Source organism: Cytobacillus praedii, assembly GCF_001439605.1.
GTDB classification, from domain to species: domain Bacteria; phylum Bacillota; class Bacilli; order Bacillales; family Cytobacillaceae; genus Cytobacillus; species Cytobacillus praedii.
In genome coordinates this window covers 1-57,671 of sequence record NZ_LMBX01000001.1, presented here as the reverse complement: position 1 = coordinate 57,671, position 57,671 = coordinate 1, and the positions used below count along the sequence as shown (strand labels likewise).

The 57,671-nt window shown below is 37.0% G+C and carries 51 protein-coding genes, 3 tRNA genes and 1 riboswitch (1 of these 55 running past the window's edge); of the genes, 17 read left to right on the top strand and 37 right to left on the bottom strand.

Features of this window, described 5'->3' with window-relative positions; translation table 11 throughout:
• The 3 genes from ASU02_RS00265 to ASU02_RS00255 all read right to left on the bottom strand — a co-directional run.
• Positions 1-161 carry the 5' portion of a carbohydrate ABC transporter permease gene (locus ASU02_RS00265; protein ID WP_057759697.1) on the bottom strand. It extends 682 nt beyond the left edge of the window, so the window shows 161 of its 843 coding nt (coding positions 1-161); the start codon lies at positions 159-161; its stop codon lies beyond the left edge, outside the window.
• Positions 158-1,111: a carbohydrate ABC transporter permease gene (locus ASU02_RS00260; RefSeq protein ID WP_057760424.1), complete on the bottom strand. Its 954-nt coding sequence runs from the start codon at positions 1,109-1,111 to the stop codon at positions 158-160. Before ASU02_RS00260 ends, ASU02_RS00265 begins: the two co-directional genes overlap by 4 nt.
• A gap of 121 nt (positions 1,112-1,232) precedes the next feature.
• Positions 1,233-2,531 carry an ABC transporter substrate-binding protein gene (locus ASU02_RS00255; RefSeq protein ID WP_057759694.1) on the bottom strand — a complete coding sequence of 433 codons (1,299 nt, stop codon included), beginning with the start codon at positions 2,529-2,531 and terminating at the stop codon, positions 1,233-1,235.
• A 385-nt stretch (positions 2,532-2,916) separates the two neighbouring features.
• On the opposite strand from ASU02_RS00255, the gene ASU02_RS00250 reads away from it, so the two are divergent.
• The 3 genes from ASU02_RS00250 (at position 2,917) to ASU02_RS00240 (ending at position 7,579) form a co-directional block, all read left to right on the top strand.
• Entirely contained in the window at positions 2,917-4,917 is a 2,001-nt protein-coding gene (locus ASU02_RS00250; protein WP_057759691.1) for a catalase, read from the top strand.
• Between the two features lie 80 nt (positions 4,918-4,997).
• Entirely contained in the window at positions 4,998-5,513 is a 516-nt protein-coding gene (locus ASU02_RS00245) for a type 1 glutamine amidotransferase domain-containing protein (protein ID WP_057760422.1), read from the top strand.
• 71 nt (positions 5,514-5,584) lie between these two features.
• A complete protein-coding gene (locus ASU02_RS00240; protein WP_057759687.1) occupies positions 5,585-7,579 on the top strand; it encodes an alkaline phosphatase family protein in 1,995 nt (664 codons plus the stop codon).
• Positions 7,580-7,771: 192 nt separating this feature from the next.
• Here the strand turns inward: ASU02_RS00240 and csaA are convergent, their stop codons facing one another.
• The 4 genes from csaA to yeiL all read right to left on the bottom strand — a co-directional run bounded on the left by csaA (position 7,772) and on the right by yeiL (position 10,692).
• Positions 7,772-8,104, bottom strand: coding sequence for a chaperone CsaA (gene csaA / locus ASU02_RS00235; protein ID WP_057759683.1), 333 nt, complete (start codon positions 8,102-8,104; stop codon positions 7,772-7,774).
• Between the two features lie 38 nt (positions 8,105-8,142).
• Positions 8,143-9,039 (bottom strand): EamA family transporter, encoded by an 897-nt coding sequence (locus ASU02_RS00230; protein ID WP_057759680.1) that lies wholly within the window; start codon positions 9,037-9,039, stop codon positions 8,143-8,145.
• A 90-nt stretch (positions 9,040-9,129) separates the two neighbouring features.
• Positions 9,130-9,831, bottom strand: coding sequence for an AraC family transcriptional regulator (locus ASU02_RS00225; protein WP_057759677.1), 702 nt, complete (start codon positions 9,829-9,831; stop codon positions 9,130-9,132).
• Positions 9,832-10,020: 189 nt separating this feature from the next.
• Positions 10,021-10,692, bottom strand: coding sequence for a transcriptional regulator YeiL (gene yeiL / locus ASU02_RS00220; RefSeq protein ID WP_057759674.1), 672 nt, complete (start codon positions 10,690-10,692; stop codon positions 10,021-10,023).
• Positions 10,693-10,772: 80 nt separating this feature from the next.
• Between yeiL and ASU02_RS00215 the strand changes: the two genes are divergently transcribed.
• Complete coding sequence (locus ASU02_RS00215; RefSeq protein WP_057759671.1) at positions 10,773-11,945, top strand: MFS transporter; 1,173 nt, start codon at positions 10,773-10,775, stop codon at positions 11,943-11,945.
• Between the two features lie 163 nt (positions 11,946-12,108).
• Here the strand turns inward: ASU02_RS00215 and ASU02_RS00210 are convergent, their stop codons facing one another.
• Positions 12,109-12,696 carry an NAD(P)H-dependent oxidoreductase gene (locus ASU02_RS00210; protein WP_057759668.1) on the bottom strand — a complete coding sequence of 196 codons (588 nt, stop codon included), beginning with the start codon at positions 12,694-12,696 and terminating at the stop codon, positions 12,109-12,111.
• A 118-nt stretch (positions 12,697-12,814) separates the two neighbouring features.
• On the opposite strand from ASU02_RS00210, the gene ASU02_RS00205 reads away from it, so the two are divergent.
• Both ASU02_RS00205 and ASU02_RS00200 read left to right on the top strand, forming a co-directional pair.
• Positions 12,815-13,246: a MarR family winged helix-turn-helix transcriptional regulator gene (locus tag ASU02_RS00205; protein WP_057759666.1), complete on the top strand. Its 432-nt coding sequence runs from the start codon at positions 12,815-12,817 to the stop codon at positions 13,244-13,246.
• A gap of 348 nt (positions 13,247-13,594) precedes the next feature.
• Entirely contained in the window at positions 13,595-14,299 is a 705-nt protein-coding gene (locus ASU02_RS00200) for a DUF421 domain-containing protein (RefSeq protein ID WP_057759665.1), read from the top strand.
• A gap of 291 nt (positions 14,300-14,590) precedes the next feature.
• Here ASU02_RS00200 and ASU02_RS00195 read toward each other — a convergent pair whose 3' ends face one another.
• The 4 genes from ASU02_RS00195 to ASU02_RS00180 all read right to left on the bottom strand — a co-directional run bounded on the left by ASU02_RS00195 (position 14,591) and on the right by ASU02_RS00180 (position 19,906).
• Complete coding sequence (locus ASU02_RS00195; protein ID WP_057759662.1) at positions 14,591-16,057, bottom strand: amino acid permease; 1,467 nt, start codon at positions 16,055-16,057, stop codon at positions 14,591-14,593.
• Positions 16,058-16,201: 144 nt separating this feature from the next.
• Positions 16,202-16,392: riboswitch (Lysine riboswitch) on the bottom strand.
• A gap of 206 nt (positions 16,393-16,598) precedes the next feature.
• Positions 16,599-17,825, bottom strand: a complete 1,227-nt coding sequence (locus ASU02_RS00190; protein ID WP_057759658.1) for an MFS transporter — start codon at positions 17,823-17,825, stop codon at positions 16,599-16,601.
• 265 nt (positions 17,826-18,090) lie between these two features.
• Positions 18,091-19,125, bottom strand: a complete 1,035-nt coding sequence (locus ASU02_RS00185) for a C45 family autoproteolytic acyltransferase/hydolase (RefSeq protein WP_057759656.1) — start codon at positions 19,123-19,125, stop codon at positions 18,091-18,093.
• A gap of 1 nt (position 19,126) precedes the next feature.
• Positions 19,127-19,906, bottom strand: coding sequence for a MerR family transcriptional regulator (locus ASU02_RS00180; protein WP_057759652.1), 780 nt, complete (start codon positions 19,904-19,906; stop codon positions 19,127-19,129).
• Positions 19,907-20,099: 193 nt separating this feature from the next.
• Between ASU02_RS00180 and ASU02_RS00175 the strand changes: the two genes are divergently transcribed.
• Entirely contained in the window at positions 20,100-20,744 is a 645-nt protein-coding gene (locus ASU02_RS00175; protein WP_057759649.1) for a lysoplasmalogenase, read from the top strand.
• 164 nt (positions 20,745-20,908) lie between these two features.
• Here the strand turns inward: ASU02_RS00175 and ASU02_RS00170 are convergent, their stop codons facing one another.
• From ASU02_RS00170 to ASU02_RS00155, 4 genes are all read right to left on the bottom strand, one after another.
• On the bottom strand, positions 20,909-22,990 hold the full coding sequence (locus tag ASU02_RS00170; RefSeq protein ID WP_057759645.1) for a HAMP domain-containing sensor histidine kinase: 2,082 nt from the start codon (positions 22,988-22,990) through the stop codon (positions 20,909-20,911).
• A complete protein-coding gene (locus ASU02_RS00165) occupies positions 22,965-23,660 on the bottom strand; it encodes a response regulator transcription factor (protein ID WP_456297727.1) in 696 nt (231 codons plus the stop codon). The genes ASU02_RS00170 and ASU02_RS00165 overlap by 26 nt, the downstream gene beginning before the upstream one ends.
• Positions 23,661-23,706: 46 nt before the next feature.
• Positions 23,707-24,285 (bottom strand): class I SAM-dependent methyltransferase, encoded by a 579-nt coding sequence (locus tag ASU02_RS00160; protein ID WP_057759640.1) that lies wholly within the window; start codon positions 24,283-24,285, stop codon positions 23,707-23,709.
• 311 nt (positions 24,286-24,596) lie between these two features.
• On the bottom strand, positions 24,597-26,045 hold the full coding sequence (locus ASU02_RS00155; protein ID WP_057759637.1) for a DEAD/DEAH box helicase: 1,449 nt from the start codon (positions 26,043-26,045) through the stop codon (positions 24,597-24,599).
• A gap of 418 nt (positions 26,046-26,463) precedes the next feature.
• Between ASU02_RS00155 and ASU02_RS00150 the strand changes: the two genes are divergently transcribed.
• Together ASU02_RS00150 and ASU02_RS00145 are read left to right on the top strand one after the other, a co-directional pair.
• A complete protein-coding gene (locus ASU02_RS00150) occupies positions 26,464-27,093 on the top strand; it encodes a hypothetical protein (protein WP_057759634.1) in 630 nt (209 codons plus the stop codon).
• 255 nt (positions 27,094-27,348) lie between these two features.
• Entirely contained in the window at positions 27,349-28,827 is a 1,479-nt protein-coding gene (locus tag ASU02_RS00145; RefSeq protein ID WP_057759631.1) for a hypothetical protein, read from the top strand.
• A 172-nt stretch (positions 28,828-28,999) separates the two neighbouring features.
• Here ASU02_RS00145 and pdxR read toward each other — a convergent pair whose 3' ends face one another.
• Positions 29,000-30,427 (bottom strand): MocR-like pyridoxine biosynthesis transcription factor PdxR, encoded by a 1,428-nt coding sequence (gene pdxR / locus ASU02_RS00140; protein WP_232426097.1) that lies wholly within the window; start codon positions 30,425-30,427, stop codon positions 29,000-29,002.
• Positions 30,428-30,536: 109 nt separating this feature from the next.
• Between pdxR and ASU02_RS00135 the strand changes: the two genes are divergently transcribed.
• Positions 30,537-31,082 carry a pyridoxamine 5'-phosphate oxidase family protein gene (locus ASU02_RS00135; protein ID WP_095396668.1) on the top strand — a complete coding sequence of 182 codons (546 nt, stop codon included), beginning with the start codon at positions 30,537-30,539 and terminating at the stop codon, positions 31,080-31,082.
• Between the two features lie 195 nt (positions 31,083-31,277).
• Here ASU02_RS00135 and ASU02_RS00130 read toward each other — a convergent pair whose 3' ends face one another.
• Positions 31,278-33,281 carry a YhgE/Pip family protein gene (locus ASU02_RS00130; protein ID WP_057759625.1) on the bottom strand — a complete coding sequence of 668 codons (2,004 nt, stop codon included), beginning with the start codon at positions 33,279-33,281 and terminating at the stop codon, positions 31,278-31,280.
• Between the two features lie 121 nt (positions 33,282-33,402).
• Here ASU02_RS00130 and ASU02_RS00125 point away from each other — a divergent pair, with 121 nt between their 5' ends.
• Complete coding sequence (locus ASU02_RS00125) at positions 33,403-34,314, top strand: LysR family transcriptional regulator (protein WP_057759622.1); 912 nt, start codon at positions 33,403-33,405, stop codon at positions 34,312-34,314.
• A gap of 139 nt (positions 34,315-34,453) precedes the next feature.
• Here the strand turns inward: ASU02_RS00125 and ASU02_RS00120 are convergent, their stop codons facing one another.
• The gene (locus ASU02_RS00120; RefSeq protein WP_232426096.1) at positions 34,454-35,245 is read right to left on the bottom strand and encodes a nitroreductase family protein; all 792 of its coding nucleotides are present in this window, start codon (positions 35,243-35,245) and stop codon (positions 34,454-34,456) included.
• Positions 35,246-35,486: 241 nt separating this feature from the next.
• Positions 35,487-36,449: a helix-turn-helix transcriptional regulator gene (locus tag ASU02_RS00115; RefSeq protein WP_057759614.1), complete on the bottom strand. Its 963-nt coding sequence runs from the start codon at positions 36,447-36,449 to the stop codon at positions 35,487-35,489.
• 109 nt (positions 36,450-36,558) lie between these two features.
• Here ASU02_RS00115 and ASU02_RS00110 point away from each other — a divergent pair, with 109 nt between their 5' ends.
• Both ASU02_RS00110 and ASU02_RS00105 read left to right on the top strand, forming a co-directional pair.
• Complete coding sequence (locus ASU02_RS00110; protein WP_057759610.1) at positions 36,559-37,038, top strand: GyrI-like domain-containing protein; 480 nt, start codon at positions 36,559-36,561, stop codon at positions 37,036-37,038.
• A 21-nt stretch (positions 37,039-37,059) separates the two neighbouring features.
• Complete coding sequence (locus ASU02_RS00105) at positions 37,060-37,524, top strand: hypothetical protein (RefSeq protein WP_057759607.1); 465 nt, start codon at positions 37,060-37,062, stop codon at positions 37,522-37,524.
• Positions 37,525-37,675: 151 nt separating this feature from the next.
• Here ASU02_RS00105 and ASU02_RS00100 read toward each other — a convergent pair whose 3' ends face one another.
• A complete protein-coding gene (locus ASU02_RS00100; protein ID WP_057759605.1) occupies positions 37,676-38,416 on the bottom strand; it encodes a YwqG family protein in 741 nt (246 codons plus the stop codon).
• A 206-nt stretch (positions 38,417-38,622) separates the two neighbouring features.
• Here ASU02_RS00100 and ASU02_RS00095 point away from each other — a divergent pair, with 206 nt between their 5' ends.
• Together ASU02_RS00095 and ASU02_RS00090 are read left to right on the top strand one after the other, a co-directional pair.
• On the top strand, positions 38,623-39,327 hold the full coding sequence (locus ASU02_RS00095) for an NAD(P)H-dependent oxidoreductase (RefSeq protein WP_057759602.1): 705 nt from the start codon (positions 38,623-38,625) through the stop codon (positions 39,325-39,327).
• Positions 39,328-39,398: 71 nt separating this feature from the next.
• Positions 39,399-39,722, top strand: a complete 324-nt coding sequence (locus ASU02_RS00090; RefSeq protein ID WP_057759599.1) for a winged helix-turn-helix transcriptional regulator — start codon at positions 39,399-39,401, stop codon at positions 39,720-39,722.
• Positions 39,723-39,918: 196 nt separating this feature from the next.
• Here ASU02_RS00090 and ASU02_RS00085 read toward each other — a convergent pair whose 3' ends face one another.
• A complete protein-coding gene (locus ASU02_RS00085) occupies positions 39,919-40,563 on the bottom strand; it encodes a VTT domain-containing protein (RefSeq protein ID WP_408607250.1) in 645 nt (214 codons plus the stop codon).
• Between the two features lie 395 nt (positions 40,564-40,958).
• Between ASU02_RS00085 and ASU02_RS00080 the strand changes: the two genes are divergently transcribed.
• Complete coding sequence (locus tag ASU02_RS00080) at positions 40,959-41,624, top strand: hypothetical protein (protein WP_157684468.1); 666 nt, start codon at positions 40,959-40,961, stop codon at positions 41,622-41,624.
• A 195-nt stretch (positions 41,625-41,819) separates the two neighbouring features.
• Here the strand turns inward: ASU02_RS00080 and ASU02_RS00075 are convergent, their stop codons facing one another.
• The 3 genes from ASU02_RS00075 to ASU02_RS00065 form a co-directional block, all read right to left on the bottom strand.
• Entirely contained in the window at positions 41,820-43,067 is a 1,248-nt protein-coding gene (locus tag ASU02_RS00075) for a TerD family protein (protein WP_057759591.1), read from the bottom strand.
• 569 nt (positions 43,068-43,636) lie between these two features.
• Positions 43,637-44,248, bottom strand: a complete 612-nt coding sequence (locus tag ASU02_RS00070) for a hypothetical protein (RefSeq protein WP_057759588.1) — start codon at positions 44,246-44,248, stop codon at positions 43,637-43,639.
• A gap of 12 nt (positions 44,249-44,260) precedes the next feature.
• Positions 44,261-45,430 (bottom strand): ParM/StbA family protein, encoded by a 1,170-nt coding sequence (locus ASU02_RS00065; protein WP_057759586.1) that lies wholly within the window; start codon positions 45,428-45,430, stop codon positions 44,261-44,263.
• A 690-nt stretch (positions 45,431-46,120) separates the two neighbouring features.
• Here ASU02_RS00065 and ASU02_RS00060 point away from each other — a divergent pair.
• Entirely contained in the window at positions 46,121-47,038 is a 918-nt protein-coding gene (locus tag ASU02_RS00060) for a VanZ family protein (RefSeq protein ID WP_057759584.1), read from the top strand.
• 131 nt (positions 47,039-47,169) lie between these two features.
• Here ASU02_RS00060 and rlmH read toward each other — a convergent pair whose 3' ends face one another.
• The 12 genes from rlmH to ASU02_RS00005 form a co-directional block, all read right to left on the bottom strand.
• Positions 47,170-47,649, bottom strand: a complete 480-nt coding sequence (rlmH, locus tag ASU02_RS00055) for a 23S rRNA (pseudouridine(1915)-N(3))-methyltransferase RlmH (protein WP_057759581.1) — start codon at positions 47,647-47,649, stop codon at positions 47,170-47,172.
• Positions 47,650-47,729: 80 nt separating this feature from the next.
• Positions 47,730-47,891 carry a CxxH/CxxC protein gene (locus ASU02_RS25590; protein WP_082631651.1) on the bottom strand — a complete coding sequence of 54 codons (162 nt, stop codon included), beginning with the start codon at positions 47,889-47,891 and terminating at the stop codon, positions 47,730-47,732.
• A gap of 158 nt (positions 47,892-48,049) precedes the next feature.
• A complete protein-coding gene (locus ASU02_RS00050; RefSeq protein ID WP_057759575.1) occupies positions 48,050-49,279 on the bottom strand; it encodes a S1C family serine protease in 1,230 nt (409 codons plus the stop codon).
• Positions 49,280-49,512: 233 nt separating this feature from the next.
• On the bottom strand, positions 49,513-50,307 hold the full coding sequence (locus ASU02_RS00045; protein ID WP_057759572.1) for an MBL fold metallo-hydrolase: 795 nt from the start codon (positions 50,305-50,307) through the stop codon (positions 49,513-49,515).
• Positions 50,308-50,313: 6 nt separating this feature from the next.
• Positions 50,314-51,117 carry a two-component system regulatory protein YycI gene (locus tag ASU02_RS00040; protein WP_057759569.1) on the bottom strand — a complete coding sequence of 268 codons (804 nt, stop codon included), beginning with the start codon at positions 51,115-51,117 and terminating at the stop codon, positions 50,314-50,316.
• The gene (locus tag ASU02_RS00035) at positions 51,104-52,441 is read right to left on the bottom strand and encodes a YycH family regulatory protein (protein ID WP_057759567.1); all 1,338 of its coding nucleotides are present in this window, start codon (positions 52,439-52,441) and stop codon (positions 51,104-51,106) included. The genes ASU02_RS00040 and ASU02_RS00035 overlap by 14 nt, the downstream gene beginning before the upstream one ends.
• Positions 52,438-54,264, bottom strand: coding sequence for a cell wall metabolism sensor histidine kinase WalK (walK, locus tag ASU02_RS00030; RefSeq protein ID WP_057759564.1), 1,827 nt, complete (start codon positions 54,262-54,264; stop codon positions 52,438-52,440). The genes ASU02_RS00035 and walK overlap by 4 nt, the downstream gene beginning before the upstream one ends.
• A gap of 9 nt (positions 54,265-54,273) precedes the next feature.
• Positions 54,274-54,984 carry a response regulator YycF gene (gene yycF / locus ASU02_RS00025; RefSeq protein WP_053478327.1) on the bottom strand — a complete coding sequence of 237 codons (711 nt, stop codon included), beginning with the start codon at positions 54,982-54,984 and terminating at the stop codon, positions 54,274-54,276.
• 208 nt (positions 54,985-55,192) lie between these two features.
• Positions 55,193-56,665, bottom strand: a complete 1,473-nt coding sequence (locus ASU02_RS00020) for a M23 family metallopeptidase (RefSeq protein WP_057759561.1) — start codon at positions 56,663-56,665, stop codon at positions 55,193-55,195.
• Between the two features lie 406 nt (positions 56,666-57,071).
• Positions 57,072-57,144, bottom strand: a tRNA-Phe gene (locus ASU02_RS00015).
• A 202-nt stretch (positions 57,145-57,346) separates the two neighbouring features.
• Positions 57,347-57,418, bottom strand: a tRNA-Glu gene (locus ASU02_RS00010).
• Between the two features lie 9 nt (positions 57,419-57,427).
• Positions 57,428-57,503: transfer RNA gene (locus tag ASU02_RS00005), tRNA-Lys, on the bottom strand.
• Positions 57,504-57,671 lie beyond the last annotated feature (168 nt).

Below are 57,671 nucleotides of genomic sequence, written 5' to 3'. Positions count from 1 at the left end.
GCAACCGTAGGCGGAATGGAGTTATAAGCAGAGCTAGGACTCGTTGCCATGACAAACATCCAATAAAACGGAAACAATGAAAATAATGATACGATGGACAAAAGAGCATAAATGAGGATTCTGCTAACGGGGGTGCTTCTTCTTTTTTCTAATTTACTCATGCGTTTTCACCCCGCTTTTTTCTTCCATTCCCCGCAATTAAAGATGTATTAATAACAGCAAATACGGTAATCAGCACTAAAAGAATAATGGCCGTTGCAGATGCTGTACCAAAGGATTGCAATTTAAAGGCATCCCGATACAAATACATAACGATAGTCATCGCTTCATCTCTCGTAAATGCACTATTTCCTAAAAAGACAGTAGGTTCGGAGAATAGCTGCAAAGCCCCAACAGTTGAGGTGAAAACAGTTAGAATAATAAATGGCTTCAGCATCGGCATCGTAATATTGATCAGCTGCTGAAATTTATTTGCTCCATCGATCGTCGCTGCTTCGTACAAGTCATTTGGAATGCTTTGAATCCCAGCAAGATAAATTATTGTGTTATAGCCCACCCATCTCCAGAATACCATGATTGAAATAGCAATTTTCGTCCCCCATTCAGAACTGCTCCAATTGACTGGATCAACACCTGCTAAACTTAACAAATAGTTGACTAAGGAAGACTCATGATCGCTAAACAGTACGCTGAAAATAAGGGCTACAGCCACCATTGACGTAATATACGGCATAAAAATCGTGACTCTGAAAAAGTTTCTAAATTTTAGAAAGGCCAGATTCAGCAAAAAGGCAAAAATGATTCCAAACACTAATTGCGGAGCGGTACCCATAATTCCCATAACAATTGTATTATAAACTGATTTCCAAAATAGAGGATCCATTAAGACAATTTTGAAATTTGATAATCCAACAAACTCCATCGGACTTAAGCCATTCCATTTTTGAAATCCTAAATAGATACTAAATAGTGCTGGATATAAACCAACAAGGGAAAAAATGATAAAGAAAGGTGCAATATATAAATAGCCCGAAATCATATCCTTTTTCTCCTCAGACCGATATCGCTTCTTTCTTACCTTTTTCTTCCTTGGCACTTGATAGACACTCATGTCTCCCTTCTTCCTCACCTTTTCTTTATTACTTTCAGCATGCATGTTCACACCTCTTTTCCGATCAACGGGCGGAAAGTGAAGCCCTTAAGCTCCACATCCGCCTCTATAGTCTATTAACCTATCTATTTAATAAATCCTTCGCACGCTTAATGGCTTCTGTCCATTCTTTTTCTGGATCTGCCCCTTTTGATTGAACGTTCTTTAATGCATTTAGCACTTCCTGGTAAACTGGAAAATATTTTTCCCCTTTATAGATAGCACCATTGATATCTTGGGCAGCTTTAGCAAAAACAGGTGCTGTTGCCTGCCCGCCAAAGAACTCATCTTCATTATTCTTGAATTCATCCATTTCATAAACAGACGGTGCAGATGGGAATAGCCCCTTTGCCTGGAATGATTTCAATTGATTATCAGGTGAAACTAACCATTCAACAAATTCATATGCTTCTTTCGCATTTTTTGTTTCCTTTGGAATGGCGATAAAAGATCCGCCCCAGTTTGCTGCAAATTCTGATGGCAGGGTAGCTACTCTCCATTTACCGATCGCTTCTGTTGCATTGCCTTCCATCCAGCCTTTTAGCCAGCCTGCACCTAACTCTGCCGCAAATTCTCCTTTATTAACTGCATTTGCCCATTCCGGCGACCACATTTCAAATTTCCCTACAATGCCTAACTCATTTAATTTAACTGCATAGTCATAGGCGTTTTTAACCGCATTGCCGTCCTCTTCCAGCAATAATTCTCCTTCAGGATTAAGGAAAGTTTCTTCTGCTGCATCTAAATAAGCTCTGAATGCCATTTCAATACTATCAATAAACGGTTTGCCCGTTTGTTCTTTTACTTTTAAACCCGCTTCTTCAAATGCCTTCGGTGAACTAATTAAATTCGCTACCTCATCTGGTTCAGCCGGCAGGCCTGCCTCTTCAAACACATCCATGCGGTAGTATAATGCTTTCGGCCCGATATCTGTCGGTAAACCAATTAAGAAATCTCCATTATTGTTTTCACCAGTACTCCATTTCCAATCCAAGTATTGATCTTTAATATCCTTTGCACCAAGGTCATATAAATTTTCAAAGCGATCTTGTGCTGCTTTAAAACGGTCTAACTGGTCAATTTCTAGCATTGAAATATCTGGAGCACCGCTTCCAGCCGATAATGCTGTGAATAATGCATCATGGTGCTCTGCCGTTTCAGCCGCTCGTACTTTTATTTTTACATTTGGATTTTCCTTTTCGTATTCTTTTGCTAAATCCTCATAGCCAGTTGCCCCGAACGTCCAAAAGTTTAAGGTAACTTGTTTATTTTCGTTTTCAACATCATCAGATGATGATTTTTCATTATTGTTACAAGCTGCTAATGTAAATGCCAGGGCTGTCGATAATCCTATAGCGAACAGTTTTTTTAAGCCTTTCACTTGTCATTCCCCCCACTTTTTTTAGCCACAAATTATTTACAAAATCGAAAACTCCACTAAAACAGCCAATTTCCTTTTTTTGGTTTACTCACCTTCTTTTTTAAAATTTGACCCAGAAAATGAAATTATTGCAAGATAACTTGGAAACCGATTTCTAAAAAACAGAAGAAATTTAGTGTTTTACATTATGGAAACCGCTTTCAATTCAGATTATAAATCTAATTTTCAGAAAAATCAACATCTTTATCGAAACCGGTTTCTATATTTTTAAATTTCTCTTACCATTCTTAATAGCCATCGATTATTGTTAATGAACAAGCTTTAAATGTTTTTTTTTCAATAAAAAGGGTATCCACCAAAGTAATAATAAAGGAGGAGGATTCTAGTGGAAAATAAAAAGACTAAACAATTAAATCAATACATCATCGATAACCAAGGAAAACATGCATTAACGACTAATCAGGGATTAAAAATGGCGGAGGATGAATTTTCTTTAAAGACTGGGTTAAGAGGCCCTACCCTCATGGAGGATTTTCACTTTCGTGAAAAGATGACCCATTTTGACCATGAACGAATTCCAGAACGAATTGTTCATGCACGCGGTGTTGGTGCACATGGCTCTTTCCAGCTTTATGAATCATTAGATGCATATACGAAAGCAGATTTTCTTACAGATCCCTCCAAAACAACTCCCGTATTTGTACGCTTTTCAACTGTGCAGGGTTCAAGAGGATCTAATGACACAGTAAGGGATGTACGCGGTTTTGCCACTAAATTTTATACAGATGAGGGCAATTATGATTTAGTCGGCAATAATATGCCTGTATTCTTTATTCAAGATGCAATTAAGTTCCCTGATTTTGTCCACGCGGTCAAACCAGAACCTCATAATGAGATTCCCCAAGGGGCCAGCGCTCATGATACCTTTTGGGACTTTATTGCACAGAATCCTGAATCGGCTCACATGGTTATGTGGCACATGAGTGATCGCGCTATTCCGCGCAGCTATCGAATGATGGAAGGCTTCGGCGTTCATACCTTTCGTCTCATTAATGAAGAGGGACAAGCCCATTTTGTGAAATTCCACTGGAAGCCCGCCTTAGGCGTTCACTCATTAGTCTGGGATGAGGCCCAAAGGATTGCTGGGAAAAATCCAGATTTCCATCGGCAGGATTTATACGAAGCGATTGAAAAGGGAGATTTTCCTGAATGGGAGCTTGGATTACAGTTAATTCCTGAAGAGAAGGAGCATGCATTTGATTTTGATATTTTAGATCCAACAAAATTATGGCCAGAAGAAGAAGTTCCCGTGAAAAGAGTCGGCAAAATGACATTGAACCGGAATGTCGATAACTTCTTTGCCGAAACAGAACAAGTAGCCTTTCACCCTGGTCATGTTGTACCTGGCATTGATTTTTCAAATGATCCTCTTTTGCAAGGCCGGCTATTCTCCTATACTGACACACAATTATCCAGATTGGGCGGGCCGAACTTCCACCAAATCCCAATCAATCAGCCTGTGTGTCCTTTTCATAATAATCAGCGTGAGGGCATGCACCAAATGGCAATCCATAAAGGCCAAACAAGCTATCACCGCAACGGTTTAAATGACAATCAGCCAGCTCCCGTTCCAGTTGAACAAGGAGGATACGAGCATTTTCAAGAAAAAATTGACGGACGTAAAATTAGAGGACGCAGTGAAAGCTTCCTAGACTTTTATTCCCAAGCAAGATTATTCTATAACAGCCTTGCTCCTTTCGAACGACAGCACGTAAAAGATGCATTTAGCTTCGAACTTGGAAAATGCAAATCAGATAGGGTGAAAGCTAATGCAGCAGCTCTTTTGAATCATATTGACCGTCAATTAGCACAAGAGGTGGCTGACAATATCGGGGTGCCTTTGCCTAAGGAAAATCTTGAAATAAAATCAGAAAAAATATCTCCTGCACTCAGCATGGCCAATACTATCTACAAACCCGATTCAAAAAGTGTCGCGATTGTATTGAACGGGAAGCCCAATCTGCCCCTTCTGTCAGAATGGGTTCAGACTCTAGCAAACCACCGTTTAAATTATAGCATCGTTGATAAAAAGGTTTCTCGTTTCGATGATTCCTTAAAAGTAACCGATACTTATGATACAACCGACCCCAGCCTTTTTGATGCTGTATTAGTCATTAGCAATGAATCTCTTATTCAGACACCGGTCCTGGAATTTATAGAAACAGCCTTTAAACATTACAAACCATTAGCCCTTGCCCTTCGTGATCCTCATGCATTAGATTCCAGCAGGATAAAAGTAGAGGGTGAAGGAGTTTTCAATTTATCAGACTCCACGATTGAATCATTTATTAAAGGCATTGCCCAAGGCCGATTCTGGAATCGATAAGACAAGATCAGGTTCAAAACTACTAAACTAGTTTCAAGCATGAAAAAAGGGGTAGATTACTAATGAAGGAGCTGATAGAAATGAGTAAAAAAATTGCTGTTTTAGTAACAGATCATTTTGAGGACTCAGAATACACAGAACCAGTAAAAGTGTTTAAGGAAAAAGGTTATGAGATAACAACCATTGAAATAGAAGAAGGAAAAAAAGTAAAGGGGAAACAAGGACATAGCGAAATCATCATTGATAAAAGTATTAGTGATGTTTCCCCAGAGGATTTTGATGCATTATTCATCCCAGGGGGTTTTTCTCCAGATATTCTTCGTGCCGATGAACGTTTTGTTCATTTTAGCAAAGCATTTATGGATGCGAAAAAACCAGTATTAGCCATCTGTCACGGTCCACAGCTGCTTATCACCGCGGAAACACTTGAGGGACGTGATGTGACCGGATATAAATCCATTCATGTTGATTTAAAAAATGCCGGCGGAAATGTCCATGACAAAGAAGTGGTCGTATGCCAAAATCAGCTAGTTACCAGCAGACAGCCGGATGACATACCAGCATTTGTTCAGGAATCGTTGCGAATATTAGGATAGCTAGCAGGCAGAAGGGCTTCCTTCTGCCTTTTACTTTTGAAAAGAAATAGCCTTCAGAAAGGATAAGTAAAATGAGAAAATCTTTATTTGCATTCGTAATCATTCTTAATTTATTTCTTTTCACCATAATTAATAGAGTTGAAGCGGCAGATAATCAGGAGACGAATAGAAAGGTCGTACTTATCTCTTTTGATGGAATGAAAAATGAATCCATTAAAAAATATATGAAAGAAAATAAATTGCCTCATATCAAAAAGCTTCAGGACAACGGCGTATCGGCAAAAAACCCTATTACCATTACTCCTTCTCTTACAGCACCTTCACACGCAGCAATTGCCACAGGTGCTACTCCTAAACAGACCGGAATTGTAAGTAATCATTGGCACGAACCAAATAAAGCTTTATACAATGATGAAAGCGGTTTCCAAGCGGAAAGCCAAGTTCCCCCATTGTGGGTTGAAGCTAGAAAACAAGGAAAGACGACCGCCACCATTGCTTTTCCCGGTGCTAATCCTAAAGAGGGAAAACAAGGAGATTATTCTATTTATTTCGGAAAAACCTGGTCACCCAGCAATTTAGAGTCTTTAACCTTTACGGAAGCTACTAAATGGGATCTCTCCCCTATAAGCTTCACTCCTATGAAGGAAGCAGAACTTTCCATCAAAATGGAAAATAACAAAAAGCAGCTCATTCATATTTTGGCGATTGACTCTACAAATGATCAGCAGCCCAACTATGACACCTTTGTATTATCTGAAGATAAAAAAGTAGATGAGGACGATTCAATTGTAAAGGGAAATCAATGGGGATCTCTCTCATTACAGGTAACCGATCAACAAACGGCCGGCTTTTGGTTCAAAATAAAAGCAGATAACCCAGATCTTACCCTTCCTATCTCGCTGTATCGAACAGAAGTCATTTCCAGCTTAATTAGTGGCCCCGAAGGATTTTCTGATGAAATAACAAAAGAATTTGGGTTCTACCCGGCACAGGATGATGATACAGCTCTTAAAAAAGGATGGATTACTAGAAAGGAATATCAGGAGATTAGTACACGGTTTGTCATGTGGGTCACAAATGTTTCTCTCTATATAAAACAAACATACAATCCTGATTTACTGATGCTCTATACCCCTCAAATTGATCATGAACAACATAAATATTTATTAATCGATCCCCGACAGCCAGGGTACTCTCCTGAAAGGTCAGAAAAATTTATGAGTTATATTGAATGGTCATACCGGTTAGCTGACAAGGTAGTCGGTGAAATAATGAATTCTTTAAATGAGGATGATTATTTGTTTGTAGTTTCTGATCATGGGATGGAGCCTGCCCATTCTACTCTCTCACCGAACAAAGTCCTAAAAGATGCTGGATTATTAACTGTAGATCAAAAGAACAAAATCAAGTATAAGGAATCAAAGGCATTTGCCATTCCAAGCGGGTCAGCAGCACACGTATACATTAACTTGCAGAACCGTGAAAAGGACGGAATTGTCCCTTTAGAGGAATATGAGAGTGTCCGACGACTGATTATTCAAGCGTTTGAAGAAGCAGAAGTCAATAATAAAAAAGGACCGGTCATTCAGTATAATATGAAGCAAATATTTACAGCCATTAAAACGGACACCTACTCGTTCAATAAGCTTCAGGAACAGGTCAAAGATATTTGGGGATACCTTTTCAAACAAAAAATTCACCCATATGAAAAGGTATTGAAACAGACAAATAAAAAAAATACACTTTTGGAACATCAAAATTCAGGAGATGTTGTGTTGATTGGAGCTCCTGGCTATGTGATGGGCAGCGGCATTGAAAAAAATGTATCCCCGCCAATTGAACTAGGAACCCATGGAGGAGATGCAGGCAGAAGTATGCTTAGACCTGTTTTTATGGCTATTGGGGCAGAACTTTACAAAGGAAAACAAATTAACTCCATGTCTAATTTAGATATTGCCCCTTCTATCTACAGTTTACTAGAGTTAGATATACCATCATTTGTAGAAGGCAATAAAATAGAAGAGATATTTAAAGAGACTGAGCCTAAGAAAGGAACACCTGATTAAAAAATTTTTAAAGTTAAGGCGATAAATTTTATCAAAAACATTTACTAACTTACTAACAGCTAAAGTTGTTAAAAAACTAAAGAGACCGTTTAATCAAGGCGGCCTCTTTAGTTGAAAACATTTTTTGAATATTGTTAGTCAGAGAAATTGCTTTTCTTTGATTTATTCACTGGGAGTTTTTCCTGATTAGATTTATGATATTCTTGTTCCATTCCTAATAAGTTCATCAGGCTTTAAAAGTACAACATCCCCCTCTTCTGGAACTCCGCCGATTACCAATACCTCGGATTTATACCCTGCAATACGCATTGGCGGAAAATTAACAACGCCTATCACTTGACGTCCACAAAGTTCCTCCGGTCTATATCTCCGTGTAATTTGAGCGGAAGAGTGTTTTATGCCGAGTTCTTCTCCAAAGTCAATTTCTAGTTTTATTGCAGGTCTTTTTGCTTCAGGAAAAGATGCTGCACGAATGACGGTGCCTACACGAATGTCTAATTTTAGAAAATCTTCTATTTTTGCCATACTTAACTTAACCACCTTTATACAATCTCTATCATCACTCATTTCTGAGCTATACTAAGTTCCTTTTCATTAGCAGGAGTTCTGAATGGCCATATTAATATTCCAATTCCAAGCAGTAAAAAAAGAATCCCTAGCCAAGAAATTATGTTTAAATACTCCCCTAATAAGAAAACACCTAATACCGCTGCAGTTAATGGTTCCGCTAATGTAAGTGTAACGGCAGTTGATGCAGAAACATGGATAAGACCTTTAGCAAAAAGGAAATAGGCAATCCCCGTCGTCATAATACCTAGCTGCAGACTTGCACCGATCCCTCGAAAACTCAATATCCAAGACATATCAAAAATAAATAAAAAAGGGGATAACCAGATCGCACTGAGAGTGAAAACGACTGCTACTACTGATAATGAGGAACGGCCTTCAACTAACGTACTACTGACAAGAGCATAAACAGCAAAAGATACGCCTGCTCCAAGAGCCATTGTTATTCCAACAGGATCTACATTTACTGATTCATTATTGCTAAAGAGCAGGAGACACCCTATTATTGATAAGAAAGTAGAACACCACCAAACCTTAGCTGGACGTTTTTTTAAATATAGCCATTCTATGAGACCTGATAAGATAGGGGCACTCCCAATGGCAACCACTGTCCCTATGGCCACTCCTGTAATCGATACTGCCGAGAAAAATAGCGGCTGATACAGCGCCATACTTAGCGAAGCCAGTATCGTTGTCTTAATTGGCAAATGTTTAAGATCTAATTTTCCTATTAGCAGAACCATTAATCCTAAAAATATTCCTCCTACTGCTAGGCGAGTGGCCCCAATTGCAATCGGGTGTGCTGTTTCTGGAGCAAATGCCTGAGTTGTTCCCGTGGTTCCCCAAAGCATTGCCGCAAGTAATATTAATAAAGGAGACAATTTCCCTTTCATTCTGCTCACCTCAATAAAAAAATAAAAAGGATAGTAAACTTATCATAGAAAATTTCTAGAAATTTTCCTTTACCAAGTTTAATATCCTTTTTATCCATTATTAAGAACTCTATATTTTTGCGGAGCTATTGCCTCACAACGAACAAACCATCTAGTAAACGATGAAGAATTCTCAAAACCTAACTCTTCACTAATCTTTGAGATGGACCACACTGTTGAATTTAATAGATGTTTCGCTTCTTTCAAACGAAGTTCAGCTATATAATCCTTCGGGCTTTTCCCTGTTCTCTTCTTAAACCATGCCGAATAATATACTGGGTGGTAGTGTTCAATTTCTGCTAAAGTTTCTAATTTAATGGATTCTTTAAAATGCTTATGAATATAGTCAATAGATGGTGTATGAGAAACATGAAGCTTATTGGCCACATATCTAGTCAAATCTACTAAGGAGGCTGTATTTTCCTGACTCCGCGCCTCCTCCAATAGCAAATAACGGATAGAAGCCCACTGTTTATCCAACTGCATATACATGCTTCTTGTATTCTCTGGCAGGTATTGTGATGGAATATCTAAAATTAAAAATTCATTCCTATCCATAGATCGGTAGTTATGAACCACTTGGGGAGGAAGATAGAAACAGGACTCTGAATTTAGCCTTATCTCTTGTCCTTTCGTTTGTATCTCTAAGGAGCCCTGTAATGGGAATAGAAATTGCCCAAACTCATGCTGGTGAGATTTAAACTCTCTGGAATAAGTTCTTTTCTCACAAATGACTTGATTGACTCTTTCCATTTTGCTCCTCCTTACTTTGTCTTTAAGATTTATTATAGTTCTAAACAAAGTTGTAATAAAGAAATAAAAAAAAGAAGGAACAGGAAATGGGACCATCAATCCATTGCCTCTCTTTATTTGTGGTATGAGCAAAGATGACTATTTTTATGTCCTATTTAGTTACTGAACGACCTCCTTTAATCTAAATAGTCATTTATTCTTCAGCACCCCGGCAAGTTCACATAGGGAATGGTATTGTTTAATCTGATAGTTCCGTCCGTCCTTTTGCAGATAATTTTTATCACAAAATTGTGTAAGTACATGCAGTAGGTGCCGATAGGATACACCTAAATAATCACAAACGGTTACATGTTTCTCCTTATAGATCCCTTCATCTGCCGTCTGCAAAATAAAATCCGCAAGCCGATTTTCGAGAGGGAAAGCGAGGCTTTGAGAATACTTCGCTGCCATAAGTGTAGCTTTTACACTTAAAAATTTAGTTAATTCTCGTAGAAACTTTGCATCATCCAGCAATTGTGGGCGATATCGATGAAACGGAATCGCAAAGCAAATGGTCTTTGTTGATGCTTGGATTCCCTTTGTATAATACACATCATTTAATAATTCCATTTCCCCGATGTAATCATTGGCATTGATAAAATTAATTAAGGATACTTTCCCATTTTGATGTGTTACATATATTTTGGCTTTCCCTTCCATTACATAAAATAAAAAGTCCGGTCTCATGCCTTCATTAATAATCCATTCATCCCGTTGATATTCGTGCACTTCCATAAACGCTTCTATCGGAAAAGAAAATAGATGTGCTATCGAGTGATTCTCCAAAAATGATCTTTTTTTCTCACCTTTGTAAACTTCCATATTCCACCTCAAAACATGAGATATCTCATATTATTCTTATTTCTTCCCATGATATCATGCAATCGATGAGGAGGATAATAATGAACACACAACGATGGATGGGAACACGTTTTTTTAGTTTTTTTATGACATGGGGTATTTTTCTGCCTTATTGGTCTGGGTGGATGATTTATACAAAAGGAATTACAGTCTCACAAGCTAGCTTGATCATGAGCTTAGGATTAATCGCAAGAGGCCTATCCACATTGTTTGCCTTTCCTTATTTATCAGGAAGATTTAGCAGTAAAACCCTTTTAAATGTGGCGGGGATCGGTACATTGATTTCTATTATTTGTTATATTCCTGCAAGCTCCTTTGCTAGTTTACTTATCGTAACAATCGTTTTCCACATTTTTTATCCAACACTTATGCCTGCTTTAGATAGTGCTGCCAGTGTCCTTGTACAAAGTAAACAATTAAAACACTACGGAAAAAGCCGTCAATGGGGATCTATCGGGTTTGTCTCTGTCGGTATAATTTTAACCATATTTACAGGTTTGTTTGGAGATGAAATGATTTTTTGGGCGCTATTGCTTGGAATAATTGGATTTGTTTGTCTTGGTTTCATGCGTGCACCTGATATTTTATCTAAAAAGCCGCAGGCAGATAAATTACAGAAAGCGGGCATGCTGCATTTATTCCGGATCAAACACTTTGGTTTGGTGCTCTTAATTGTCATTTTATTGCAAGCTGCACATGCTACCTATTACAACTATGGATATATATTCCTTCAGGATATCCATGCACCCATATACCTGATCGGTCTTATTATTAACATTGCCGTTATTGCAGAAATTGCCTTCTTCTCAATAGCAGATAAAAGCTTTAGCAAATTTTCAGTAGGCACTTTACTGACATTAGCAGCTATTGGTTCTACCGTTCGTTGGATACTAGTGTTCGCCTTTCCAAATGTAATTGTTTTCTGTGTCGCACAAACGCTGCACGCATTCTCGTTTGCTATGGGGCATTACGCCTTAATGAAATACTTAATCAGCAGCGTTCCGCATGCGCAGATACCGAAAGCACAAGGCATGTATTCAGCACTTGCTCTCAGCTGGAGCACAGCAGTGTTTACAATTTTCGGGGGCTATTTATACGAAATTGAGCCAAGATATGCCTTTATCGGAATGATTGTTTGTACCCTTCCAGCTATGCTGATATCGCTTGTATACCGAAAACTAGAACTTAGAAAGAAAGTGTTTAATTCGATTTAAATCACTAGTAAAATTCTAACAAAGCAATATTTTCTGTTGAATGACCTCAGCAAAAAAGATGAGATTTATCTGATATAGATAAGCCTCATCTTTTTTATAAGTATGTAAAATAAGAAAAACCTCATTTATTTATGGTACATCACTTCATAAAGAAGGCACACAACTAATGATCTAGTTTACTGAAATACTTGTGAATTTTTTCTAATTTCTTGATTTGGTTTCCCTTTGTGCTTTCCATATTCCCAAATTCAAAAAACTTCACTCTCTTAATTCCAACAAAATTAAATAAAGCTCTTTTCATTAATATTTTATGTGCATTATTCAACCAGAGAAATGGATAATGAGTTGGCCCTTTCATTGTGGACACACATACAACAGACTTTCCCTTCAAAAGGCCTTCCGGGAAAAGACCCTTCTTATCTTTATATGCAAAATTGGAGGCAAATAATTGATCTATATATCCTAAGAGCATCGCTGGAGGTCTTCCCCACCAAATAGGATAGATGAAAACAATCTTATCCGCCCATGTAATTTGCTGTCTATATTTTTCAATAGCGGGGTCAATATGCATGTCACGTCTTCGCTTTTGCTCATTAAACACTAGAAGTGGATTAAATTCCTCTTCATATAAATCCAAAACCTGTAACTCTTTAATATGGGGATTCTGTTTACTCCCTTTGATAATATGTCGTAAAAACGCATAATTTAAACTGTTGTGATGTGGATATGTATAAATGACTAACATCTTCATAACGCACCTCTTACTTATCATTTGATAAGTAAATCATAGCACCCTCTATATTTTGTTGTCAAATGATAATTGTATTATGATAACACTTTTGTTATCTTGTCTGTAAGAGGTGAACGTTATGGATAAAAGTGCTCTTTTCTATAAGCTTGTGTCATTTACAAACTCAGTTCATCAGGTGACACATGAATTAACACGAAATGCCAAGTCAGATTCCATCACTCAAGTTCAATACAAAATTCTAGAATATATTACGGTTAGTCAGCCTGTGACTACAAGCGAAATTAGCAGCTGTATGAATATGTCTTTGCCGAACACAAGCCGTGAGCTTAGAAAATTAAGTGAGAAAAGGTTAATTGACAAGATTGATGATACCGAAGATCGGCGAAAGCAATATATTCGTCTCTCAAATGATGGGGAAATAATGATGAACAAATCATTTGCATCGATTGAGACCCGTTTTCTTGAACGAGTACAAAATGCTTCGAATGATGATTTAGAGGATATCGAGAAAGCATTGGATATTCTTCAGAAGAAATTATTTTATCAATAATTATACTGAGCCGTCTCCCTCAATAGGGAACAGCTAATTTCTAACCAATTGCTTTTAAACAGGGGTGCATATTTAGAAAATCCCCCTTTTTATTCGTTCTTAATTGACCCATTTCACAAAACCAATAAAAGCAGGATTTTTTTCTCCCTTACTTAGCACACGTTTCACTAGAGGGATCCAAAATAAAAACTTTCCAGTCAATCATTTCTTATTTTTTGGCAGCTTCATCTGAAACCACTCAAAAAATTTCATATAGACCCTATTACATTAATTCGTTTCATTGCAGTTTATTAAAATAACACCAGTGTTAAACTATGTAATAGTATTTTTGTAAGGGATGTGTCTTATATGGATTTTTTCCAAAGCCAAGAAACACTTACCAGCTTTGAGTGGCTCCTTCGAGCTGTTGTTGCTTTTTTCTTTTTATTAGTTGTTACGAGAGTATTGGGTCAGCGTGCCATATCCCAATTAAGACCCCTTGATTTCGCAATTGCATTAGTCATTGGAAACATCATTGCCCATCCATTATCTGATGAAAAACTTGGACTTAAAGGATCGATGATTACAACCATCGTATTAGTGGTCTTGTATCTTGGCGGCATTTATACAATCCTAAAATGGCCATGGTTTAGAAGGCTGATTACACCTGCACCCATTACCATTGTCCAGAATGGAGAAATCATCTATAAAGGATTAAAAAAGGCAAGAATATCTATTGATGTATTATTAGAAGAATTACGGGAAGAAAAAATTGAAGATGTAAAAAAAGTAGCCTTAGCTATTTGGGAAGCAGATGGGAAGTTTTCTGTTTTTTTGGATCCAAAATATGAACCTTTAACCCCTTCAGCAATGCAGTTGGAAACACAACCATTCGATTTTCCAAAAACCATTATTAAAGAAGGGAAAATCAACTCCAAGGAGTTAAAACAAATGCAAAAGAATGAAGAATGGATTATTTCCAGTTTAAACAGTTTATATCAGACAGAAGTAAAAAATGTTCTGTTTGCCACTCTTGATAGCAAAGATAACCTTAAAGTTTTTTTATATAAATAATTCGAATAGAAGCTCACATGAGACTATTTATTTTTGATTTCCATTAATAAGCGAAAAACAAGGGAAAGCTATTTTGGAAGAAGCCATTGGTTCTATGTATTCGTGCATTGAACCGTTTAATCCTCATCGTGCTATATGATAGTAAAAAAGTATAAAAAGTGGGAACCGCTATTTATACTTTTTCTTATTTCTTATCTCGTTACTGCCTCTAATTAAAATCTTCCTACATGTATTGTGTTTAAGAAGTTGTCAATAAGCATAAAAAAAAGCACGCTGGCTGCGTGCAAAAAACTAATTTGATAAATCACAATCCTTTAACGGGATCAATTTTGTCTTTTTCGTAAATTTGTATCCAAGCCATAGAATTAAGAACAAAGGTAAACCTATATAAGAAACTAGTATACCGTTCCAATCAATATGATCCCCTAGAAAAGCCGAATAGTTTTGTCCTAATACGACAAAGCCACAAACCGCGAAGGCGAAAATCGGACCGAATGGAAATAATTTTGCTTTGTATGGCAAGAGGTTTAAGTCTTTTCCTTGAGCAACAAATGCCCGGCGGAATCGATAGTGGCAAATGGCAATACCAAGCCATGCGATAAACCCTGACATCCCTGATGCGTTTAGCAGCCATACATACACAGTACCATCACCAAATAATGATGCCAAGAAAGCAAGTGTACCGACTAATGATGTGATAATCAATGCATTTACTGGAACGCCTCTTCTATTTAGTTTCCCAAGAAACTTAGGTGCTTTCCCTTCCCGGGCTAAATTCCATAGCATACGTGTAGAAGCGTACATTCCTGAGTTGCCGGCAGACAGCACGGCTGTTAAGATCACTGCATTCATTACGGAAGCAGCAAAAGCTATTCCTGCCTTTTGGAAAACAATCGTGAATGGGCTAACGGTTACATCACTGCTTGCAAGGTTCTCATTTGTATAAGGGATTATTAAACCAATCACAAAAATTGCGAGTATATAGAATAAAAGGATGCGCCAAAACACTGATTTTACAGCTCTTGGGATTGCTTTGCCAGGATCATCGGTTTCACCAGCTGCCACACCAAGCAATTCTGTGCCTTGGAAGGAAAAACCCGCTGCCATAAAGATTCCAAGCATTGTCATAAAGCCGCCATGAAACGGTGCATCTCCTACTGTAAAATTCTTAAAACCAATTACCTCGCCACCTAAGATTCCAAAAATCATTAATATACCAATTATAATAAAGATAATCACTGTAACTACTTTAATTAAGGCGAACCAATACTCTGTTTCACCAAAGCCTTTTACTGATAGATAATTTAATAAAAACATGATTACTAAGAAAACGGCACTCCAAATAATAGAAGGAGTTTGAGGGAACCAAAACTTCATAATCATGGTAACTGCTGATAATTCTGCTGCAATAGTTATCGCCCAGTTATACCAATAGTTCCAGCCAAGGGCAAATCCAAGCGATGGGTCGACAAACTTGGCGGCATATGTGCTAAAGCTTCCTGCAACAGGCATATAGGCGCCCATTTCCGCAAGACCTGTCATTAAGAAATAGACCATAATTCCAATCACAAGATAGGATAGGATCGCTCCTCCGGGACCAGCGGAGTGGATTGCGCCGCCGCTAGCAAGAAAAAGGCCGGTTCCAATGGTTCCGCCTAGAGAAATCATTGTTAAATGACGTGACTTTAAACTGCGTTTTAAGCTGGTTGTATCAGTATCCGTACTAAATTTATCTTTTCTTTCTTCTGCTGTTCTCATCGATGTTACTCCTTATCTTCAATTTTTCTAGCACAAGGCCTTAACTGAAGACCCATTAGCTTGTCTAATCTGGAAGGAGCTTGGAATAAAAAATGCCACCGAAGCAGATTCAGGTGACATTAAAAATAGCCCGCATCATACCTTCCGAAAGATAGCCCAACACGAATGGCTGGTAGGACCAATCGTGACAGTTCTGTTCCTATTTGGAGACAGCCCCAGCATGCTTAGTCAGAGAAACAAGCACGCTTCGGCAGCTTTTCCTTTCAAACGGAGTCAAGTGATGTCTCTGCATCTCGTCCGCCTTACTGATAAAAACTGCGACCTCTACCTCATCGGTTGATGAGGATTTGTTATATGAAATTATTACGTTTCTAACTTTATAATACTATTTTAGAATAGTCAATATCTTGTTGTTTCTCCTATTCCAAAAAGCTGTATTATAGGTGATGGTTATTATTTACCAATTGAATTCAATGAAAATATTTCTAGTTACTCTTTGATCAAAGAAAAAGACTGGGTACCTAACATTCAGATCCTTCACCTATGTTAATTCAGTCTGCCGTGTTTCTTTTCCTAAAAATGCAAGAACAATTACACCGATGACAATACTTGCACAAAACAGCGCAAAAATGAACCCAATAGAATGACCAGATGCAACAAGTGAGCCAACAAGAAGTGGTCCAAGAATTCCTCCTACACGTCCAATAGATGCAGCCATACCAGCTCCTGTCCCACGTATTACAGCCGGATATTGTTCAGGGGTGTAAGCATATAAAGCCCCCCATGCACCAAGGTTGAAGAATGATAAAAAGATACCTGACACTATAAGAACCGCAGTTGTTTCTGCCTGACCGAAAACAAGGGCAGAACCCGCCGTTCCGAGTAAATAAGTGACAAGGACAAATTTTCTGCCCATTCGTTCAATGAGCCATGCAGCTGTAAAATATCCCGGCAGCTGAGCTAGGGTCATGATCAATACATACTCGAAGCTTTGGATCATACTAAATCCTTTCATTACCATCACACTTGGCAGCCAAAGGAACATCCCATAGTATGAAAAAACGACCGTGAACCAAACAATCCAAAGTACAAATGTGGAGCGTGCATATTTGTTCGACCAAACATCTCGAACATTTTGGCCAACCGTCCGTTTCTCAGCATTTTTTGGTGAAAATGCCGGAGAGTCCGGGAGTTTGATCCGTAAATAAATAGCATAAAAAGCAGGTAAAGCACTAAGAATAAGGGCAACTTTCCAGCCAAATGAAGGAATAACAAAATATGAAATAAGTGCTGCAATCAGCCAGCCAAATGCCCAAAAACTTTCTAATAAAACAACCACTCGCCCACGCTCTTTTGCCGATACACTTTCTGAAACGAGAGTTGAGGCGACAGGTAATTCTCCACCAAGCCCCATGCCAACAAAAAAGCGCAGAACCAGAAAGGCAAAAAGGGTAGTTGTCAATGCGGAAAGCCCGCTCCCAATCGAAAATAATAATAAAGTGATAATAAATATATGCTTCCTGCCAATCTTATCTGCCCATAGGCCGAAAAGAAGTGCACCTACAGCCATCCCAATTGAATTTACACTTCCAATCCACCCCATCTGTTCAGGTGTCAAATCCCACTCTATTTTCAGCGCTGCAATAATAAACGAAAGCATTCCTACATCCAGTGCATCAAACATCCAGCCGAGCCCTGCAATGCCAAGAAGCTTTCTCTGTGAAATAGTCTTATCAGTCACAATATTTACCTCCTTGTGTCTTGACATCTGTAATCATTATTTCACTATAATCATCTTTTTTCGAAAATACAAGGTTTATTTTACTCTAGGAAATTTTAGTAAATGCCCCCTTCCATACTTAATTAATACTGGAAAATAACAAATCAATTATGAAAGGGGAATCTTCTATGAATGCGTTTAAGAACAAAACTTTTATTGCATATAGAATATCGTTCCTTTTTCAAGGATTCTATATCCATTAAAAAAAGGCTAAAGTGCACAATTTTGTCCGTGTACTTTAGCCTTTTTTTACTTAATAGGAAACTTGATTGATTATTCCTGTCATATTTTCAGGAAGAATCAATCTCCCCTCCATAAATTCTTTAAGAGAAAATACCATCGGTTTACAATTCTCTCCAACACCCATGATGATGCTTAACTCCTTTGGTGAATAGACAACTGTATGAAGCGTACCAAAATACTCTTTATAATGTTTAAAGAACAAGGGGGAACTTTCTTTGTTAAAATGATGATAAATAGCCATTGGAGATAGCTCTTCAGTTAATAAGGAACTCACATATTCCTTCCGTTTTACTGAGCCTTGTATATTTATTCTGTTTTTGTTTCTCAACATTTCTGATTCAAAATGATTTGTGCATATTAGAGGATTTGCAGCATTAATTATCTGTTTTTGTGGAGAAGCCTCTACTATTATGCTTTTTCCGCTCTTGTCTGTAATAGAGTAATTGTAGCAATAGCCATGAGGGATATCAGTGATAAAGGCAATCGCCTCCTCAATATTTGCACACTGTTCGAGCAGCAATCTAACAATAGTCGTTGCAATAAAGCCCTCACCTTTGTGTTCATTATTTACAAAATGCAGCCCTACAACAAGCCCCTTTTCATTCATCCCATCAAGTCTTCCGATAATTTGCTGGCTAAAGCCTACACTAGCATAGCCATTTAAAGGCTGCATAAATACAAGTCTTGCATCGTACATTTCTGGACTGAAATCATAATTGCGGACGTAATAGCCCTCTTTTACTAACGTAGTGCATCCCATTTCTGGAAATACAACATCATACCCACTAAATAGTTTAATCGTACGATCTAATTCCATATTTAATCCTTCTGCCAACCCCTCCAGTTCCTGAAGGAATTTTGGGGAAAGATTCTTTATTATTTCCTTAGACTTTTGTACATTCGCATTACTAGTCAATTCCCTTAGCTGGTCTATTAGAGGAAATCCTGATAATGACTTTAATTCTTTGCCCTGTTCCAAGCCAATTTGATAATAGTCCCCTCTTAATTCTGCTATTCTAACAATCAGATCTTCATCGTTAGGCATTTTACACGATCCTCTCTTTTTCTAATTTAGTAACTGGCATTAATAAATCAAGATCTGAGAAGTCATCCCCGCGATACCATTCTAGTATAGGACCTGCCGGAATCCATTTGTGTTCGTTTGCATAGTTTATTAATTTCCAATAGCCATTTTGTATTTCAGAAATAGGAGCATGAAAAGACAGGGCAATATATACGCATGAAGCCAGGTGTTCTACTAATTCAACATCAGATAATTCGCTTGTTTGGATGCCAAATGGCACGCCAAATCCTATATTTGCTTTAATCAAATCTTTGCCCGATAGATATTTTAAATAACAGCTTTTTATAGGAATATTTAATTTTTCAAGTTCTTTTCCTCTTTTTATAAAGTGTTCTCTGAATCGCCCTGTTTCAGACTCTGCTGAGAACCATATAATATTTTCATCAGCCTTTTCAATCAGATAAATTTGATCATTCATAGAGTTGCTTTCTAAATATCGTAAACTTAGATTCAAGATATCAAGCCTTTTCTTTATCAATTCAATCCAATCATCCATCATATTCCTTCGTCTGTTTTCATCGTTCTCTTTTAAATATGCTTGGATGTCCTTAATCGGTACATCAGCCAAACGTAAACTGGATACTAACTTGATGATTGGAACCTGATTCTCAGAATAAACTCGATACCCACTGGAGTTCCTGCCTGCTGGATGCAGTAAGTTTTTTGACTCATAATACCTCAAAGCACTTTTTGAAATACCAGTTCTATCGGAAAAATCCTGTATTGTCATGAGTTTGCTCAAATCCCTCACTCCTTTAATCCAATGTTACAGTTTCAAGTTACTTGAAGGTCAAGAAATATTTAAAAAACTTCTGCACAGGCAACTTTCTTCAATCATTTATATAAAATCCAAGAGACCAAAAGGATTCAGGAATTAAATGGAGAATCATCTAATATAGTGATAAAAAAATAAGCTTATAGAAAGGTGTGAAAAATTGAAAAGGCTGTCTTTACCACTACTTATCTTAATCACGAGTGCATTATATATTTTTATTATTCCTGATTCGCCTCTACTTCTTAAACTTCTCTTCAAGTTAATTCCAATGTGGTTAATTATGACTTATGCGTTTATTCAATTAAGGGGAAAACGCTCCATAACCGGCTGGATTATAATAACCGGGTTACTGTTTTGTATGTTTGGCGATGGTTTACTTCATTGGTTCCTGATAGGATTATCAGCTTTTTTAATAGGTCATATTTTTTATATCATTGGATTCTTTAAGGAGTGGCGTTTTTCCCTCATCCGAGTTTTATCTATTATTCCTATCTGTTTCTATGCAATGTTCATTGGTCATATTCTTACCGAATCTCTAATCGAAAATGGCAATAGTGCTTTATTTATTCCAGTTATTTTATATATTATTATCATTTCATCAATGGCTTGGTCTGCCATTATGACCGGTAATAAATGGGCAATGGCAGGGAGTATTTTATTCGTTATCTCTGATTCGATATTAGCGTGGAATCGGTTTGTATCCGACATCCCCTTCTCAACTGTCCTAATTATGACCACCTATTACTCAGCCCAGTTCTTAATCGCTCATAGTATTAAATTTTTCAAAAAGGACCTAATTCATTAAATTAGGCCCTTTTTTATTCCGTAAATTAATCAAGTTTTGGCAATACATTCATAAAACTTAAAGCAGTTTCATGGATGGAAAGGAAATTCCAATTAAATCTGCAAATCTCTTTTCCTCTTAAATTGTTTCACGTGGAACGTGCCATCTAATTGGTATTAATGACTTCACTCCTTATGATGCTTAGGGATATAGATGATAGATTTAAATAAATCCCCATCAATTTGAATCATAAATTTCCCTTTTTGTATATTGATTAGGCTTTGGGCAATGGAAAGGCCCAATCCGCTCCCTTGGCTAGATCTAGATTCATCTCCTCTTTTAAAACGCTCCATTAATTCATCAGCGGAAATATTTAATTCATAAGCTGATATATTTTTGAACGTAAGCAGGATTTCTCTTTCTAACTCTTCGATATGGATATATACCCTTGACCCTTTAAGAGCATACTTAAATATATTTGATAATACGTTTTCAATAGACCTCCACAATAATTTCCCATCAGCTGTCACAAAGACTTTATCATTTGGATGGTTGAACCTGAATTCTAAACCCAGTTCTTCAATTTTTTCACTTACCTCCCCAAGCCCCTGAGCGATTAATGAGACAATATCAATCTTCTCCAGATGGACTGGGATATTTCCGCTTGATGCTTTGGCAGCTTCAAATAAATCATCCGTAAGGAACTTTAGCCTTTTAGACTTTTGATCCAGTACTTCTGTATATTCGGCTATCTTTGAAAGGTCTTTTTCTTTTTTTAGTAAATCAACATATGTGATAATGGATGTTAACGGTGTTCGTATATCATGCGATACATTAGTGATTAGCTCTGTTTTTAATCTCTCACTTTTTAGTTCGTTATCTACGGCATTTTTCAATCCGTCGGTAATGCTGTTTATATTGGCAGCCAGGCTTGCAAACTCTCCCTTTCCGCCAATATCAATGCTATGATGGAGCTCTCCATTTTTTATTCTCTCTACTCCATCTTTTATTGCCTTAAAGGACTTGACCTTCTTTAAAGCAAACCAGGCAGCGATCCCTATGGTGATCGGGAACATAAAAAATGTTAAAGCAATCAGAAGTGGATACCCTATGACAATCAGAACGGTCTTTACTCCAACATTTCCGCTATCATAGACATTTCTAACAAATCGGATAAGTCCTTTGATTAGTTGATAAATCAAGGTATGCTTAAAAAATGTTCTATTTTTTAAATGTCTCACCATTGATAAAATTAGTAAGAAACAAGCAGCAGAAAACGGAATCGTGATCGGAATGACCCAATGTAAGTTGCTTGGGAGTTCAAGAAATTCAAGTATAATAAGCCATAGCGTTATAAGTCCTATACATAGCAGGATGTTTAAATCAATATATAATTTATCGACTGTATGCAAGCGCAGCTCTTTGTCCTTAAAAAACTTTCTCCCATTCACCAGTGCCAAATAGAAAAAGGATAGGATAAATCCTGCTGAAAATCCTAGTAAAAGATAAAAGCCCTTTGTGGCACTCACTTTATTTTCTTTCCACTCACTTATTTTTGAATCTAAAAACTTTCTTGGAAAAGCAACATATATTGCATGGTTTTCAGAGCCCCATTCATCCAATTCCATTGTAATCCGATTTAAATATTTACTTGCCTCAATTTCTTTTGGATAGATATCGCTTTTATACCCCTCAAACACCATATAAGATGGATAGCCTTTAAATTGTTGTTTATCATTCATTGTACTATTCGTATAAACATTTACACCATCACTGGCATAATACAGAGGACCGTCAACTGCTTCGATATTTTCCAATAGAAAATGATATTCTCTTAAATCTCCCTTAATCATTTGGTCCTTTAAATCAGAAATTTTATCGGCATATTCAACTTTGAACTTCTCATAGTTTTCTACTTCTCTTAAATTAGGATTATAACTTTTAGATTCCAACTGATAATCAAAAAATAAGTTCTGTTCTTCATTTCTTAATTCATCTTTATTGATTGTCCCACCTTTTAAAATATGTTCCTCACTTTTATATTTCTCCAACAGCCTTGTAAGGTCACTAATAAGAATTTCACTTTCTCCCACATAAGACTTGCTATGGAAGAAATTATCTTCAAAAACAATTCCAACTTCGCCATCATTCACTGAAACTAAATTGCCAATTGCATGTATCACTCCTGAAAAACATGCAAGCATGAATATAAAGACGATCAATTTTGTTATCATTGAGTGGCTATATTTTTTCAACCTTATATCCAATTCCCCATACCACCTTTAAATATTTTGGCTCTTTCGGATTGATTTCTATTTTTTCTCTAATTTTTCTTATATGAACGGATACTGTATTTTCCGGGCTAAAGGCTGTTTCATTCCAAACCTTTTCGTAAATCTCCTCGATAGAATACACTCGTCCTGCATTTGCGGTCAAAAACTTTAAAATTTTATATTGCACTGGAGTAAGTTGAACTGCCTCTCCATCAACAGTGATTATTTTACTTTCATCGTCAATAATGAGCCCGCCTGTTTTATATACATCACTCTTCGTTTCAAGGCTTCCTAAAGTTGTGTACCTTCTTAGCTGCGATTTAACCCTTGCAATGAGCTCCAAAGGATTAAAGGGCTTAGTAATATAGTCATCTGCTCCTAGATTTAATCCTAATATTTTGTCGTAATCCTCCGTCTTGGCGGAAAGCATAATCAGTGGAATGTTGCTTTCTTCCCTGATCTTTCTGGTAGCTTGTATTCCATCCATCTTAGGCATCATAATATCCATAATCACTAGATGAATTTCCTGTCCATCGATCACTTCAATTGCCTCTACTCCATTAAAAGCTTTAAAAATGGAAAATCCCTCATTTTCCAAGTAAATTCCTATCGCATCAACAATTGCCTTATCATCATCACAAATCAATATATTCACTTCGGTCACCCCTAAAATATGCTACATGCCCTGATCCTCCCTCTATTATTCGATTTTAATTAAGCTTTTTGCAAACATAAACAAAAGCAGGCGGGAAATTTAGTGGGACATATTGGATTCTCTCAATGTGGAAAGTTCTTGCGAGCAGATTCTTCATTTGTAAAGAATATTGAAAAGCAATGAAATAGCCCCCGGGCTTTAATGAATCAATCACCTGATTAAGTAACCTTTCACGCAGTTCCTTTGAAAAATTAAAGAAGGGCAGTCCGCTAATGACACAGTCTAATTGGTTAATGCCATGGTGGTCCATTATCTTCAGCATCTCAACAGCATTCTGATAACATATGTAATCAGGGAATTCCTTCTGAAGATTTCCATTCATTTCCTCATTCTTCTCGAACAGAAGAACCGATGCTTTTTTTGAAACATGTGATTGGATTTCTCTAGTAATCACACCCGTACCAGAACCAAGCTCCGCTATTGCACTCACTTCTTCCCATGCCACCTGCTGAACCATTTTTCTAGCCAAAAATCTTGAGCTTGGCCATACACTGCCAATTTCCTTTGGCTTACGGATAAATGATTGCAGAAATAACAAGGAATTATAATTAGTCAAAAAGCTCCCCCCACTCATATATGGTCTTGATTTTTTCTAATGAGGTTATCTTAATAATAAAATCTTAGAAACTAGTGGATAGATTTCTTAAGATTTTCTTAAGGTTTTCTATTAGTAGAGCTACTCGCTGATAAGATGGGGAAAAAAACAAAAAAACAGCCTACTTTTATTCATAGACTGTTTCATCTGATATATTAAATGTCCTACTTACGATTTGGTTCACCGTACTACTTCTAAATAAAAATTTTCTGTTTGAAATCTACTTATATTACTAACAAGAAATAAGCCGGATTATTTTATTACTCCTAGTTACTTCTCACACTAACGCATCACTTTTTTTTAGCTTCATGTACCTTCAATAGCTTACCTTTTATGGTTGTGTTCTTCATCCGTTTCAACACAATCGGGCCTTTATCATTTAATATTTCTACATAAGAAACAGAATCTAATATTGTAATAATGCCGATATCCTCTACTGTTACTCCGTCAATCTTTGCAATCGTTCCAACAAAATCTACTGCTCTAAGCTTCTTTTTCTTGCCGCCATTAAAATACAGCTTCATAATTTGCTTGTTTATTTTTTCACCTTTTGCCTTTTTGATCATTGGTTCGACATTCATTTTTGCTTCAAAGTCAGATTTCTTATTTAAAACTTCCTCTTTTGAAGGAGCAGCCATGTTCGGAATCTCAAAACCAATATATTCTTCAATTTCACTTAAAAACTTATCCTCAAATGGTGTAACAAACGTGATGGCTTTCCCCTTTTGACCTGCCCGTCCTGTTCTTCCTGTACGATGGACATAGCTTTCTTTCTCTAACGGAAGATCATAGTTAATGACATGTGTTATATTTTCAATATCAATTCCTCTAGCTGCTACATCTGTAGCAATTAAATAGCGGAATTCTCCTCTTCTAAAGTCATTCATCACATCAAGCCGATCTTCTTGGACCATGCCGCCATGTATTTTATCGCAGCTATAACCTAAATCCATTAACTGATCACACAAAGTATCTACTCGATCTTTTGTTCGGCAAAAGATTATGCAGCTATCTGGATTTTCTACAATCGTAACATCGGTAAGCATAGAAAATTTATGGTCTTCTGCCACTTCAAAAAGAGAATGATCAATTTTATCAGTCGTGAGTCCAGTCGCCTTAATCTCAATATCGATAGGTGTTTTCATATAGTTAAGTGATAGGCTTTTTACCTTCTCTGGTAAAGTAGCTGAAAATAACATTGTCACTCGTTTTCGAGGCAACTCTTTGATGATAGCTTCAACTTGTTCAATAAATCCCATGTTTAACATTTCGTCAGCTTCATCTATAACAAGATAGTTAATCCTTTCTAAAGATAAAGTACCTCTTTCAATATGATCTAGCACGCGGCCCGGAGTACCGACGACTACATGCGTTTTTTGCTTTAATTCTGTTTTTTGGATTGCAAAAGGTTGTTTTCCATAAACAGCTGCAGCTTTTATTCGTTTAAATCTGCCTATGTTTATGAAATCCTCTTTAACTTGAACAGCAAGTTCTCTTGTTGGTGTCAAAATTAACGCTTGCGGTTTATTTTCCTTCCAATCAATTAATTCACAAATTGGAATCCCGAATGAGGCAGTCTTCCCACTCCCTGTTTGTGATTTCACGACAAGATCTATTTTCTCTAACACAAGAGGGATGACCTTACTTTGAACAGCTGTTGGACTTTCATATTCTAAGCTATTCAGCGCATCTATTATTTCATTACTTAATTTATAATCCTTAAAACTTTCTCTACTCATAACTAAACCTCTTTTATTTTGAATTATTTATCTTCATATTTTCCGTCTATTATCATTCCCTTATACAGTCTACCATTATATTCGAATATCTCCTTACAAATTAATAAATGTTCCTTTTAATCACCTTTTTGTTAACCCTTTACCATTGCAGCTTTCTTTAATTTTGAATATTTATTGAGCACGCCCATCAGACTTATTGTGAAATAAAAAAAGACCTGCTTTTTGAGCAAGCCAAGTACCTGATATTTTAACTGACACTTTCATCTTTAAATTCCTTAATCACAACAGTTGACATAGCATTGAAATTTATAAATAATTTTAAATTTCCGTTTCACTAACCCCTATATTACGGAATTAGCTGTTATAACCCAAGCTCCCTTATTCCCTTTCCATATACTAATATAAAGGAGATGAGAAAATGTATAATAATGAGCCTAGCTCTTTACTTAAAGATAAAGCAAAAATAGGATTGGCACACCAAAAGTGTATTGACCGTGCTTATCGTATTCCCATATTTTTAAGTACAACCACTCATTTAAATAATAACCAGCAGCGATTTCTAAACCGTCTCATTTTAGAGATAGAGAATGCTTTGCTTTTTCCACGTACATTGCCTTTAAGTGAAAGCTATCCCGAATCGATTTTAACTGATATTCGCCGGCTAGTATCATCAAGCTATGGAATGCTGGCAGTAAACCTTCGCCGTTTTGAAATTGAAGTAGTCGACGTCAATGCAGGACCCCTTCCACCACTCACTCCAGTCTGGCAAGGATCGGTTTATTCACAAGTAGAACCTTCTATGGCTTTTCAATTTGGTCTGCCCCTATTATTAGTAAGGGAAGAAGATACTGATGCGAATAATGGAATTTGGGCAGGAGGGATTGCCCCACTCAACCTATTTATCGTTTGGCATTCAGAAACTCAATCTGTTGATGAATTCTTTAGCACTCCAGAATGGCGATCAGCCTTTGCAAATTGGAGTGCACAAGTACGAAATGCTTTTTATATTCAGACAGAGCCTAAGTTCAAGTATAGATGCGACTGTTAAACTAACCCTTTTATACTAAATCGAAAATATAAAAGATATTGTCCATCTTTATTTATTTTCGATTTATTTACATAGAAATAAATATTTCTAGTTGGTTACAAACACTAAATTGAAACTACTAAAGGTAAATTTGTGCCTACTTATAATACCTTTCAACATAGTATTAGATAGAGTAAAAACTTTCTAATTAATTTTTATAAATTATATTATAATAGAATTATTAAAATTATTATAAAATTAGGTAGGTCTTTTTGAATGAAAAGAAATGAATATAATAGCTTAAACTCAGATATTAGAATGCAAAAAATACCTCTTCTGGAGGCAGAAAATATTCTACAAAGTTTTAATAATAAATGGATTTATATTAAACTTATCTCAAATACGTCGATTGAGACTGAAAATAGTCAAATAGCGATGTACAATAAATTCAAAGTTCGTACCATTATTATAAACAATTATTCCATATTAATTTATGGTATTGAAGATGATGATAGATTAGTACTTAGTAAAGATACTTTGATACAATCTGAGTGCACTTTTAATAAAGATGAAATAAAACTTATCCAAAAAGCAAATAACACTTTTAATGAGATTTACATTAAAGATTATCTACCCAATGCAAATCAAAGATTTGATGAAATTACAAATTATAATAAAAATTTAATTATTACAGAAGGAAAAACAGATTGGAAACATTTAGAAAACGCGTTGATAGAATTTCAAAAACAAAATAAATATAATAATTTAGATTTTGAATTTTTTAAATATGATGAAGAAGTACCTATGGGAAATGATACTTTAATGAAAATTTGTAAATATCAAGCACTCTTCAAAAATGAATATTTAAAAGTATTTGTATTTGACTCTGATGCACCAGATATTAATAAAGAACATAAGAGTAGTAAATTTTTATATCACGGTAATAATATCTACTCTTTAATATTACCTATACCATCCCATAGAAAAGATACACCTTTAATAAGTATAGAACATTACTATAAAGATGATGAAATAAAAACTTATGACGAAAATGGAAGAAGACTATATTTAGTAAAAGAATTTGATAAAGTTTCTTATAAACATTTAACAAAAAATAAAATTTATTTTTTAGATCTTAAAAATAAAGAAGACAATCATATTATTGATAATAAAGTATTTGAATTAGATTCTGATGAAAATATAAATATACAAAATCTCTTTAAATATCGAAACAAGAAAAACGTAGCTTTGACAAAAAACTCCTTCGCATTAAATATCTTAAATAAAGTTAAACCATTTGATAAAATCTCAGTTGAAACATTTAAGCTATTTTTTGATGTACTTATTGAAATTGAAAAGGATTATAACAATAGAAATGATGATTCAATGGAAATTAGTGATGGAGTATATCTAAAAAAATATGATGATAAATCGGTTCTTCACATCCATTTATCTATTAAAATGGAAAATGCATTAGAAATTAAAAACTCGGATATTTTAAGTTGCTCACCAATTATATCTGAAGATAAAGGTACATTATTTTTAGTAATACAAGCCAATCAATTTAAATGTGACATTCCAATAGCTATAAATGAACATCTAATTAAATTTTTATATGCTAAATCTAACAATTTTAGCAATAGCATAGAGTTACACATATACAATGAAAATAATGAGAATATATCTAATAAAGTGTTATTTCAAGGTTCCAACTCTAGCAATATAGCAATGGGTATAATATTTCAACAATTATAAATAAAAGGGCATGAGTTCGATATTTTCTTGGCCTCATGCCACTCAAACTGCCTAATGAAATAGCTTGTCTAACTTTTGAAGTTCACTTTAAACATTACTTATAATACGTTCCACCTTAATGTATATAACTGAGGTTTTTCTACTATCCTCGCATTTGGGTTTATTGATTCAATCAATTTGACTCTAAATCGACTATCTCCTCTTCATAGAGGCAGCTAGCGAGTAATCTTACTCCCTTATCAATCTCTTCAATTGATAATCCGCCAAATCCTAACATGATATAGGAATTGCCCTCGGGGGTTGGATTCAGCCAAAAATTTATTGGGGAATAAACTTTGACCCCCTTCTGCAGGCCCTTTTCACTCAGTTCGATGGTGGATACGCCTTTTAGCTTCAATAAGATATGCAGGCCTGACTTTTCTCCAACAATTTTTACTTTAGTGCCCAAATATTGATCAATGCTCCTTAACAGAGCCTGATGTTTTCTTTGATACTGCTTTCGCATTCTTCGAATATGCCTTTCGAATTCTCCGGATTGCATGAACAGTGCCATAGCCCTCTGAATAATAGGAGAAACTGATTGGTTATACACCGCGAACGTTCGTGAATAATGATCCATTAGAGAAGGTGGTAATACAATATAACTTAACCGTAATGAAGGAAGAAATGATTTAGAAAATGTCCCTAAATAAATGACCTTTTCCTCTTCATCCAGTGATTTCAGCGAGGGAATTGGCTGTCCTCGGTATCGAAACTCTCCGTCATAATCATCCTCAATAATGTATCCCCCAGTTTGATAAGCCCAATTTAGCAATCGCATTCTTTTCGAAATGGATAGAATCATGCCAAACGGAAACTGGTGAGAAGGCGTTACATATACGGCCTTTGCCCTGCTCAGTTGAATATGCTCCATTGACAATCCATCCTTTTCAAGGGGCACCGGTTCGATCTGACATCCCTGTTCTTCAAAGACCGATCGTACTCCACTGTAACCCGGCTCTTCCATAGCCACGGTATTTCCTTGAAGTGCTAAAATCCGGCAGATCAACGCCATAGATGTTTGTGTTCCGGCCGTTATAAGGATCTGTTCTGGTGTGGAGCGTACACCTCTTGATTGCAGTAAATAGGTTGAAATCTCCCGCCTCAATTCAAACTCACCTTGTTTTTCACTATACTCAAATAGCCAATTATTCTCTTGGCCAACTGCGTCTGACAGACATTTCTTCCATTGCTTCAAGGGAAATTTGTCAAGGTCGACATTTCCATATTCAAAATCCACAAGGACTTCTCTTGAAGGCTTACATTCTTGCATAACAGGATGCTCTGCCTCATTCGGATGCATTGAAGGCTTCTTCTCAATCTCAGCTACCCATATGCCACTTTTAGGGACACTTTCAAGGTATCCCTCCGATTGCAGCTGCTGGTATGCTGCCTCAACCGTATTCCTGCTCACCTTCAAATGAGTTGAAAGCTGGCGTACGGACGGCAGCTTGATTCCTGGCAAAAGCCTGCCCTCTTCAATTTCTTTTTTAATCCAATAATACAACTGGCTGTATAACGGCTCTGACAGCTCCCTTTGTAAAAATGGGGTAAGTTCCACAGTTTGCCCTCCATCTGTCCCTATTAAATATTTTAATTCTGGCACTTTTGTTATGTACAGAAATTTCTTACAATGATTTTATCATTTATAAAGAAAGATGGGATGAAAAATGCATAAGATCCGCCAAGAAAAATTAATATGTACAGATGATAAACGTATTGATCAGTTTTTAAGCCATGCACGGACAGGTTACCTTGGATTAACGGATGGAGAGATTCCTTATGTTGTTCCTTTAAATTTTATCTGGATGAATGAAGCTTTGTATTTCCATGGAGCCGCACAGGGAAGAAAAATCAATTTGATTCATGCCAATCCTAACTGTTGTTTCACAGTATCTGAAGATTACGGAACGATGGTGAGCCCTATACCCGCTAAGACAGATTCTGCTTATATGAGCGTGATGCTATTCGGGGAACTAGAAATGGTAAGTGATTTAACAGAAGCGACCGCGGCAATGCAAGCCATGCTGGATAAATACGTACCTGGATACTATGATAAAAGCCTTTCACAATCCCATGTTGAGAAATATCGCTCCTCTCTAGGGAGCCATACAATGGTTTTTAGACTTAATCCTAGCGTACGAACTGCAAAGGAAAACCAATTGAATCCGCAATTGTCTTTCTACCCAGGCAGGAACGTTGGGATGGATATTTAAAATTACAAGTCTATAACTAATCGAGTGACACAAAAAAGAGCCAATGCTGTACCGCATTGGCTCCCTTTTATGTCAAAACTTTATTAACTTATGTTAAAGTCATTCTTCTGGCCTAAGCGAGATATTTATGAATCACCAAAGCCTGTTATAACAAATGATAAAGATGGAAAACATATGCCTCCCCGGTTATGCAAATTAGGAAGGTACATGTTGAACCGGCGTTTCACGATGCTGCATATGACTTGCCACCCAGGCAATGATTCCTGCAGCAACAAGATAAAGCACCAAAAATAATAATTGGGTCTGCAGTTCATGCCAGTTGCCTAAAGAAATTACCTCTTGAAGGCTTTTGAGAGAATGAGCCATTGGCATCCATTGTCCTATCTTGCTTAATAAAGGCGTCCCGAGTTCCATTGGGAATGTACCGCCGCAAGTTGCCAGCTGGAACACAAGGAAAGTTACAGCCAAGAACTTGCCTACTATCCCAAACACAGTAACCAGCATTAAGATAAAGGTCATAAAGGTGAGCGACACAACGATACTTGAGAATACAAACAATGGAATGCTTGCCACCTCCAGGTTAAACACGCTTAGAACAATACTATCTACGATAATCGCCTGAATAATTCCAATCGTATATACCAATCCCAACTTATTGATTAAATGGTGGGTTCCGTTTACAATTCGCTCTTTCCTCCTTCCAAGAGGGAGGATATTTGATGCCATAATCCCGCCTACATAGAAAGCAAGTGATAAGAAGTAAGGAGCAATGCCCGAACCGTAGTTTGGTACATTTGAAAGGCTTATCTGTTCCAGAACGACTGGTTCAGAAAACATATCGGTCAATGAATCACTATTTGAGATGCCTGATGTTTTATCTGCAGCATCTTTCAGTTTAGAAGAAAGAGTATGTGCCCCATCAGATAACTGTTCCAGTCCATCGTTTATTTTTTCTGTGCCTTCTTTAAGCGGCTTGGTCCCACTCGCTGCTTTATTTATTGCATTGTTTAGCGAAGTATAACCATTGTCCCATGCTTCAAAGCCCTCGTTGAATGTTACTGTTCCTGCTGCTAAATCTTTAGCTCCTGCTGCCGCTTCATCAAGCTTGTCGGAAAATTCACCGAGACCTGACTCGATACTCTCCTGCCCAGCTGCTGCTTTCTGTGCTCCCTGAGCAAGCTGAGTTTGTCCTGCCTGAAGCTGTTCAGTCGCCTTAGCTAGGCCATTAGCAGTCTCTTGAAGCTTTTGAAATTCTGGTTCCTCTCCCGCTTCAGGATGTGACTTACTATATGCATTCATTTGGTCCTGAAGAAGTTTCACGGACTCATTTGCCTTTGTCTGCTCTTGAAGCAGCTTTTCATTGCCGGAAGACCATTGTTTTATCCCAATAGTCACTTGCTCCCCGCCTGTTTTAATTGTATCAAGTCCAGCAGATAGTTTTCCCATACCTTGAGATAAGGAAAGGGATCCTTTTTCCAAATTAGCTGCACCCGAAGAGAGAGCTTCTTTCCCATGTAGAAGCTTATTGCTGCCTGCTGTTAATTGATTCATTCCTTGGTTAAGCTCGCTATATCCATCACCCAGCTTAGCCATTGCATGATTGGCATCATTAATGCCCTGATAAACCTCATTAGAGCCATTCCCTGCATTCTCTAATCCTGTTGCCAGCTCACTGAATTTAGTAAATACACCATCTGCATAAGTCTTTGTAATGCTTTTTGAAATCTTTTCGTTTATTTTTTCAACTGCAGTTGAACTGATTTGGGATGCGACAAAATTCTCGCCCGGATTCGTCTTTGAAATAAGTTTAGCAGGAATCGGTTGATCATCCATTAGTGTACTTATGTTTTTGGAAAAATCCTTTGGGATGGTAAGGACCATATAATAATCTCCATTTTTTAATCCCTTGTCGGCTTTTTCCTCCGAAATAAAATGGAAGTCCAGTTCCTGATTTCCCTTTAATTCCTTGACAAACTCTTTCCCCGCCTCGATTCGTTCGCCATCCATCATAGATCCTTTATCTTGGTTAACAACCGCTACGGGCAGATTATCTAACTTACCATATGGATTCCAATATCCAGCTAAAAAGAAACCAGCATAGATTAATGGGACAATTATAAGGAAAATTAAAGCTATTCGACCATGAGGATGTTTCCACATCGCCATTAAATCTCGCTTAATCAGCTGTAATCCTTTCAAGCAATCACTTCCTTTATTATTTTTACACTTTACTTATAGTAATTACTTTTATGCATAATGTATAATATATAATTCATTATAAATAAATAGCTTTTAGTCTATATAAGGGAGGGATAGTTACATGGAACTTTTACAGCTTCATTATTTTCGGACCGTTGCTAGGCTTGAGCATATGACGAAAGCGGCCCAAAAGCTTCAGATTGCCCAGCCCTCTCTCAGCAAAACAATATCCAGACTAGAAGAAGATTTGGGTGCGCCATTATTCAACAGAGAACATCGAAAAATCAAATTAAATGAGTTTGGCAAAGTGTTTTTAAAGCGGGTAGACCGGGTTTTTCTGGAGCTGGATGAAGGGAGAAAGGAAATCCTAGCATTATCCAAACAGCAAGAAAATAAAATTACGCTTGCCGTTACCATCCCGCGAGTTCTCCCAGATCTCCTCCAATCATTCCTAACCAAGAATCCAAGTGTAAAATTCCAGCAATTCCTTCAATCTACTTCTTCCATGAAAGATCAGCTGATTGAAGGAAAAATAGATTATTGCATTTCTTCCGTACTTATTGAAGACCCGCATATCATTTGGGAACCGCTGATAACCGAGGAAATTCACCTTATTGTTCCCCCTGGCCATCCTTTTTCAAGCCGGGACACAATCAAATTGGCTGAAGCAAAAAATGAAACATTCATCAACATGCATACCGGCTACGGTTTCCGGAATTTAACAGACCAGTTTTGCCAAGAAGCTGGCTTTGAACCTCATATTGCCTTTGAAGGAGATGATTCAACCGTGATAGGGGATTTAGTAAAACAAGGATTAGGCATTGCTTTTGTCCCGGAAATCACATTGCTTCATCAGTTGGACAAGTTTCCGCATAGCCTTCGTATTACAGAGCCGAATTGCCTTCGGACAATTGGGCTTGCCTGGTCAAAAAACAGATATCTGTCCGAGACCGCACACCAATTCAGGGAGTTTGTAAAAGAATACTTTAAAGTTCTAGCCACTAGACTCAATAAAAAGCATGAATTTCATTGATATCCTCCTGCCCCTCTCTATATGAAAACAAAATAAAAGATAAGATTTATCTGATTTAGATAAATCTTATCTTTTTTACAGCAACATATAAGGGAAATCTCCTAGATTAAGATTCTCTCAATTGTTTTACTTAAAACGATCAATCATCATTGTTCATAAAGTTTTGCTTCTCCAAGTATTTCAGCACTGTCTGTGAAAATTCGATATGAGATTCCTTCGTATATTTGGCTATGGTATAAACTTGGGCCAGATTCTTTAATCCCAGTCGTTCTGTCATTTCCTTTAGCCTTGGCATGTCCATATAGCGTTTCCATCCCTTTTCATTTCTATCTTTGTAGATTTCTAAAATTTCCTCATCTGAATAATCACGATACTGGTCATAGTGAACAATCCCATGTCTTGGCAACCGATCACGCGGGGCAGGATTTTCCGCAGGATAGCCTAATGAATAACCTATAACCGGTACGACATTAGGCGGCAAGTTTAACAGTTTACCAATTTGATCACAATTGGCAAGCGTCGAGCCCATATAACAAATCCCTAGCCCGGCATTCTCTGCTGCTAAAGCACAGTTCTGCGCTGCCAGAGACGCATCAATCGCCCCTATCATAAAGCTCATGTAATTATCAAAATGGACAGGTGCGTCATTAAGCATAAGCCATTTTCTCATTCTATTAAAATCAGCACAAAAGGTTAATAGGATCGGTGCATCTACGACCATCGATTGTTCCATATGTGCAGTGTATAATTTTTGCTTTAGCTCTTTATCTTTTGTAACGATAATGGAATAGGTTTGCATATTGCCGCTTGATGAGGCTCGAATGCCTGCATCTAATATTTGCTCCAGCAGCTCTTGACTTACTTCCCGATCTTCATATTCTCGTATGGACCTGTGTCCAAATATAACATCATTTAATTCCAAAGCAATCACTCCTTGGTCATTTGATATGTAAGAGTTTGAACAATTTATGCATTTATACAGTTCAATCTATTCATTGGGTAATACTCGTAAGGTAGGGCCATTGCTCTTACTCTTAATAAAAAGAAATGAATAGACTTTGACCAACATTATACCGTTATTTTAGAATAATCTGATAAATAAATAAAGATTATCTTTGGAGGACTGGTAAGGAATCAAACTCATAATTTGTAGAGGTTTTAACTGGCACTGCTTATGGGCAGTATAGGAATAATCTCCCTTGTAAAACTTCTAAGATTTCCTCCGGCATTTCCCTAACCTTGATATCTCCACCGAGGAAAAGCAGCCAATTCGTTATTTCGGTCAGCTCTTCAGAATGATTAACATTGATAAAAGTTTTTAAAATAGCTGTAGTTTGGTAAGGATTCGTATAGGAAATTGAAACTTTTAAAGGATGGTATTTTTTAAACTGGGCAATTGCCTTTGGACCAAGTTCAAGGACAAGGTTAATTACTTCTTCCTGCTTACTTAGTTTTTCTAACATCTTTTTTTTGCTTATTCTTTTTTTCGTCGGGTATGGTTTAACATCAATAAGATTATCTACAGTAAAAATTCTCCTCTTTTCATCCTTTAAGTCGAAGCCTTCAATCAGCCAAAGGCTTTTTTCACGGTAAAGGTGAAGAAGATAAATGGAATAAGATTTTATTGCTTTCTCTTCAGTAATAGTAATCAATAGATAGCTATCTAACAGAAGCGTTTGAATTAGTTTTTCCAACATCGGATGAGGGAGGTCTGAAAGATCAAGCAGGTCGGGATTATTCGGGTTGGTCCCTTCAAATAGCAAAATTTGATTTAAAAGAACAATATCTTCCTGCTGAGCTTCTGAGATAAGGCCGAGTAATTTTTCAGCTAAAGACTGACGGCTCTTTAGATAAGGGAGCTGCAGATTTCTTGTAGCCATAAAGGCAATAAAAAGAGCTTTGATCTCATTATCAGTAAAGCGAACTGTAGGCAGGACAGAGTTGTTCATGACAAAATACCCCCCATCCCGTCCAACTTCAGCAACAAGCGGCATCCCCATGGCTTCAATTTCCCTAATATCTCTAATCGCTGTCGAACGTGAGATGCTAAACTCTCGCATGATTTCAGAAATTGTAAAGTGAGATCGGTTGTTGATATAGCGCATGATGATATTAATCCGTTCAACTTTTTTCATCGGGTCCTCCTAAACAGTATCATTTTTTGACATGATTTAACGTTATTATAAACTCATCAAGTGAAAAGACAAATCATTTGATCAATTTAAAAAAAGGAAGGGATTAATTATGACAAATTATAATTTAGAAGAGAAGGAAAGCTTTACTGTTTTAGGTATTGGGACTGAACTTAAGAGCGATTATACAGACTATGCTGGCATTAACAAGGAAAAGGCAGACTTTTGGCAGGCCGTTAAAGAGGACGGAAGGCTTGAAAAATTAAAATCCATCGCTACTAATGATTACATGTTTGTCGTGAACGAAGCGGTGAATAACAAGATGATGCATTATGCTGGCGTCATGACAGAAGAGTCACTGCCAGAAGCTTCAAGAGTGATTCAATTCCCTAAAGGAGAATACCTCGTTGTTAAAGGGGAAGCTAAGACATCTGAGGAGTTGAGTAATATACTTACTGGCATGGCCTTTGGTCAAGTTTTGCCAGAAGCAAAAAATGTCGCTTATGTCGGAGGGCCCAATGCAGCGGTTGAGATGGGGCAGCAAAACGGCTTACTGTATGGTGAAATGTGGATTCCAGTTGTTAGGAAATAAAGAGATGAAGGAGCAATAAAAATGTCCTATATCGTTGATTTTAAAAATGTGTCCACGGTTGGTTTAGAGTCTTCACCAGCGGCAGAGGCTCTAGCTGGTTTACGTGCGAATGAAGCTCGTTACTTTATGAACAAATACAAGCATGAATTTTCGGTTGTTCCAGCTAGTGAGAGTCAGGACACCCTTGATTATGTGACCCACATTTTGAAAGAAGAACGTGATATTGAGTTTGCGGCTAAACCTTTAGAAACGTCACGTTTTCAAGTAGAAAATATCAAATGGGCCTTCGTCTTTTTTGAGGATGGTCTTGGAGTCAACGTCATGTATATGGTTGATAACCCTAAGAAGCGGGCAGTTGGCTTTAAGCTTTCAGAGGGGATGGAGGTACCAGAGGAGTTAGAAGGAAAGTTTAAATTTGCCCGGCAGAAGTCTAAACTAGCTGGAACCATTCGAGGATCGTTTTTTGTAATCAAAGGAGAATATTAGAGTAATCAAAAGCGTAAAGACAAATACAACAATTCATAAAGCAAATGATTACCTAGTCATTCAAATAACAAAACAGCACCTCTCCATCCAATTAGAAGGTGCTGTTACTTTTTCGCAAAAATGCTTCTTCTTGTATATGATAAATTACTCTTTAACCTGCATCGGACTTTAGTCTAGTAAAATCCAAATTCTTCAGACGTTCCTTTTCAATAAATATCATTAATTTATCGCCGTCATGCCAACACCATTCAAGATCATCATCCGAATCAATCGTTAACAGTGAGATCCACTCTGCTCCCGGCGTGGGATCATATGCTAGGGTATAATGAGAGGGATAACCAAAAAGATAGTCTGAACTTTTATGTAGAGAATCACGTATTTCAGTGTATAGTCCGTTCTGGTCTTCCCTGAATGGCCAGTCCTTCATCTGATATTCGTCGTAAGGAATATCGATAGTTGTGGAAAACTTAATCGCTGCCGCCTTGCCAACATCTGAATTTGGCGGGCTTATAGTCTCTAGATTCACAGATTCAGGAATATATATCCCATGAATATATCCGTCTTCAAACGCCTCCAGATAATCGTCTTCATCAGAATTGTCATTTGCTGCAAATAGACTCAGAATTCCTTTCGAAGGCAGACTCGCATCAATTGGTGTGATTTCTGCAAAATTGATTTGGCCAAGAAAGCGATATGGCCTCATCCCATATGTAGGCCATTCGCTGCCAACTGGTAAATCAGGTGCTCCTCCAAAACGGCTACATCCCAATTGTGGTTCTGCATCTTTATCCTTAAGTATATCGATTGCTGGCCTCAAAACTTGACGCAAATACTCTTTATGGTTTGCAATATCTGACTGTTCAATCATCTTTAGAAATTCGTTCCTATTCATTTTATCCCCCCTACATTTAATATCATCAGACACGGTTTAATTTCTCCCTCTTCATTATATTTCTGCTAAACTGTCACAGTCCATTTATTACATAACAATTCAATAAAGAGGTTACAAAAATGTAACCCAACTACCTAAAAGTGCCTAATTGAAAGGAAGTGTAGATTCATTTACTGTTAATTTATAAATCACTAGGAGGATTTTAAATGAATATTTTAATTGTATATGCACACCCTGAGCCCACATCCTTAAATGGGAGCTTAAGGGATTTTTCCCGCTATCAATTGGAATCTCAAGGACATATCGTACGGATTTCAGATTTATACGAAATGAATTTCAAGGCAGTAGCTGATGGAAATGATTTTAGTGAAAGGAAAAATCCCAACCAATTAAATTATTTATTGGAACAAATGAATGCTTCTAAAAATAAGTCTTTTTCACAAGATATTCTTTTTGAACAGGAAAAATTGGATTGGACTGACTTCATCCTTTTTCAATTTCCAATTTGGTGGACAGAGACACCAGCTATCTTAAAAGGCTGGTTTGATCGAGTGTTCGCTTTGGGATATGCCTATGGCCCCGGTACTTATGACAAGGGAAAGTTAAAAGGGAAAAAGGCGATGCTCTCTGTGACTCATGGAGCTTCCAGCTTAAACCATTATGGAGAATATGGATTAAAGGGGAAATTAGAGGAAAGATTGTTTAATATTCAGCATGAAAAGCTGTATTTTAGCGGAATAGAAGTATTAGAACCTTTTATCTTCCCTTCGGCAGCTCCCCTGGAAGTTAGAAACAATTATTTTGAACTATATAAAAATAGACTTTTGCATCTTTTTGAAGAACCAGCTATTCCCTTTCACCCGCTTTCCCATTATGAGAATGGTCAACTAGTTCAACAATTTCAAAAGTAAATGGTTTATACCATAATGTAATCTTTATTAAAATATGGTATTATTTCTTCACCCTTACACTTGGAGGCTATATGGAAAATACAAATATTTGTCCAGTTGATTATGTCGTCGATTTAATTAGCGGAAAATGGAAGGTACTAATCATCTGGCATCTCAAATTTAGTAAGAAACGATTTGGCCAGCTACAAAGGAACCTTGATGGAGTCAGTAAAAAAGTGTTAAGTCAGCATTTAAGAGAATTAGAGAAAAGTGGATTAATCAAACGGGATGTCATTCCTTCTCTTCCTGTACAAGTAGAATATTCCCTAACCGAAAGAGGAATGGAATTATCAACGATTCTTGAAGAGATTAATCGATTTGGATCAGTATTATTAAAAGGACCTACCATTTCCTGATAGATCCTTTTAGTCTTTATTAGCCGACTCTTGCTGGAATGACCACCTATCACTTCCCAAATGAATGCAGTTACATTTGATAGTATTGGGATGGCTTTTGACACGTCATTCATTCTGCTAAAAAACCCCTCATCTACTTATGAGATGGTTCTCCGTGACTATTTTGGAGTGTGTAGAAACCACATCTTTGAAACCTTCATCCTTTTTTCAATTTTCCCCGAATCACCCCGATAATGGGTGGCAGCACAGAAATAAAGATAATTGCTAAGAGAACCGTTGAAAAGTTATCTTTGACAATTGGAATATTGCCAAAGAAATAGCCTAAGATCGTACAAATTCCTACCCATAATGCAGCCCCAACCACATTATAAATCAAGAAATACCGGTAATTCATCTTACTCGCCCCTGCAATAAAAGGAATGAACGTGCGAATAAACGGCATAAAACGGGCGATCACAATTGTTTTTCCTCCATGCTTATTAAAGAAAGCCTGGGCTCTCATCATTTTATCTTGGTTAATCAATCTCCCCATTAAACTGCCATGTGAGATGGTAGTCCCTACTTTACTGCCGATATGATAATTGACAGTATCCCCAATTACCGCCGCGGCAAAAAAGATAATGAAAAGTAAAATAATGTTAAATGCCCCCATCGCTGCAAGAGCACCACTAGCAAACAATAAAGAATCACCTGGCAAGAAAGGGAAAATCACAATTCCCGTTTCCACAAATACGATTAAAAATAAGATTCCATATGACCAACTGCCAAAATTTTGGATGATTTCAACTAGATGTTCATCAATATGCAGGATGAAATCAATGATACTTTTAATTATTGTCAAAGTTGTACCCACTTTCATCGTTTTATCATCAGCTAATCTGACTTAGTAATGTAGGCTTTTTTATTTTCACCTATATATGTTATCACAAAACACTCAAACTGCTCACCACTTTCCTACTCTGCTAGCTGTAAAGTGGGAGATTCTTAGAGAACATCATGGTATTCTCAAGTATTTGATTAGGCTAACCCCATTTTTCCTGCGGTTAGAAACTCTCATAACAAAGGCAAAAAAAAATATATATAACTCTTATACAATCATTGATCTAAGTGACCCGATGTATGGAGAATAGATCCTGGCAGGCCTTCACTTTCGCTGATTTTTGAATAAAATTAGTTTTTATTTATACAATAAGATAGACTTATAATTTCTATCTTTATTTAGAAAGGCAGCGAATCATGGATACTGTCACCTATTCATTGCTTACCATCGCATACATAATTCTATTCGTACTAGGTTGCCTTTTGGCTAGAGGGAAAAGTAGGAATGACATCGGAAATGTACTGCTGATTGTTATTCTGGCTTTACTTTTTGATAATGGGATCCTAGCGCTAGGGAAATACATTGGAGAGGGACACTTACTGAGAACATTAAACCTAGCCCGATACTATTTGCATGCCCTTATCACTCCATTGCTTGTCCTATTTGCCTGGCATACTTTAGTAAAGGCAAATCTAAAATGGGCAAAAAAAGGGATCGTCCCATGGCTCGCTGCTTTATTGACCCTTTGTTTGATTATTATTGAATTCGTTACAGTGGTCAGGGGAATTTCACTAGAGCCTGCTATGAACTATGGCGTTTTAAGCTATAAAAATGCAAGAACTGGAGACGGACCTCCCATCATGATCATTGGTGTCTCCATTGTGTTAGCCGTCACATCGATTTTCATCTGGATAAGGCAAAAATGGCCATGGTATTTTATTGGCACCTTGATAATGGGCCTCGCACCAATGTTCCACTTTTTTAAAACCGATGCCTTACATAATATAGCTGAATTCGTATTAATGCTGGCCCTGCTTGCTACAAAAGCTTATCAAGATAAAAGGGATTCCTCCATTTTCTAATGAAAAGTATCCTAAATTAAAAACAATAAAAATCCCAACCTTCGTTCAAAGTTGGGATTTCATTTACTTAAGGTACGACATCTTAGATTTTAATTAATAGAAATATCTATTTACTCAATACTTTCTCAAGACCTATTTACTCGAGATTGGAAATTTCCGAATATCCTACGCACTTTTTATATTACTCTTTCATGTCTACTTGTAATCATTTTTGGGTCCTTTATCCATTATAACTTCTACCATATTTGAAGAACCCATCTTAAGTTTAGGCCTATTCTCTGAGTTTGGCTTACTGTAAAGCTCTAATGGGCTTATAATCACTCCATCTGGCGTATTATGAAGTATTCCGGGCACACATGTATAAATTCTATCATTATTATTTGCATTCTTAGAGGAGATGGTAACGGAAGTTCCGTTATGATTATCTATACTCATGGATACCTTGTATCTATAGAATGAGCCTGTCCCATTTGACTGAGCAGAATAAACCACAGGAACCACTGCGAGAATTTCATTCGTTAACCTTAATTTAATTATTTCTGTCTTCTTTGATCCACCGCTTCTCCCAATATCGCCCATATGTTCCACTGCACCGTTACCAAACTGATAAAGGGGAGGTGTTCCTTCAGCTCCAAACATTGCTACATCTATCTGCTTCCCATTCTTTGTATAAACTAAAGCATAAATATCATAATCCGTCCCAGTCTTCCAAGATACCGTAGCAGTAATCTCTGGTGTTTTCTCAATGATAACTGGCTTTTGACCTTTTTCCAGACTTATCTTACCCTTTACCTTTTCAAGGCTTATTGTTGACAACGTGTTTTGACTATTATAATTTCCAGGGACAGTTAAAGTCTTATCAGGTTCCTTTTGAGTTTGTTTTTGAATAGTTTTAGGTTCAGATGGCTTGTTTTGCTCATCAGGTTCAACCTCAACACCGTAATTTTTGCATAACCCTTCAAGCCCAGAATCAAATCCGCGCCAGATTGATCTTACCTTTGTTTGGCCATTCCTTAGATATAATTCTAATACTACTATTCCATTTTCATTTTTGAAGCTAGATGGGGTTAACTGAATAATATTATGATCCGTGCATATCTCTGCCTTTAAATTCTTCACATTTGAAAATCCTGTGCTATTATCCTCTGTAAGAGTTATAGCTATTTTAGTAATGCCTACAGGGACTTTACTCATGTCAAAATTAATTTTATGTACTTTTGTGTTACCTACTCTCTCAGCTGGTATAAGGGTGGCTACACCAGAAGAGCTCGTTGGCTGATTATAAAATATAATTCCGCTATCTCCTTGAACCTTGTCTGAATCAGTTAAAAGGAAAGCTGTTAAGGAAATATCTATCGAATTAGAAATTTCATGGCTAACAATAATATTACCTTTTGGGGAACTTAAAGCTGTATTTGCTCCCATCTGAAGAAATTGATTCATTTCAACCACTCCCTGCTCCTCTATCTAGTTACCACCTATCAATTCTTATGAACCACTAAAAATTATATTTAATTATTCATTATCCTCTAATATACCCATCTTTTCACTTCACCCAGATTAAAAAGGGATTTTAGTTTACTTAAATTAATAATATCAAAAAATTAACATAACCTCCCCAAGGAAACGACAAATATTGTAGTTTTTTAGTAAATGTAACAAATTACTATTTAATACAAACAGCAGCACTCCACATTTAAAGGAATGGTGCTGTTTTTTTAAAACCTTATTATACTTTTGGTACGTTCGAAATAACAAATCTACATGTACTTTTTATCAAATTATTTAAAACTTACTTTTTCCCTTTAAACATTTTTTTTAGAATAGGGTAATGATTCAATCAAAATGGCTCCCAATTAATGAGAGCCATTTAATTATTTCTTACTTATTTTCACAGTGATTATTTTAAAATTTATGTGGGGTAAAAACTCATTTACTTATGATACGGTTCCCCGTTATAGTTGTTAATGAGGTTTATTTTGTAATTGCAATTTTTTCTCTTTTCTATCATGCTACTTATTCATTTTATTAAGAAAATCCCCTAACAGACTGTCTAGATCATTTTCCATGTCAGCCTGTTGCTCTTCTGCTGTTATCGATTTGTCTTTTGTTACTTTTTGCCAATCAAATGCATCTAAATCATCCATAATACTTAAATCTTCGGCATCAGCTTTTTTCTCAAAAGCACTTAAATAGTCACTTGCTAAGGATGCTTCCGTATCTGGTACCTCTTCGTTCGGCAATTCTTCTTGCAAATACAAGGCCTCATTAATATCTAGGGAATTACTATTTAACGATGCAAGCAAAGCAGTTGTACGAATGGGATCTGTTAAAAGCTGGTAAACAATCGAACCCATTACGGCCTCCGAATGCTCATGTTTTAACCAATCTCGTTGTGATTTACTTAATTTATGAGGAAGAGGAACCGTAATCGTTTCCCGTTCCTTTGAAAAAGATTGTCCAACCCCTTGTAACACATACTCGGCAATCTTACTCGAAAAATTCCTTCTTTCTATTTCCTTTAGCCTTTGTAAATGCCCTAATAGATGATCAGGGGTATCTGAAGGGATACGAAATGAAATGGCTTGCCCTCTCTTAATCTCCTTTGAACTAGAGCTTTTCATATCATCACCCTATTATTTCTTCACAGGTTCTTGGGATGGCTTAGACTTTTCACTCTTCCTCACAAAATCAGTAATAAGCTTATAGTAAGCATTCGCCATCATCCAAATACTCTCTTTCTCATCTTCAAAGAAATCAATATTATACCCATCTAGATTATTATTCAATGTTTTAATATATTCTTTTAAAACATTCGCTCCTCCACCAACAAAATAGCAGATTTCTGTTTGTGAATTTTTCTGCCATACATTTCGCAATAGACGATACTGTTTTTTTGCTAGTTCAAGTAAAATCCGATCCGTAATATCATGGACACTTGTCCGACTTCCCTTCACCATAATATGATTCCGGTCATTTTTTCTCGTGATGATTTCGACAACATCCCTACGGCTATCTAATTCGATGGCATGTTTTGATCTGATTTCTTCTCTAATAGCCTCTAATGATTCCGATACACCTAGATTAAATCCTTGTGCCTTATCATCATCAACATTTCGATTCTTAATGACAGCAATATCTGTCGATAGCCCCCCTATGTCCTGAATGATTATTCTTTTATCAATTAAATCTTTATTAATGATTTTTAGCTGGTTGTCCATGACAAGATTAATATAAGCGGCAAACCCTTCGGGATAAATCTTTACTTCATTAAACTTAATATTCACTTTTAAACCTTGATATTTAGGAGTAACAAGGAATTCTACCTGATGGACGGAACCAACCAATTTGGAGCGGTATCCAGCGTCCTTCCCTTCCTTTACTTCACGTAGTGGGAGGCCAGTTCCAAGTGTATAATTGGCATCGATAACATTTTTTACTCGTGGGAAAGTATTGCTATTCTCCTCATTTACGGCATCTAATGCTAGAGTGGCAAAAAGCATGATCAATGTTTGATCTTCTTCGGACTTAGCACTTCCTGGATCTAGCTCTGTTGCATTGTCACTTTTTGTTGCCAAATGGCCTACACGGTAGATGGCATTGTTTTCTTTCAATGCAGGGGAGTGAACCTTGATATGTATTCCTTCTAAAGGATTTTTATTATTTAATTCTTCTATTCCAATCACAGGACGATCTTCAGTGTCTATTCCTACAATATTAGGAATATTTAATTCGTACTCTAATTCACCAAAAATGGCCTTAATGGAGTCATTACCAACATCTACAGCTGCAATTCTAGAGTTCATCTTTATTCATTCCTTTTCAATTATTTCTTTTTCTATTAAAAAGGCTATAAGAGTTTTCTAGATTCTACAATGAGGTTTACCCAAAAGATATATAACTGTAAACACTTCGTAAACTATGGCTATTTGTAGACATTTCCGTAATCTTTAGCAACAAACCTGTATACACCCTATAGTGACAAGGTGTATACAGGTTTGTTTACTTGTAAACGTTTTTGCATACAATCTGATTACAAAATGTAGACATGTACACACTTTTGTATACTTCATTTTTTTCGTAAATGATTGAGAAGTTATCAACCTTTGGAAAATGGAATGATTGTCATTATTTAATTTGATCTTAATGAATTTTCCGAAAAATCATTATACAAGTCACTATTAATACATGCCATCAATTATCCTGCCATTCAGCCTCTATTTTTGTTCATTGTGCTCTTGTTACAACGATTATCCAGACAAGACGCAAATGTTTTATCATCCTCAACTAATAAAATTTTCATCCTTAGCTCTTCTTTACATTTTGGTGAAAATTTATAACTCTTTTTCTTCGCTTCAAATTTCAACAGATTTTTCAACAATCGGCAGAAAGGAACAGAACACCTTAAGTGTCTAAATTGTCACCTTCATTGTCACTTAAAAGTCACTTTAAACAGCTACAATGATATTTATTCTATTTTACTCGGAGGAAAGTAAATGAAAAGGCAACATTTAATTACCACGATTACAATTATATATACGGCTCTTACTTTATATTTTATGTTTTTAGGTTTTAATCGCCTAGAACATAGAAGTAATTACATGGATGCAGGTTATGAATTTCTAATTATTCCATCAAGCGTCCCTTTAAAATTCCCTAGTTTCCGGTTTTCTTGGTTGTACAACTTTGGAAATATAGCGGCGTTCATCCCCTTTGGTATCCTGTTTCCTTTATTAAAACAAGTTAACTTTAGAAAATTTATTAGCTGGTTTATTATCGTAATTCTTGGATTAGAATTACTCCAATCTTTAACATATCTCGGAACCTTTGATGCTGACGATATTATGTCAAATACAATAGGTGCAATAATAGGCTATGTTGTCTACAAAGTTGGTTTCACATCAAAATTGACTTGTATGAAGCTTATTGCCTCTTGCTCAACTGCTATTCTACTGTTAGTTTGTGTAATGTGCGTCTCTGAGATTTTAGATAAGCGAGTAAGTTCTAAACAGCCTTTACAGCATATCGAGGAAACAATGGGGAAGAAGCCACTAACGAAGGATATTCCAAACTTTACTATAACTGGCGATACAATCGAACCCCAATTCAACTTGTACAGTAATGAAGATACTAGCGAAACCTATACTTATAATGTTGAAGGGAAAGAGGAGTTAATTTTTTATCTAAACCTTGGCATTCCAGATACTGAAGAATTTAAGGGTAAAGTGACCATATATACAGATGATAGTGTAAGAATTCAAATAGATGAGGAATACTTAACAGAATCAAGAACATTGGAAATGCCATTAGAAATCCCCCTATTTTACGAGACGAAAGAAATGACCATCGTTATTACTGGTAACATAAAACTATGGGATGTAGTCTTCACAGAACTAAAGCATTGGTGGGAGTAGTCAAGTGACTAATACCAATGTATGGCTGCGGCAAACATTTAAAGGGATTGGACGTGTCCAATCCCTTTAAGTTCATAAAAAGCCGACCTTATTTTGTCAGGCTGCTAAAGATCACTTTCCTTTCAATGCACTTACTTATGATACGGTTCTCCCCGCAAAATCCGAAACGCCCGATAAACTTGCTCCACCAATATTAGCCTCATTAACTGATGTGGAAAGGTCATTTTCGAAAAACTCAGTTTCTCATTCGCCCGCTGCAAGACCTCAGAGCTCAGCCCTAGCGATCCTCCGATCACAAACGTCACTTTGCTTTTGCCATATGTAGCTAACTTATCCAGACCGTCAGCCAGCTCCTCTGATGTTTTCATTTTTCCTTCAATCGCAAGAGCAATGACATGTGCGTCTGGATGGATCTTTGATAAGATCCGCTCGCCTTCCTTTTGTTTCACTTGGAGCATTTCAGTTTCGCTTAATTCTTCTGGAGCCTTTTCGTCTGGGACTTCGATGATTTCTATTTTAGCGTAGGCCGATAGTCTTTTTAAGTATTCATCGATTCCTTGCTTTAAGTATTTTTCTTTTAGCTTGCCAACCGTTATTATTGAGATATTCACAGGTCATCCTCACTTTGTAAACAAGATATCCACATTAGTTATCCACATATCCACATTTTCTATCCACATCTTGTGTGAGATCATTCGTTCGCCACAAGATATACAGCATGATTTTGACAATATTCACAGGTTGTTGATAACTCTTCTTCCTTTGAAATTTTTGATAATTGCGGAAAGGTTTCGTACTCATCAACGACTGTATCTATTGCTATATCAACATGTTCCTCGCAGCTGTAAATCATTTAAGCATTCCTTCTTTCTTCATTTTCACTTGTGATTATTATTTGAATTGTGGATAATTTTCATTCTGCTCACAATTCCTACTTATCCACATCCCATCATATCAAACCAATAAAAAACAGGAAAGCCTCATTGTGCTTTCCTGCTTTTATCTTGGTTATTAGAATGTTTCACCGCTCAGTTTAATGGTTGCTTCTTGAAGCTTCCCTGCTCGGTAAAATTTCACTTTCATCTGATCGCCGACTTTTTTCTGATTATACAAATGCTTTCTTAGCTGAATGACATCAGCAATTGCTTCGCCATCCATTTCAACAATGACATCCATTTCCTTTAAGCCTGCTTGTGCTGCAGGTGAATTCGGTTCAACCGAAGTAATCGCAACTCCAGCTTTCACATCAGCCGGAAGCTTTAATGCCTCCTGCTGATAATAGCCAGGGATTTCACTTACTGATGCTAATTGAATACCCATATACGGTCTTCTTACTTCACCGAACTTCTCCAGGTCCTCAATAATTGGCCGTGCATAATTGATTGGAATTGCCAATCCGATTCCTTCAACCGCCGATTCAGCAATTTTCATTGAGTTAATGCCAATGACTTGGCCGCTAATATTGATTAATGCCCCGCCGCTATTCCCAGGGTTAATAGCCGCATCTGTTTGGAGAACCTCTGCCTGCCAATCAGCAGTCCCATTTTGGTCAATATCAACTGGAACCGTCCGTTCTAATCCAGAAACAATCCCTTGTGTGACAGAGCCCTCAAATGTGCCTAATGGATTTCCGATGGCAATGACTGGTTCCCCAGTTTTCAATGCACTTGAATCACCAAATTCGGCAACTGTTTGAATATCCTTTGAATCCACTTGTAAAACCGCAAGATCTGTCCAAATATCACTGCCAACAAGCTTTGCCGGTATTTTTGTCCCATCAGCCAGGCTTACTTCTAGCTGCTGAGCCCCTTCAACCACATGATGGTTCGTGACAATAAAGGCATTTTTCCCTTGTTTTTTATAAATGACACCTGATCCGGTTCCAGCTGGTACGCCATCCTCTCCAGCCTCCTTAGACCAGAAGCCTGCCGCTTGGATATTTGTAATACTAACGACTGCATCTCCCGCTTTATCAACGGCTTTGGTTACATCTGTTACGACATTAAGTGATACATTTTGTGTAGGGATGTTAGCATTTCCATTGCTCGCAGCTTCCTCTTGCAATTGGTTATCCGGTTCAATTGAATACGGCAAAACATTATAATCTGCAAGCTTAGGGATTGCAATAATGACAAGAATGGCGCCTAGAATCACACCTACTAGACTTGCTAAAAAATATCCGCCTTTATTTCCTTTTTGTTTATTGGATCGATTTTGATAATCCTGATCATAATAGCCCACACTGCACCAGTCCTTTCTTTTCCTTTCAGATTAATGAATGAGAGAGCTAAATGTTTCCTTTATGTCATTATTAGTCCTAGAATTTATTCTTCCTTCTTACCCATTATTATACTCCCTCTATTTTAATAAGCTAAGAAAAATGCAGCCGGAATTATCAAACTTACGACTTTGTTCATAAGTTTGATGAATTTTGTTAAAAAAAATGAGCATCGCCTTAAGCGATGCCCATTCTATTAAACCGCTGTTAAAGCAGTTGGAATTTTCGGGTCTGTATCAAACAGGTCGAATTGTTCTCCTACTCTAATTCCTCTGCCTTCAAGTGTTTGTGCAACAGCCATTCTCGCTAAATCCTTCATATTATTATCCTGACTTAAATGAGCCAAATATATGCGCTTTGTTCGATCTCCAGCTACTTCACTCATGGCAATCGCCGCATCCTCATTAGAGACATGGCCCACATCGCTTAAAATTCTTCGCTTAATACTCCATGGATATCTTCCCATTCTAAGCATTTGCACATCATGATTGCTTTCAAATACATATGCATCCGCATTGGAGATAAGCCCTTTCATTCGGTCACTTACATATCCTGTATCAGTAATAATAACAACTTTCTTCTCTCCATGATGAAAAACATAGAACATCGGATCTGCGGCATCATGGGAAACACCAAATGATTCAATATCTAAAGAACCGAACGTCTTTACGGTTTCCATATTAAAAACAAACTTCTGCTCAACAGGTACTTGTCCAATTAATCCATCCATAGCCTGCCATGTTTTCTCGTTTGCATACACAGGCAATTTATACTTTCTAGCAACGATCCCGACACCTTTAATATGATCACTATGCTCATGTGTAACTAAAATGCCTGAGAGCTTCCCCATATCCCGGTCAATTTTTTGAAATAGGGCTTCCATCTGTTTCCCGCTTAGACCAGCATCAACCAAAAATGAATGATCCTCTGTCTCAACATAGATCGCATTCCCGGTACTTCCGCTTGCGAGAACACTAAATTGCAAGGACATATTCTCTCACTCCACTATTTTTTTCTCTTCGTTGTTTAATTGCATAATCTGCCCCTCGATCGCATGGACAAATAAATTCTCTTCATCATTAATGACGAAGCGCCAAGCTGGCGTCAGCACCTGGGATGTACCTGTATGAACAAAGGTAACATAACCTAGCTCAACTTTTGTTATTTTGCTTTTTGGCTTTAAGGCGCCCTTTTCATACAATGTTTCAATGGCTTTAAGGGGCTGAATTATTTTTTCCTTTTCAGAACGCTCTTCGATATTTTCTAGCATTGTCTGCTGATAAGAAACAATATCATTATTTTCAGTGTTCAGCCAAATGGTTAATTCCCCGCTAATATTTTTATAAAAAACTTTGTCCTTGAACTTCTGGTAATAGGTAATTTTATTCTCATCTTTTCCCCAGAAGCGGTATTGATCGCCGTATAGTACATGGTTTTTAACAAATGAGTTGATCTCTGATGTGTCTAATTTATCACTTAACTCATATGGCTTATCAAGTGTAGCAGCTAAAACCAAGCCATCATTGACTGTCACTTGCTGTCCTTTTAGCTTTGGATCATCCAGTCCCTCATCGCTTGTGAAGTTTTTAGGCTTCGCACTTAAATAGTTATCTTTTTGATAATTTTTTGGAAGCTCATCATACTGAATTTCATCAGCTTTCAGTCTTTTATCAAATGATGGCTCCACAATAAATTCATATTGACTTGTTGAATCCTTTAATTTAAAGAACTCATACATTAAGTAGATGTTGAGCACAAGGAAGGTCAATATAAAGATTGTTTTAATTTTACTCCAATCCATGATTGCCCCCTCCTATTTCTTCAAAGGAAATTTTATTCCATGTATCATTGTATTGATAGTACCAATCTGGTTCAAGATACACTAATCGAGTGTGCAAATCCTTTGTCATCGTATATCCTATTGCCATATCCTGCAGCTGATTAATATGAATGCCCTCTTTTTTTTCTAGCCATTCTACTGCCTCTTCACCAGAACGCAGAATTGTTTCTGATGCATCTGACGCTTGAATGCCAAAAGAAAAATTACTGCGGGAATACTCCAGGATTTCATTTTGTCCCCAAGTATGGCTTATTTCGGATATTCCGTTCTCATCACTAAACACGGGATACCCATTATTCTCATAAAGGCGGAACAATACTCGATGATTCGATTCATCAATATTCACATATTGATAATTTCCTGTCCAGCCGCCATGTTCATTGACAAAATCAATACTTCTTTTTAAGAGATTATCTGAAGGGAACTGGTGATCATTGCTTTCTACAGGGTTCACATATGATAGTATATTTTTATCATAATCCACCCTCATCAGACTTGAATAATCTTTAAACTCTACCCCTGAACCTGAAGACTGATAATTCTTCTGAACCACGCTCGGATCTTTAAATAAAGCGTTCTTATACTTTTCAGGGTCTAATGGGTTGGATACATATTGATACCTTAATATTTTTGTTTCATTAGACGGCAAAAAGAGCACTTGCTCCTCAGAAACTTTATATGGAAAATAGGAAGAATAACTTAAATTGTATTCCACATTTTTAAAGAACATATTATTAAAATTATGGACGAAGGATGAAGCAACGTGACTTCTATAGGCCTTTTTTTCTTTAGAAGATATAAAATAGACATAGCTTTGTTCCTTCTGCGTTCCGCCGATATCAATAACAATGCGATCAAATTGAAAATTAGGCAATTTTTTATCTTTTATATCAATTATTGACCGATAAAGATAGATCGGAACTAAATCTGGAAATTCAATAACTGCTTTTCCTGAATTATGGATAAAGGCGGGATAACTGCCTATTCCACCTGAAATATTCTCAAAGTCAGCAAAGTTCCATCTGCTTATTTCAGCTATCACCTTATTAATTTCATTAATATTAACTGTTCCGAAATGCTTTTCTTTATCAAGATGATAGAAAATCCGATCAGGCCTAACAATTTCTGCAACTTCCTTTTTGTCACTTATCGCTACTTTTTCAACCGTATTTTGCTTCTCAATCACTTCTAAATTTGGCTGGTATGTCCAAATACTCCAAGTCAATAAAATACTAAAACAGACTAAAATGACTAATATGACCGATTTAATATTTTCATATGTCATTCCCAATCATCCTCTTCAGTGCGAGCATCATAAGGCAGGCTGAAAAATATCGTTGTCCCTTTCCCCTCTTTACTGATTGCCCATATTTCACCGCCATGTGCTTCAACCATTTCCTTAGCAATTGCTAGACCAAGACCTGTACCGCCCAATTTTCTAGTTCTTGCTTTGTCGACTCGATAAAATCTGTCAAATATTTTTTCAATATTTTCTTTCGGTATCCCCACTCCTTGGTCAGAAACGCTCACAATAATCATATCTAGCTTTTCCTCAACACGGAATGTAATTTTGCCGCCTTCTGGTGAGTACTTCAGTGCGTTGGATATGATATTATCAAGCACCTGTGTAAGCTTGTCCGCATCAATCTCAACAAATGCGGCATGAACAGGAAGTCTCCGATCAAAAATAACATTTCGTTGCTTTGTTAATTCAAATCGATCGATGATCCGATTATAGAAGGAAATAATATCAATCCATTCTTTTGTCAGACGGTAATCCTTGCTATCCATTTTTGATAACTGCAGCAAGTCATTCACAAGACGAATCATCCGTTCCGTCTCAGTTTGGGTGACTTCTAAAAAGTTTGGTGCAATCTCCTTATCCTGCCATGCACCATCAGCTAGTGCTTCTAAATAGCTTCTCATCGTCGTTAATGGGGTTCTTAGTTCATGAGAAACATTTGCTACAAATTCCCGGCGCTCCATATCAATTTTTTCTTGCTCTGTAATATCATGCAGGACGGTAATAAGACCATTGACAAATCCCGTTTCCTTTTGGATAACAGAGAAGTTGGCCCGTAATATTAACGTATTTGATGGTCCGCTATAATCTAAAATGACTGAATCCCGTTCAGCAAGCAGTTCATCAAAGGTGTAATCATCTTCCAGACCAAGGAGCGTGACAATTGGTGAGGACAAGACTGTTTCACGTGAAACATTCAGCATTTCTGCTGCTGGTTCATTAATTAAAATGACTCGTCCCTTCCGATCAGTTGCAATAACCCCATCCGTCATATAGGAGAGTACCGAGGACAGCTTTCGTCGTTCCCCTTCTGTTGTTGCCTGTGCTTCCTGCAGTTTTTTCGTTAGGTTATTAAATGTCATCGCGAGCTGGCCAATTTCATCATACCCATAAACCTTAACCTTACGCGAAAAGTTCCCTTTAGCCATCGCAAGTGCCTGCCTTCTCATATCTGACATTGGCCTTGTGATTGTTTGTGCCAAAAGAACACCTAAAACAGCAGTAATGGCAAGTGCTATGGCTGTACCAGTTATAAAAATATTATTGATTTGTCTCATTTGCTGAAAAACGGTTTCTATTTTTGCAACTGAATAAATAGCTCCCTTTACTTCCCCATTATGCTTAATTGGTGTGACTAATACCCAGATACGGTTTCCTCTGCGGTCAATCCGATCCTCGCTTGATTGCTGGGCAGTCGCAAGAGTCATCCTAATAAGAGTATCTGTTGTCCGCTGTGTAACAACCCCCTGATTATCGGGATCAGATGTTCCAAGAATCTTCAGTGAATCATCAATGACGCTTACCTCTGTAATATCAGGTGAGTAGAAGTCTCTCAGTAATTTATAAACGTCTTCTTCTTCTGTAGTCTCATCATCAGGAAGACGAACCTTCGTCATTTGTTCTTCAAGATAATAGGCAAGCAAATTCACACGGTCTTGAATCGTTGTTTTAAAATTATCCTTTAATGTAAACTCTAATTGCCGCACAAAGTAAACACCAATAATCTGCATGGCAATCAAGATTAATAGGACATAAATAATGACAAATTTAAGGTGGATCGAACGGAAAAAGCCAACTTTTTTCATTGATGCTCCTTACTCCTGTTCAGGATTTCGCAAGTAATACCCTACTCCTCTTCTTGTAACAATCCAAGTAGGATGACTCGGGTTATCTTCAATTTTTTCTCGAAGTCGTCTAACGGTTACGTCAACTGTTCGTACATCGCCATAATAATCATAGCCCCAAACTGTTTGTAAAAGATGTTCTCTTGTCATTACTTGTCCAATATGCTTAGCCAAATAATGGAGGAGCTCGAATTCACGGTGTGTCAGCTCGATGGTCTCTCCCCGTTTAGAAACGATATAGGCGTCTGGATGAATGGTAAGAGAACCTACTGTAATTTCATTCGACTCATCCTCCTCCACCGCGTTTGCAGTGATTTGCTGATGACGTCTTAGATTCGCTTTAATACGCGCAATCAGCTCTCTCGTACTAAAAGGCTTCGTTACGTAATCATCTGCCCCTAGTTCAAGCCCGATGACCTTATCAATCTCAGAATCCTTTGCAGTCAGCATAATAATTGGCATATCGTACTTTTTTCTAACCTCTCGGCAAACCTCAATCCCATCCCTTAGCGGAAGCATAATATCAAGCAGAATAAGGTCAGGTTTAATTTCCTCCACTTTGTCCAGAGCATCGTTTCCATCATAAGAACAGAAAACTTCATAGCCCTCTTTCTTTAAGTTAAATTGCAAAATATCAGCAATTGGTTTTTCATCGTCTACAACAAGAATTTTTTTCTCCATATGGCGCTCCTTTTCCAATCGATTATTTGAAGGAAGTAGATTTTAAATGATTCATATATATTCTCACTTTTACTTTACCATTTTATAAATCAGAATACACGTATTAGAAAGATGTTACAGTTTGATTCATAGATGCTATTCATTTCTTTCAAATAGAAATAGCAAAAAAATCTCTAGCATGCTGCACTAGAGACTTTTTGTCGACTTTTTAGCGAATATAATTTAATGGATTTTGCAATTCTCCATTTTTGTAAACTTCAAAGTGCAGATGAACGCCTGTTGAGTTTCCAGTAGAGCCCATGACACCGATTTTTGAACCCTTCGAAACAGTTTGGCCAACATTTACATCAATAGATGAAAGATGAGCATAGATTGTTTTGTAGCCATTATTATGGTCAATGACAATCTTATTTCCAAAGCTTCCATCATAGCCAGCTGATACGATTACTCCATTATCGGCCGCCTTAATCGTGCGATTGCTCGGTCTGGCAATGTCAATTCCCTTGTGCATTCTTCCCCAGCGATGTCCAACCTTACTGGAAATATATCCGCCATTTGCTGGCCAAATAAAGCTTCCTTCTCCACGAGATGGAACCACTTTTGTCCCTTTCACTACAATATGTTTAACTGGCTCTTGAAGAATCTCTTCTTTTTCCAGTTTCTTTGTAATGACTTGGCCATTTTGTTCAGAGATATGATAGGTTGCCGCACGCATGCCATCTTTACCTTCTTGTTTAACCTTTGTATCTCCTTTAAGCATAGAGGAGTCTTCAACAACCTCTTTTTCAAATGGAACCTGTTCCTTAGCAAAATATTCCTTTTCAACTACCACTTGTACATAAGGTTTCAAAACAGTAACGTTTACTTCCTGATCAATTTGAAGAAGTGAATCCTCCGTTAACCCAGGATTAATGGCAAGCAGCTGTTTGATTTCAAGGTTGTGCGCATGGGCAATTCCTCCAAGCACATCCCCTTCTTTAACTTTATATTTCACTTCTTCTACTGAACCTTTATCAAGGAGCTTAATCGCATCCGCAACTGATAATATTTTCCCTGGTTCAATTTGCTCATTAGAAACTGCCACTTCTTTTGATAGACGAACGTCTACTAAACGGGTTTCATTTTCCTTTAATGGGGGTAATGGATTATTAGAGGCCTTTTGTGCCTCTAGAGCTTTTAATTGCTCTTCAGATACATATTTTAGCTTTAATTGGTCTAATACTGATTTTGCCATTTCTGGATTTTCAACATAAGCAACCGGATTTCCGTCAATAACTAGCGCTGATGCGTCTGCCTTAACACCGATTTCTTTAACCACTTGCTCTGCTACCTCTGAATCATTCGTAGCAGCATTTGTTTGAAAAACCTGCTCTGGTACATATGTAACCTCGGACGCTACAGATAGGCTAAGAGTCTTATAGGCATCTTTTGAATCAGACAATTTTTCATTCACTATATTTTCAATTACACTTTTATCAGAAACAGTTCCTATGTATGTATCATTCATGTACACATAATAAACAGTTGTTAGCTTTTCACCATTTGCTAGGGCAGAAGCACCTCCTGCAAACGAGAGTGCGGCTACAGCCACTGCTGTAATTGCTGTCTTTTTAAACCCTGTTGTCATTTTCTTATATGTATAATTTTTTAACGTTATTATTTTTTTTATTGAATCTTGCATTGTTACATCCTCCTAGACTACGGTACCAATTAAACTTTCATATAGTGCTATGTAACTATTTTTTGATTTCTGTAAAAATTCACCTCTTTACTTTATCATAAAAGCCCCTTCTAAGATTACTAGACTTCATAATGTAACAAAAATGTATAATAGATGACATTTTATTACTATTTACCAATGAAAAGTTGTCACATTAAGCAGGAATTGTCGAAAAAATAAATCATAAAAACAGGGAGAAAATGCCTATTTATCGAGGCTTTCGGATGTTTCTTGAACTGGGGTACAAAACGTTAAGAAAAACGAGGAAGGTGCCCTTCTACTGGGTGCAAAATTTCTCTAATATTACAATTATGTAACAAAAAAGGGAGTATGATTGAATCACACTCCCTTTTTTCATTATTTTTGATGGCTCAGGACGGAATCGAACCGCCGACACAAGGATTTTCAGTCCTTTGCTCTACCGACTGAGCTACTGAGCCATATAAAATATAGTTACCTAATTCATGATTTCAGTTCAAAGCTGTGCTCAAAAATTCTCACGAATTTCCTCGCAGATCGCCGCTGGAGCTTAGTCATAGATGTTAGCGATCCTCTACCGACTGAGCTACTGAGCCATAAATAAAATATGACAGTCAGCAAGGAGGCTGTACTTGCCAGCCGCTTACTGACTGTCATTCGCCATGACCCCTACGGGATTCGAACCCGTGTTACCGCCGTGAAAGGGCGGTGTCTTAACCGCTTGACCAAGGGGCCATTTATAAATGGTGAGCCATGAAGGACTCGAACCTTCGACCCTCTGATTAAAAGTCAGATGCTCTACCAACTGAGCTAATGGCTCGGAATAAAACTATTATTATGACGACGTTTTTTATAATATCATATAAACTATGTTTAAAGCAATAACTTTTTTTATTTTCCCTAAAAAACAAAAAGAGGCTGGGACAAAACCCACCTCTGAAATGAAAAAGCAGGTGGAATTTTACGACGAATAAAATTCCACCTGCTT

Coding starts and splice junctions, on each gene's coding strand:
- ASU02_RS00260 (WP_057760424.1), bottom strand. CDS start 1,111: ATGAGTGTCTATCAAGTGCCAAGGAAGAAAAAGGTAAGAAAGAAGCGA.
- ASU02_RS00245 (WP_057760422.1), top strand. CDS start 4,998: ATGAGTAAAAAAATTGCTGTTTTAGTAACAGATCATTTTGAGGACTCA.
- ASU02_RS00240 (WP_057759687.1), top strand. CDS start 5,585: ATGAGAAAATCTTTATTTGCATTCGTAATCATTCTTAATTTATTTCTT.
- csaA (WP_057759683.1), bottom strand. CDS start 8,104: ATGGCAAAAATAGAAGATTTTCTAAAATTAGACATTCGTGTAGGCACC.
- ASU02_RS00230 (WP_057759680.1), bottom strand. CDS start 9,039: ATGAAAGGGAAATTGTCTCCTTTATTAATATTACTTGCGGCAATGCTT.
- ASU02_RS00225 (WP_057759677.1), bottom strand. CDS start 9,831: ATGGAAAGAGTCAATCAAGTCATTTGTGAGAAAAGAACTTATTCCAGA.
- yeiL (WP_057759674.1), bottom strand. CDS start 10,692: ATGGAAGTTTACAAAGGTGAGAAAAAAAGATCATTTTTGGAGAATCAC.
- ASU02_RS00215 (WP_057759671.1), top strand. CDS start 10,773: ATGAACACACAACGATGGATGGGAACACGTTTTTTTAGTTTTTTTATG.
- ASU02_RS00210 (WP_057759668.1), bottom strand. CDS start 12,696: ATGAAGATGTTAGTCATTTATACATATCCACATCACAACAGTTTAAAT.
- ASU02_RS00205 (WP_057759666.1), top strand. CDS start 12,815: ATGGATAAAAGTGCTCTTTTCTATAAGCTTGTGTCATTTACAAACTCA.
- ASU02_RS00200 (WP_057759665.1), top strand. CDS start 13,595: ATGGATTTTTTCCAAAGCCAAGAAACACTTACCAGCTTTGAGTGGCTC.
- ASU02_RS00195 (WP_057759662.1), bottom strand. CDS start 16,057: ATGAGAACAGCAGAAGAAAGAAAAGATAAATTTAGTACGGATACTGAT.
- ASU02_RS00190 (WP_057759658.1), bottom strand. CDS start 17,825: ATGTCAAGACACAAGGAGGTAAATATTGTGACTGATAAGACTATTTCA.
- ASU02_RS00185 (WP_057759656.1), bottom strand. CDS start 19,125: ATGCCTAACGATGAAGATCTGATTGTTAGAATAGCAGAATTAAGAGGG.
- ASU02_RS00160 (WP_057759640.1), bottom strand. CDS start 24,285: ATGAGTGGGGGGAGCTTTTTGACTAATTATAATTCCTTGTTATTTCTG.
- ASU02_RS00155 (WP_057759637.1), bottom strand. CDS start 26,045: ATGAGTAGAGAAAGTTTTAAGGATTATAAATTAAGTAATGAAATAATA.
- ASU02_RS00150 (WP_057759634.1), top strand. CDS start 26,464: ATGTATAATAATGAGCCTAGCTCTTTACTTAAAGATAAAGCAAAAATA.
- ASU02_RS00145 (WP_057759631.1), top strand. CDS start 27,349: ATGAAAAGAAATGAATATAATAGCTTAAACTCAGATATTAGAATGCAA.
- ASU02_RS00135 (WP_095396668.1), top strand. CDS start 30,537: ATGCATAAGATCCGCCAAGAAAAATTAATATGTACAGATGATAAACGT.
- ASU02_RS00125 (WP_057759622.1), top strand. CDS start 33,403: ATGGAACTTTTACAGCTTCATTATTTTCGGACCGTTGCTAGGCTTGAG.
- ASU02_RS00115 (WP_057759614.1), bottom strand. CDS start 36,449: ATGAAAAAAGTTGAACGGATTAATATCATCATGCGCTATATCAACAAC.
- ASU02_RS00110 (WP_057759610.1), top strand. CDS start 36,559: ATGACAAATTATAATTTAGAAGAGAAGGAAAGCTTTACTGTTTTAGGT.
- ASU02_RS00105 (WP_057759607.1), top strand. CDS start 37,060: ATGTCCTATATCGTTGATTTTAAAAATGTGTCCACGGTTGGTTTAGAG.
- ASU02_RS00100 (WP_057759605.1), bottom strand. CDS start 38,416: ATGAATAGGAACGAATTTCTAAAGATGATTGAACAGTCAGATATTGCA.
- ASU02_RS00095 (WP_057759602.1), top strand. CDS start 38,623: ATGAATATTTTAATTGTATATGCACACCCTGAGCCCACATCCTTAAAT.
- ASU02_RS00090 (WP_057759599.1), top strand. CDS start 39,399: ATGGAAAATACAAATATTTGTCCAGTTGATTATGTCGTCGATTTAATT.
- ASU02_RS00080 (WP_157684468.1), top strand. CDS start 40,959: ATGGATACTGTCACCTATTCATTGCTTACCATCGCATACATAATTCTA.
- ASU02_RS00075 (WP_057759591.1), bottom strand. CDS start 43,067: ATGAATCAATTTCTTCAGATGGGAGCAAATACAGCTTTAAGTTCCCCA.
- ASU02_RS00070 (WP_057759588.1), bottom strand. CDS start 44,248: ATGAAAAGCTCTAGTTCAAAGGAGATTAAGAGAGGGCAAGCCATTTCA.
- ASU02_RS00065 (WP_057759586.1), bottom strand. CDS start 45,430: ATGAACTCTAGAATTGCAGCTGTAGATGTTGGTAATGACTCCATTAAG.
- ASU02_RS00060 (WP_057759584.1), top strand. CDS start 46,121: ATGAAAAGGCAACATTTAATTACCACGATTACAATTATATATACGGCT.
- ASU02_RS25590 (WP_082631651.1), bottom strand. CDS start 47,891: ATGATTTACAGCTGCGAGGAACATGTTGATATAGCAATAGATACAGTC.
- ASU02_RS00045 (WP_057759572.1), bottom strand. CDS start 50,307: ATGTCCTTGCAATTTAGTGTTCTCGCAAGCGGAAGTACCGGGAATGCG.
- ASU02_RS00040 (WP_057759569.1), bottom strand. CDS start 51,117: ATGGATTGGAGTAAAATTAAAACAATCTTTATATTGACCTTCCTTGTG.
- ASU02_RS00035 (WP_057759567.1), bottom strand. CDS start 52,441: ATGACATATGAAAATATTAAATCGGTCATATTAGTCATTTTAGTCTGT.
- walK (WP_057759564.1), bottom strand. CDS start 54,264: ATGAAAAAAGTTGGCTTTTTCCGTTCGATCCACCTTAAATTTGTCATT.
- yycF (WP_053478327.1), bottom strand. CDS start 54,984: ATGGAGAAAAAAATTCTTGTTGTAGACGATGAAAAACCAATTGCTGAT.
- ASU02_RS00020 (WP_057759561.1), bottom strand. CDS start 56,665: ATGCAAGATTCAATAAAAAAAATAATAACGTTAAAAAATTATACATAT.